Origin of the sequence: Klebsiella sp. V115_8, from assembly GCF_029967715.1 — a bacterium.
GTDB classification, from domain to species: domain Bacteria; phylum Pseudomonadota; class Gammaproteobacteria; order Enterobacterales; family Enterobacteriaceae; genus Klebsiella; species Klebsiella quasipneumoniae.
This window is the reverse complement of sequence record NZ_JASCAR010000028.1, coordinates 54,386-110,623: the sequence shown is the minus strand read 5'-3', so window position 1 is coordinate 110,623 and position 56,238 is coordinate 54,386. Positions and strand designations below refer to the sequence as shown.

Below are 56,238 nucleotides of genomic sequence, written 5' to 3'. Positions count from 1 at the left end.
CCCGCATCCATGCGGGCTGCCCCGGCCTTCCGGGAACGTCTCAGCGATTTTGAGGCCGCCAGCACCGGCAGTTTCAGTAGCCCCAGCGCCAGCGGTGATTTGGGGCTCCAGGCCGGGTAAGGTGTAGCTGTCACCCGGCAAAATACGGCACAAGAGCGGCACAAATACGGCCCAACAGCGTAGCCGGGATAAAGGTGTCACGCATCGCTATCCGGGATTCTCCCTGCTGGCGCGATGCGCAGCCGCTTCCGTGTTAATCTCCAGGTGTCGCAGGAATGACTGAAGAATCTCCCCCTTAGCATCAGCAGCAGGCTGCCGCTTAGGCCCCGGAGAACACTCTCTTAAGGTTGCAAGCGCGGTAGAACTCGATCAACGAGGTTAAAAGGGGCTTCAGCGCGGAACGTGAGTTAAGGCTAATCAGGGCAGGGGGACCGGCAGAATTTATAACCCGATAACCGACTGCGCCGGGCCTTCAGCGCCATTTGGCTGGACTGCCACAGGGACATCATCTGGCGCTGTCATGCCGCTGACGCGGCATACTGAAGCTCGTCGATGTTGTAAGTGTACGAATGCTATTACAGAATTTCACGTCTACTGTGTGCCAGGAGCGAAAGATCACCGTTGAACTCATAGCATATCGAGATATTGCTAACTTTACCGCATATTAATCAATGGGAGTAGATCACATGCATGAGATACCTTACAACAGAGTAGTGGGTCCGGAAATTGCAAAAAAGAATGTTGAATCTATTAACAGTTAGCGCTAATTTAAGTGATTAATGTGTTCTTTCAAAACTATTCCTTAGAGCGATTTTGAATAGGTGATGTGTGCTTACTTTAACAAAACAGAAAGAAATCTTCTCAAATGCGATAACAGAGAAATTTTATGTCAAGGATGAACTTCTCTCCGATTGTATAGGTCTGGGAAGAAAATGCTCAAACAATTACTCTAAAGTTGAGGGATTTAACGCAAGGAAAGGGTTCGGTTACGCCCTTCTGACCTACTTTACTTCACGAACCTTGAATATTCACAGGATACCTTTTTGCCTCGACCGGATTTATCAAAAGTATGTAAGCCATGTTGGGGAGTATGACAAAAAGATACTTGAAAATCTTACGCAGGGAAGAGTTGATGCAATTTGTAATGAGTTGAAAGAGTTATATCTTCACACTCAACAAAAATTCAGATATGCAGGGATTGAAACGGTCAATTTACGACGTCAAATCAATTATCACTCTGGTGAAATGATTGATTTGTTAAAAAGCGCAAAACTACTAAATCTTAGCAGTATAGATATTGAAATGGATACACTTAATTCATTTGGTGAAAGTGATGAGTATCCGAAGGATTTTTATATAGACATGGAAATTCCTGTTGATAATGTTTTGTATTGTAGTGTTTTAATCGATTCAGAACATTGTTCAGGACCGCTTGTTGAAGAAGGTGAATGGGTGATAATCAATAAATCACCAACAGGCGTAATTACTATCCCATTAAAAGCCATTCATGTAAAAAGAGAAGATAGTTCGCTCTACATCCCTAAAGTGAATAACACAAAAGACGCAGAGGAATTTATGTCTAAGTATTCACCTGTTTATATTAACCCATTTTATAATCACAAAAGAGAGTTTGTATGATAATTGTTTATTATGTGAAAATGATACCCACCGATACAGCATTTATAAAGCAGATTTCATTCAAAAAAGATCTTCGTATGGCGCTTATTGATGCGGGGCATCTAAACTAGCTGCATTAGTCGGCTCGTTGTCTCATCAACATAGACCAGCGCGGTACAGGCTGGAGCACGGTTCTCAAACCAGTGGTGGTCACGGCCATCTATCTGTATCAGTTCGCCACAACAGGCCCTGCGATAGCGTGGCTGCTGAATTTTTGGCGCACGTTGCTTACGGGGGATCCAGAGACCAGCTTTAACCTTAAGTGACGGGACACAATTTCTTTAGACAGGTGGACATCGTGCAGTTCTGCAAGATTTTCACACGCCAGCGTCGGCCCAAAGTCTGTATAGTGCTCACGTATAATCTGAGTGCATACTGGGCAAGAAACGCGGTGCAAGCCAGTCAGTTAGCTAGCGAGTTTTTGTAGGCCGGGTAAGGCGCAGCCGCCACCCGGCAAAAATACGGCACAAGCGCGGCCCAACAGCGTAGCCGGGATAAGGCGTCACGCATCGCTATCCGGGATTCTCCCTGCTGGCGCTATGCTCAGCCGCTTTCGTGTTAGGCTCCCAGGCGTAGCTGGAATCACTGAAGTACATTCCCCTTAGCATCAGCAGCAGGCTGCCGCTTAGGCCCCGGAGATCCCTCCCTTAACGTTGCAAGCGCGGTAGATCCCGAGCACCGGAGTTAAAAAGTATTAGCTGAACGTCTTCAGCGCGGGACGCGAATCAATGCTAATCACCCGAGGGGGTTAGCTCGCTCATGTTCCCCGACGAGCAGGATCGCGCTGCCGACAACTGGCAAAAGAGTCGTTGATATAGTCGCTCAGCGCCCACTTGTCCTGATAGCCAAACGTCCTCGGGAATGGATGTGGTACGAAGCGCCAGGTAAGGAGTTCAACGTGATTGCCGCTGAAGACGCGGTGTTCACGGATCATCTCATCTGGTAACCTGTCACTCGCGCCGTTGGTAACGTGAATATTCATGGTTAACTTTGGAACTCAGACGATTAATGAAAACTAGCAGACTATTCACTTTAATTTTGCCATTGTTACTGACACTCTGCGTTGGCACAGAGGCCAGCGCCAGCACACCTTCAGGCAGCATTTCCTCTGCAAACACATCAATTACCACTCGTGATAAGAACGGAAACCTACTGCCGAGTTTCCTGCGGATTCAGTACGATGTTGATTCAGATGGCAGAGTTCAGAATGTAAAGATACTTGAATCGACAACGACTCCGGAGTTGGAACATCAAATCATTGATAAAATGATTAAAAAATGGCGCTTTGAAAAGGGCAAACCGGGAATAGCTCAAAGATTAGTCGTCAAGATCCCACCCAAATCAGACGGCGGTCCCGCGAATAAGCAATAAGCACTTTTGAGGATTAATAGCCTGACGCATCATCTACGCCGGTAAAGTCCCCTGGGTGCAAGGAGCGGATAATGGTCCGGATTAATTTCTGTTAATAAAGAAGCATGTCGCTCCATATACTCTCCATGATTTGCAAAAAATAAATCAACAAACCTCTGTCAGAATTTTCTTTCTGAACAGGAGGTACTATGAATAAAATAAACTATCAAATCAAATACATTGAATATATGTTGAGAAAATGCAGAACCATTTTGACTAATGACATTTCATTTCATGCAGACAGGTTAAGAGAAATATCTGGCACATATCCGGATTTACTCAATCCTGTGACGCTTAATGAGAAAATCTGCCATCGCATTTTATTTATCCACAACCCATTTTATACGATGCTTGCTGATAAACTTCTGGTCAGGGAGTATGTTGAGAAAAGAACTAATTTAATCAAGCTTATTCCTTTAGTAGGTGTTTATAACAGAGTTGATGATATTGATTTCGATAAACTACCCCCTAAATTTGTTTTGAAATGCAATCATGATAGTGGAAGCGCGGTCATATGCACGGACAAAACGAATATTGATCCCGCTAAGGTTAAAAGCAGATTAAAACTATCTCTTAAAAAGAACATGTATTATACGACCCGAGAATGGCAGTATAAAAATATACCACCTGTGGTCCTATGCGAAATGTATCTGGATCTATTTTCCAGTAAACACCGGAGTATAACTCCGGAAATGCTAAGAATACATTGCTTTCACGGTGTGGCATGTTTTATCGAGGCAGACTTTACTGACAGCGATGGAAACGAATTCATTAACGTTTATGACAGATCGTGGAATTTACAACCCTTTCAGATGGAATACCCAAATACGCCATTGCCGGTTGATGAACCAGAATCATTTCATAAGTCCGTTATTGCCGCCCAGGACTTAGCAAAAGAAATAGACTACTGCCGCGTCGATCTTATGCTAAAAGGAGAAGATATCTATTTCAGCGAAATAACACTAAGCCCCAAAAGAGGCAAACTTAAAATCACCCCATCAATTTGGGACGCCAAAATCGGCAGTATGTGGGATCTGTCTGTTGCTAAAACAAGTTCAATCGAGCCTGTATATTCATGCCCTTAAACAGGCCATGAGAGTTTGAAAAGTGAGCCATTTTCTGGTGTCATACTATAGCTAACGTCTCCGCCGTGGGCGCACATAATGGCTTTAACTACCGACAACCCCAAACCACAGCCCTCTGGATTAATATTTTTGGCGTATTGTCCTCGCTGAAAAGGCTGGAATAAGGACTTCTGGAGTTCTTCAGGAATTCCAGGTCCTTTGTCCTGAACGATAATAAAATTATCGTTTCCTGTAATACCATTCTTTATTAACAGCGTTTGTGATGTGGAATATTTTAAGGCATTGTCAAAAAGAACGGTGAGGCACTGAATAATGCGTAAGGGATCGCAAACGCAATACTGATGGTTAATCTCAGTGACAATTTTGAAATGCTTTTTATCAAAATCCGGCCAAAAGGTATCAAGCGCATTTGAAATCGTGGACTTGAGATCGACTTCACTCAGCATCAAGGAGTACCCAGCGCCTCCTGACGAACTCACGACGCGGAGATCCTCAATTAAGTTGGTCAGACCTTCAGTTTGTTTAAGAAGGTTCCTGAATAACGACGGTTCTGGTTCGAAAACGCCGTCAACCAGTCCTTGAAGCCTCCCACGTAAGATAGTCACTGGCGTCCGGAGTTCATGAGCAATTGCAGCATTCCATAAATTTCGCTGCGCATCCAGCGTCTGTAACTTTTCAGCCATCTCATTAAAGTCATTGACGAGCCTATTCATCTCTCCCAACTTAGAACTGCTGTTAAATGCTCTGGCACTAAGGTTTCCCTGAGAGATTTGTTTCAGGCTGTATGCGACGTCATTCAGTGGGTTGAATATTCTGGCAGACAGCTTTACGGTAAAGAAAAGTGCAACGACCAGACTGGTAATGGACGCCATCAGAATCCACATCCAGTCAAGGAATGTCATGGCATCTTCACTACCTTCGTTCATTCCACCCGGCAGGTAATAAATCAGGAAACTATAAAATAAGTAGGAACCGAGTATTGCAATGGCAATAATAACAAACGTTAACAACAACATATATGTCAAAATCTGACGACTCAGAATCGTTTCTTTGTTCATTTTTTGTCACCCAACCGGTAGCCTAATCCTCGGATGCTTTCCGGAATGCCCTTCAATCCGGCATGTTCAAGCTTTTTCCGAAGTTTACTCATATGACTGTCTACAGTACGATCCAGCGAGTCTCCCTCAGGTAAACACGCATCGAGTAACTCTTCACGTGAACAGACTTTTCTCGGGTTTCTCGCCAGATAGGTTAAAAGCTTAAACTCAGTGGTGGTTAATACTGGCGTGGAAACTTCACCTTGTGCAGTGATTTCAACGTAAAACTCATCAGGATAAATCGTTAAAAAAGGCGTTCTTAAAGGCCGTGAATGTGTAGACTCTGCAACCGGTCTGGTTCTGCGAAGCACAGCTTCAACCCGGGCAATAACCTCAGATGGATTAAAGGGTTTTATCACATAGTCGTCCGCCCCGAGTCGTAGCCCCATCAGTTTATCAACGTCTTGATCCAGTGCTGTCACCATGATGACCGGTACATTCGTTTCCTTTCTTAACGTGGTGAGAACATTCCAGCCATCGTACACGGGCAGGTGGATGTCCAACAGCAGGAGATCAGGCTTGTTCAGACGGGTAAGATTGATTGCCTGCTCACCGTCTTCAGCTCTTAAGGTTTTCATACCTGCCTTACGTAAATAGCCTGTCAGTATGGCAGCGATGTCATCATCGTCTTCTGCGACGATAATCAGATTGTTGTTGTTCATATTTTCTTCCACAGTGCTGAGGACAACATGCATTTTACCCTGAAAGCACTTTTATCGTCATGCTTAAAGTTCTTTAACTCAATTACAAACATGAATTTTCAATTTGATGTTTTTGGACAGATATTTTTTGGAAAAGTTCATCAAGAAATTTTCTTAAAATTTTACCAGCCACGCTCTCCATATTCACTACACATTTTATAAATAATTAATCAACATCGCTAAGTGATAATCTCCAACCAGGTTAAGTGTTGCATGCAATATGTACTTTGTCTTAGGAGGTTTAGGGTGTTGACTAAATGTTTTTTCCGGCGCGAGAATTTGATGGCCTCACTTTTATTTTGCATCGTTTCATATGGGTTGTTATCTACCTGGCTTTACCTTGTGCATTCAATTAATGAAAAAGTAGAATCCACATTACCCTCATCTTTACTGATTCGTGTTTTGATAATCATTACAGCATTATCATTTATCATTCAGAAAAAAGCTGGAGTTATTAAAAGCTTCATTGCAATAACATTCGGTCTGATTTTACTGTTTATACACACCATCATTGTATTGCATCTGCTTTTGAATACTTTTCCAGATATTTATGATTTTGTTTTTTATTATGAATTTTTTTTAATGGTTTTCTTTTGCGGACTACCTTTATGCTTATGTATAAGAATGGTTTGATATTATGCAATGTCAACATGATACATAACCTCAGGAGTGAGTACACATATCCTCCATAAAACATCCATTCACGATTGACATCATCACGTTACACTTAGCCCATTGATTTATGACTGCTCTGTTATGCTGTCTCGTTTCACTTAGCTAAAAAATAAACCAACGGCAGAACCCTTTACACCCAGATGTTTAATACAAATTTATCATGATTCATAAAGGCAACAACAAACCTATGGCCCCCGGGGTTGCTATCTCACTTAAGACACTTGCCTGGCGGTACAGAAAGAAATTGTGCATTACTTTCATGCTGGTTATTGCTGAAAACGTTGCATTCCTGCTCTACCCCGTTCTGGCGGGCATGGCGATAAATGCCATCCTGGGCGGACAGACGTCACATGCGGCCCTTTATGGCCTGATGGTTCTGTTCATGTGGTGCATGGGAGCCACCAGACGTAGTGTCGATACGCGAACGTTTGCACGTATCTACGCAAGTCTTGCTGTGACTGTAGTATTAGCCCAGCGAAAATATTCACTTAATCACTCGACTATTGCTGCGAGAGTCACTCTGTCCCGTGAATTTGTAGATTTCTTCGAGTTGCACCTGCCGGTATTGATCACCTCGATCATTTCCCTTTTCGGCGCAGCAATTATGCTGTTATGGATTGAGTTCTGGACAGGTATAGCCTGTTTGATCATCGTGGGAATACTGATGTGTTTTGTCTCAAGCTATGCCAGCAAAAATGAGACATTCTACAGACGGCTGAATAATCGCCTTGAGAAAGAGGTCGATTATGTTAATAAGGCGTCTTTTAGTGCTCTTAAGCGACATTATGACACACTTGCCCGTCTGCGCGTGGTGTTATCCGACAGAGAGGCAAGGGGATATTTATCAATAGGCCTTCTGGTTTCGGCTCTCTTTTCCATGACCATTATCAGGATGAGCATGGAATCCGGAATTAATGCCGGACATATTTATTCCGTCATGACCTATATGTGGATGTTTGCAACAAGCCTGGATGACGCACCACAACTTCTTGAGAAATTTTCCCAGCTCAGGGATATCGGTAAACGGGTTTCGACAGACGATGAGACCTCTTTATCAGGATAACCATGCTGAACTTTTACCCTTTGTATGTTGACTGGAAGTACACCTGATGCCGCACTTTTTCATTGAGCGCCCCATCTTCGCATGGGTTATTGCCCTGTTTATTGTTCTGACGGGACTGTTGTCCATACCTCGTTTACCGGTTGCGCAATACCCTGAAGTTGCGCCACCCGGTATTATCATTTCAGTGAGTTACCCCGGAGCCAGCCCGGAAGTGATGAACACATCCGTCGTGTCTCAGATCGAGCGTGAAATTGCGAGTGTTGACAATTTACTCTATTTTGAATCTTCCAGTGACACGACAGGGATGGCGTCAATTACGGTAACTTTCAAACCCGGCACCGACACCAAACTCGCCCAGATGGATCTGCAGAACCAAATTAAAATTGTGGAATCCCGCCTGCCGCAGTCGGTCAGACAGAATGGGATAAATGTTGAGGCAGCTAATTCCGGTTTTTTAATGATGGTGGGGTTAAAATCGCCAAACGGAGACTATCAGGAAGCTGACTTAAGCGATTATTTTGCAAGGAATGTTACTGATGAACTCCGTCGCGTACCTGGTGTAGGTAAAGTCCAGCTTTTTGGCGGAGAAAAGGCACTCCGCATATGGCTGGACCCGATGAAATTACACAGCTATGGGCTCTCTGTTACGGATGTATTAAGCGCCATCAGTCAACAAAACGTGATTGTTTCACCGGGCAGAACCGGAGATGAACCCGCGACGAGCAGCCAAGAGGTGACCTATCCAATAACGGTAAAAGGGCAGCTCTCTTCGGTTGAAGAATTTCGCAATATCACGATTAAATCACAGGTCTCAGCCGCCCGGGTGACACTGGCAGACGTTGCCCGCGTGGAATCCGGGTTGCAAAGTTACGCATTTGGCATCCGTGAAAATGGCGTGCCTGCAACGGCAGCCGCCATTCAATTGTCTCCTGGCGCAAATGCGATTAGTACTGCGTCGGGTATCCGCGCGCGGTTAACAGAACTGTCCGGTGTGCTTCCCGCGGGAATGACATTCACCGTGCCTTTCGATACGGCTCCATTTGTAAAGCTATCGATATTGAAGGTAGTTGAGACATTTGTTGAAGCCATGGTTCTGGTCTTTTTCGTGATGCTGCTTTTCCTTCACAAGATACGCTGTACGCTTATTCCTGCGATTGTGGCACCCGTGGCGCTGCTCGGCACATTTACCGTAATGCTATTAAGCGGTTATTCCATCAATATTTTAACCATGTTTGGAATGATACTGGCCATCGGGATTATTGTTGACGATGCTATTGTTGTGGTAGAGAACGTCGAACGACTGATGGAAGACAAAAAAATGTCTCCACAGGATGCAACGCGAGAAGCGATGCGTGAAATTACGCCGGCAATCATTGGTATTACGCTGGTGCTCACTGCAGTGTTTATACCAATGGCCTTTGCCAGCGGTTCTGTGGGTATTATTTATCGACAGTTCAGCATTTCGATGGCGATATCCATTTTACTGTCGGCATTCCTGGCGCTGACGTTAACGCCTGCGCTTTGTGCAACCCTGCTCAAACCACATGGTATTCATCAGGGTAAAAGCAGCGCATTTTCAGCGTGGTTTAACGCTCACTTTCATCGCCTCACTGCGTTTTACGCCACTGGTCTTGGATTTGTACTGAAGCGTACTGGCCGTATGTTGATGATCTACGCTGCATTATGTTTGGCATTGTTTGCCGGGCTGTCCTCCTTACCCTCATCATTTTTACCTGATGAAGATCAGGGTTATTTTATGTCCTCAATCCAGCTTCCTTCTGATGCCACGATGCAGCGGACGCTTAAGGTCGTCGATACATTTGAAGAGGAGATCGCTCATCGGCAGGCGGTAGAAAGTAACATTATGATCCTGGGATTTGGTTTCTCAGGGTCAGGCCAAAATTCGGCCATGGCATTCACCACCCTCAAGGACTGGAAACAACGCAAAGGAACCACGGCACAGGAAGAAGCTGACCATATTCAGTCCCAAATGGCAAACGTGCCGGACGCCGTAACAATGACTCTGCTGCCCCCGGCAATTTCTGATATGGGAACCTCATCCGGGTTCACTTATTATTTACAGGACAGAGGGGGGAAAGGCTATCAGGCACTCAAAAAGGCGGCCGATGAGCTTATTGTACAGGCAAATCATAATCCTCACCTTGCCGATGTCTATATTGATGGACTTGGTGAGGGAACAAGCCTTTCCCTGCATATCGACAGGGAAAAAGCGGAGGCCATGGGGGTATCGTTTGATGAAATAAATCAAACCATTTCCGTTGCAGCAGGTTCCAATTATGTGAATGACTATACCAATAATGGTCGGGTTCAGCAGGTTATCGTCCAGGCGGACGCGCCATACCGGATGCAGCCTGAACAACTTTTGGTTTTGTCTGTCAAAAACCGTCTGGGGCAGATGCTTCCATTATCCACTTTTGTGTCGCTTTCGTGGAATGTTGCACCGCAGCAACTGATACGCTATCAGGGATATCCTGCCATACGCCTAACCGGGAGTGCCGCACAGGGAAAATCGTCAGGTACCGCAATGGCGGCAATGGACAATCTGGCTAAGCACTTACCACCGGGGTTCGCCGGTGAGTGGGCGGGAAGTTCGTTACAGGAAAAAGAGTCTGCATCACAGCTTCCGGGTCTTATTGTGCTCTCGGTACTGGTGGTATTCATGGTGCTGGCTGCTCTATACGAAAGCTGGTCCATTCCCTTCGCGGTCATGCTCGTTGTTCCTCTGGGGCTGCTCGGCGCTGTGCTGGCCGTATCCGTTACGAATATGACGAATGACGTCTTTTTCAAAGTGGGTCTGATAACTCTGATTGGACTTTCCGCCAAGAATGCGATTCTGATTATCGAGTTCGCGAGACAATTGCTGAAAGAAGGAAAGAGCCTTATTGACGCGACATTGACGGCTGCAAAGCAACGCTTACGGCCAATTCTGATGACATCTCTGGCTTTTACATTAGGTGTTGTTCCGCTGATGCTTGCCAGTGGAGCCAGCGACAGCACACAACATGCGATTGGTACCGGTGTATTCGGCGGGATGATTAGCGGAACGCTACTGGCTATTTTCTTTGTTCCGGTATTTTTCGTGACGATCACACGATTTACTGGCATGCGAAAAGACAGGCCGGGGAATAGCCGGAACGGCTAATCTCTGCCCTGTGTTCCGGCCAGTTTAAAACAGACTTTTGCTGACCTGGCTGGCATTACATTTTCAAGGACATTATGAACATTATTACCACGCAAAGGTTAATCATTCGCCATTTTAAGAAAGAGGATGCGCCAGCACTTTTCGATTACCTCTCTTCACCACGTACTCCTTGCTTTAAGGATGAAAAGTTACATTCACTCGCTGATGCAGAGGTCGACGTGGCTAAACGAGCCTCTGACCCAGCACAGTATGCCGTTTGTCTAAAAGAAACCGATACCGTAATCGGACATCTTTTTGCGGACAATAGCAACGAGCCAGACAGCAATACCTGGTCAGTAGGCTGGCATTTTAATCAACGTTATGAACATCAGGGATATGCAAGCGAGTCAGTTGCTGCACTGTTTGATTATTTATTTAAAGTAAAAGGTGCCAGACGTTTGTACGCCTGGGTAGAAGTTTACAACCTGGCCTCTCAAAAACTCTGTGAACGTTTGCATATGCGACAGGAAGGTTGTTTTAAAGAGTTTGTCTCCTTTGAAAACGACGATGGTAAGGCAAGGTATGACGACACATACATCTATGCGTTACTGCATAAAGAATGGACGAAGTAGAGGGTGAAGAAAAATACATGCTCCTCGCTCAAAGCAGGCCTTCATCCCAGTCAGATTGCCCACGTCGTGCCAGAGACCTTCAAATATCGTTGCTGCGTTTTGCACGATGCTCACACCCAAACCAAAAAAAGCCCCTGCATATCAGCAGGGGCAAGCCATGTCAGAGCTTATTATTTATTAGTTAAACACCATCCCGCCGTCGATCAGCAATGACTGACCGGTCATATAATCAGAATCCGGGCTGGCAAGATAGGAGACGCAGGCGGCGACATCTTCCGGTTCGGACAGACGACCAAGGGTGATGCGTTTGGCGAACTCGGCGGTACCGTAGCCCAGCGGTTTACCGGCAGCTTCGGACACCTGGCGGTCAATTTCGGCCCACATCGGCGTTTTGACGATCCCCGGGCAGTAGCCGTTGACCGTGATGCCCAGCGGCGCGAGGTCGCGAGCGGCGGTCTGGGTTAAGCCGCGTACGGCGAATTTACTGGAGCTATACACCGCCAGCTCCGGGTTGCCGACGTGGCCGGCCTGGGAACAGGCGTTAATGATTTTCCCGCCGTGACCCTCTTTCTTAAAGGCCTCGACCGCCGCCTGAATGCCCCAGATCACCCCCTTAACATTGATGTTGTAGACTTTATCGACAATCTCCGGGGTAATGGACTCGATCGGCGTGGACGGCGCCACGCCGGCGTTGTTGACGATGACGTCGAAGCCGCCCAGCGTTTTGCGCGCCTGTTCGACAGCGGCAAACACCTGATCGCGGTCGGAGACATCCACTTTCACCGCCATGGCGCGGCCGCCGGCCTGGTTGATTTCGGAGGCGACCGCTTTGGCGGTGGCGTCGTTATAATCGGCAATGGCCACGGCAAATCCATCCTTCACCAGACGAAGGGCGATAGCTTTACCAATCCCCTGGCCGGCGCCGGTAACAAGTGCGACTTTTTTCATTTTCCTTTCCTTATTGTGATGACTTACAGAATCTGACTCAGATGCAGCTGACCCATCAGCAGCGGGTTATCGCGATAATCCACCGGGATGGCCACTACCGCCGGGCCGTCGACGTCCATCGCCGCGCGCAGGGTCGGCTCCAGCGCCTCAGCGCTTTCCACGGCAAACCCTTTGGCGCCGAAGGACTCGGCATAGGCTTTAAAATCCATCGGCCCGAACTCGACGCCGGACAGGCGCTGATATTTTTTCTCTTCCTGGATGGCCACCATGTTGTAACCGTTATCGACCCAGATCAGGTGCAGCACGTTGGCTTTCAGGCGGACGGCGGTCTCCAGTTCCATGCTCGACTGCAGGAAACCGCCGTCGCCGGAGACGGAGACCACTTTGCGCTCAGGATTGACCAGCCAGGCGCCGATGGCCCAGGGCAGGGCGACGCCCATGGTCTGCTGGCCGTTGGAGATCATCACCTGACGGGCGCGGAAGCTGTACAGGTAGCGGGCGATCCAGATATGGAAGCTGCCCATGTCCACGGTCAGCGTGACGTCGCTGTTGACGATATCCTGCATCGCGCGAACGATACGCAGCGGATGCAGGGCAAACTGATTCAGCTGCGCGCCGCGGCGGTCCAGCAGTTCGCGCTGGTGCTGGCGGTCGCGGAGGATCTCCGCCGCCTGCGGGGAGAGCACCAGCCGGCGATCGATATTTTGCGCCAGCTTGCTGAGGGTGCCGGCGATATCGCCCACCAGCTCGACGTCCGGGGTATAGTTGCGTTCTTCGTAGGCGGGCAGGACGTCGATATGCACCAGCGTCGCGTTGCCGCTGTTCCACATCGCCGGTTCATATTCCACCGGGCTGTAGCCGATGCAGATCACCAGGTCGGCGAGCTGCAACAGACGGTCCCCGGCCTGGTTGTTAAACAGCCCGACCCGGCCGGCGAAGCGAGAGAAGTTATCCTGATTTACCGCCCCGGCGGCCTGATAGGTGCTGGTGACCGGAATATGGCTGGCCTCCAGCAAACGGCGTAGCGCCGCGCTGTTTTCCGGCTGGCTGGCCATCAGGCCGAGCAGGAAGATCGGGTTCTTCGCCTGAGCGATAAGCTTCGCCACCTGGTCGATGGCGGCATCCGGCGCGGCGCCCATCTGCGGGGCCCCGCTGGCCGGCAGCACTTTGCCGCTGACCGGGCCATCGACCACATCCTGCGGCAGGCTGACGAAAGCGCTGCCCGGCCGGCCCTGCTCGGCGGCGCGGAAGGCGTTGGAGACCACTTCCGCCAGCGCGTCCGGCGCGGTCACCTCGACGGCGTATTTCGTCACCGGGCTGAACATCGCCACCGTATCCATACTCTGGTGGACCTGTTTGGCCTTATCGGCGCGTTTCACCGCGCCGCCCAGGGCCACCACCGGGTCGCCTTCGCTGTTGGCGGTGGCCATACCGGTGATCAGGTTGGAACAGCCCGGACCGGAGGTGACCAGCGCCACGCCCGCTTTACCGGTAATGCGCCCGACGGCGGCGGCCATAAAGGCGGCGTTAGCTTCGTGGCGTACCGGAATAATGCGAATGGAGGAATCCAGCAGTGAGTCGAATACCTTGTCGATTTTGGCGCCAGGGATGCCGAACACCTGACGTACCCCCTGGGCTTCCAGCTGGCTGACGACGAGATCGGCGCCGTGCGCCCACTGGCGTACCGGATACTGTTTGTCCATGTGACCCCCTTAACTTTCTACGGAACGGATGGCGGCATCGAGATTATCGGGATGCAGATTGGCCTGCAGGAACGCGCTGTCGGCGGGCAGGTCGATCATCAGCTTGTGAATTTCGCCGAAGGTCAATACCCCGTGGTCGAGCTGGTAATCCAGCAGGTGACCGCCGCCTTTGCGGTCATCGGTAATAAAGTGCTCGTGATACCCGGCGACGTTGATCCCCTGCATATGCTGCGGGGTACGGAAGCCGACCAGCACCCCTTCGCGCTGGTTAAAGCGGAACACCGGCTGATCGTCGAGGACGTCGGTCATCGCCCGGTACGGCGGCGTCTGGCGCGGCACGGTGCGGGTATGGGCATGGCGGAAATGGCCGTCGATGCGCAGGGCGCAGAACAGGTTGTCAGAGGGGATTTGCTGGTCGATCACCTCGTGCAGCTGCTGGCGGCTCACCGGATGGTCGAAGGTTTTCCGGTATTGCGGCTGGAACCAGGTCATCACCGCGAACGGCGTTTTCTGCTCCGGCTGGGCTTTGCGCGCGCTGCCGTCGGCCCGCAGCTGATAGACCTGACTGCTGAAGGCGATCAGCTCCCCGTCCAGCTCATTAAAGGTGCCGAGACCGAAATCGCCGTGCTTCAGCAGGTCCGCGATGGTGGTGCTGCCTTCGTAAACCCCGCTCAGCAGGGCGCTCATGAGCGATGTCTGATAGAGCACGCTCTCGGGATGCTGCGCGGAAAACGCCCGCAGGGTTTCGCACAGACTCTCTTCGCAGGTGCATTCAGCAGAATGATTCATATACCACTTCCTCGTTCAACAAATATAAGAAAGGTTAAATAAATGTTGACCCGATTCAGCTCACAGTTCCAATATAGAAACCATGCTGGTTTGAGACGTTTTCGATATGGAACTTCGTTATCTTCGCTATTTTGTCGCCGTCGCCAGGACGCGGCACTTCACCCAGGCCGCTAAGGAACTGGGTATTTCACAGCCTCCGTTAAGTCAGCAAATTCAGCGGCTTGAGCGCGAGGTGGGGACCCCGCTGTTTCGGCGTTTGACCCGCGGGGTGGAGCTCACCGAAGCCGGTGAGTCGTTCTATGAGGATGCCCGCCAGATCCTCGCCATGAGCGATGCGGCGCTGGAGAAGGCCAAGGGCATTGCCCGCGGGATGAACGGCAGCCTGTCGCTAGGCATTACCAGTTCTGATGCTTTCCACCCGCAAATCTTCACGCTGCTGCACCGTTTTCAGCTCGATCACCCCGGGGTGACCCTGCATCAGATGGAAGACAATATGGCCAATCTGATGACCGCCCTGAGCGAGGCCGAGCTGGACATCGCCTTCGTCCGTCTGCCGTGCGAGAGCAGTAAAGCCTTTAATCTGCGGATTATCGATGAGGAGCCGATGGTTATCGCGCTGCCGCGCGATAACCCGCTGGCGACGCAGCCGACCCTGGCCCTGGAGCAGCTGCGCGACGTGGCGCCGATCCTCTTCCCGCGGGAGGTGGCCCCGGGGCTGTATGAGCTGGTGTACAACAGCTGCCTGCGCGCCGGCATCGATATGGAGCGCGCCTGGCAGTCGTCGCAGATTTCGTCATCGCTGAGCATGGTCAATGCCGGGTTCGGCTTCGCGCTGGTCCCGCAGTCGATGACCTGCATTCAACAGCCGAATGTCAGCTATCACCCGCTCAGCGGGGCGCCGCTGAAGACCGATATCGCCATCGCCTGGCGGCGCTTCGAGCGCTCGCGCACGGTGAAACGCTTTCTGGCGATGTTCTGATCGTCGCGACGCCTGCGGTTTACTGCGCCACCCAGCCGCCGTCCATGTTCCACGCCGCGCCGCGCACCTGGGCGGCGGCGTCGCTGCACAGAAACAGCGCCATTTCGCCTAGCTGCTGCGGGGTGACAAACTCCCCGGAGGGCTGTTTTTCCGCCAGCAGCTGCGCGCTGGCCTGCTGCGGGTCGACCCCTTCGGCGATGCGCTTATCGATCTGCTGCTGCACCAGCGGGGTCAGCACCCAGCCGGGGCAGATGGCGTTGCAGGTGATGCCGCTGCGCGCGGTTTCCAGGGCCACGGTTTTGGTCAGGCCGACCACCGCGTGCTTGGCGGCGACATAGGCCGATTTCTCTTTCGACGCCACCAGGCCATGCACTGAGGCAATGTTGATGATGCGCCCCCAGTCGCGCTGGCGCATGCCTGGCAGCGCCAGGCGGGTGGTGTGGAAGACGCTGGAGAGATTGATCGCGATGATGTCGTTCCATTTGTCCACCGGGAACTGCTCCACCGGGGCGACGTGCTGGATACCGGCGTTATTGATCACGATATCGACGCCGCCGAAGGTGCTTTCGGCATAGCGCATCATCGCCTCGATCTGCCCGACGTCGCGCAGGTCGGCGTCGTGATAGCCGGGGATCTTGCCCAGCGCGGCGACTTCAGCCCGGGCGTGGCTGCTGTCGCCGAAGCCATTGAGCACCAGCTGGGCGCCTGCCTGCGCCAGCACTTTGGCGATCCCTAAGCCGATGCCGCTGGTGGAGCCGGTAACCAGCGCCGTTTTACCGTCTAAATTCATTTTATTACTCCTTCAATCGGGTCTCAGACAATGCCGGTCACATAGAACGTGGCAATGACAAACAGCACTGCGAGGCTTTTGATCACCGTGATGGCGAAAATGCCGCCGTAGGCCTGGCGATGGCTCAGGCCGGTGATCGCCAGCAGGGTGATCACCGCCCCGTTATGCGGCAGGGTGTCCATGCCGCCGCTGGCCATGGCGGCGACGCGGTGCAGGACCTCCAGCGGAATATTGGCGGCGTGGGCGGCGGCGACAAAGGTTTCGGACATCGCCGCCAGGGCGATGCTCATTCCCCCGGAGGCCGAGCCGGTGATCCCGGCCAGCACCGTGACGCTGATCGCCTCGTTTAACAGCGGATTGGGAATGGCCGCGAGGGCTTTCGACAGCACCAGGAAACCCGGCAGGGCGGCGATAACCGCGCCGAAGCCATACTCAGAGGCGGTGTTCATTGCCGCGAGAATCGCCCCGCCCACCGCCGTCCGGCTCCCCTCCGCCAGCCGGCCGCGAATATTGCGATAGCCGCAGACCAGCACCAGCACAATGCCGGAAAGCAGCGCCGCCTGCACCGCCCAGATGGCGGTGATTTTCCCCACCTCGGTGACGACAGGCTTCGCCAGACCCGGCAGGGTGAGCTCATGGCTGGCGCCGTACCATTGCGGGATCCAGTGGGTAAACAGCAGATTCAGCACCCCCACCAGCAGCAGCGGGGCGATTGCGATCAGCGGATGCGGCAGGTCGATGTCATCCGGGGTCTCCGGCTCATTTTGCAGATCGGTCCCATAGCCTTCGCCGCTGGCCTGCGCTTTGCGGCGCTGGCGCTCCAGCCACAGCAAACCGAAGAGGATAATGAACAGCGAGCCGATAAGCCCCAGCCACGGGGCCGCCCAGGCGTTGGTGCCGAAGAAGCTGGTGGGAATAATATTCTGGATCTGCGGCGTGCCGGGCAGGGCGTCCATGGTAAACGAGAACGCGCCGAGGGCGACGGTGGCGGGGATCAGCCGTTTGGGGATCCCGCTCTGGCGAAACAGCTCGGCGGCGAAAGGGTAAACGGCAAAGGCCACCACAAACAGCGACACCCCGCCGTAGGTCAGCAGGGCGCACACCAGCACGATCACCGGGATCGCGTGGCGGCGGCCGAGGATGCGGATGGCGGCGGCGACAATCGACCGTGAGAATCCCGACAGCTCAATCAGCTTGCCGAACACGGCGCCCAGCAGAAACACCGGGAAATAGAGCTTCACAAAGCCGACCATTTTTTCCATAAACAGGCCGGTAAAGGCCGGGCCGACCGCGCCCGGGTCGGTGAGCAGCACCGCGCCGAGGGCGGCGATCGGCGCAAAGAGGATCACGCTGTATCCACGGTAGGCTGCCAGCATCAGTAACGCCAGCGCGGCCAGGGCTATTATCACACTCATCACGACGTCTCACTCTCATTGTTATTGTAGGGGTACAGAACGCGATACTAGGGTTTCAGGGCGAAGCGGAGCTGGTGTTCCCGGCGCGACTGGATGCGCTGGCGCCGCGCCTCGTCCCAGCGGTAAAAGCCTTGCCCGCTGCGGGCGCCGGTGTTGCCTTGCGCCACTTTCTCCGCCACCAGCGACATCATCTCCGTACCGCTGGCCAGCTCTGGCAGCAGGTGCTGGCAGATATCCTGGACCGTCGCCAGGCCGGTCATGTCCGCCGCCTCCAGCGGGCCGACCATCGCATAGCGACGGCCCAGCGAGGCGCGCATCACCTGGTCCACCACCTCCGGGGAAGCGATGCCGCTGTGGACGATGTGCAGCGCTTCGCGCAGCAGGGCGAACTGCAGTCGGTTGCCGACAAAGCCCGGCGCGGCGCGGTTGAGCACCACCGCTTCCAGCGCGCAGCCGGCGCAAAAGTCGCTTACCTGGCGCGCCAGATGGGGCAGCGTGGCGCTCCCGGGCACCACTTCCACCAGCGGGATCAGGTGCGGCGGATGCCAGAAATGGGCGATCAGCAGGCGTTCCGGAAGGCGCATGCCCTGCGCCAGCCGATCCGGCGGCAGGCCGCTGGTGTTGCTGGCGATAATCGCCTCGTCGGCGATCAGCGTTTCCAGTTCGGCATACAGGGCGTGCTTCAGCGCCAGCCGTTCGGGGATCGCTTCAATCAGCAGCGTGGCATCGGCCAGCGCCTGCAGCGCCGGGGTGGGGATTAAACGGCTCAGCACGGCGTCGCGGTCGGCGGGATCCTGCTGACCGCTCGCCTCCAGCTCGCGCAGGATCGCCCCGGCCACAGTGGGCACCTCGGCAAGACGTTGCGGATCGGTGTCATACAGGCGGACGGCGTGACCGTGACGGGCGAAATGACAGGCGATGCCGACGCCCATCAGTCCCGCGCCGAGTACCGCCAGACGTGGTGTAAACATAGTGGCTCCTGTTAACGTTGAAGGGTCATGGCGATGCCCTGGCCGCCGCCGACGCACAGGGTGGCCAGCCCTTTACCGGCGCCCCGGCGCTGCATCTCATGCACCAGGCTGACGAGGATCCGGCAGCCGGAGGCGCCGATGGGATGGCCGAGGGCGATGGCGCCGCCGTTGACGTTGACCTTCTCGCTGTCCCATTCGAGCAGCTGACCGACGGCCAGCGCCTGGACGGCAAAGGCCTCGTTGGCTTCGATAAGATCCACCTCGTCCAGCGTCCAGCCGGCATGCTGCAGCGCTTTGCGGCAGGCGCTCACCGGGCCGATGCCCATCACCGACGGGTCGACCCCGGTGACCGCCGCGCTGACGATGCGCGCCAGCACCGGCAGCCCAAGCTCGCGCGCTTTATCGACGCTCATCAGCAGGACCGCCGCGGCGCCGTCGTTCAGGGATGAGGCATTCCCGGCGGTGACGCTGCCGTCAGCCGGGCGAAACGCCGGGCGCAGCTGGGCCAGCTGCTGCTCGCTGGTCTCCGGGCGCGGTTGTTCATCGTCGGTCACGACACGCGGCGGTTTTTTGCCCTGCGGGACGCTGACCGGGACGATCTCCTCGCGAAAGCGTCCGGCGGCGATAGCGGCCGCCGCTTTGCGCTGGGAGCTGGCGGCGAAGGCGTCCTGGCGCTCGCGGCTGATATCGAAGGCATCGGCGAGGTTCTCGGCGGTCATGCCCATGTGGTAGTCGTTAAAGGCGTCCCACAGGCCGTCCTGGATCATGCTGTCCTGCAGGCTGGCGTGGCCGAAACGCAGGCCGTCGCGGGCGCCGTGCATCAGATAGGGAGCATTGCTCATGCTCTCCTGGCCGCCGGCGATAACGATCCCGGCGTCGCCGCAGCGGATCGCCTGCACCGCCTGCTGAACCGCTTTCAACCCGGAGCCGCACACCAGATTGACGGTGACCGCCGGGGTGTCCACCGGCAGGCCGGCCCGCAGCGCGGTCTGGCGCGCCGGGTTCTGCCCGCAGCCGGCGGTGAGCACCTGGCCGAAAATCAGTTCATCGACCGCCGCGGCGGGCAGCTGGCAGCGTTCAAGCAGGCTGCGCACCACCGTCGCGCCGAGGTCGACGGCGGAAAGCGGGGCGAAGGCGCCGCGAAAGCTGCCGACCGGGGTGCGTACTGCAGCAACAATGGCAATATCGGTCATGTTCTCTCCTTAGCTGAAGCGCATTTCGCGCACGTCGTCGGCGACGATCAGCCGTCCCGCCGTTTTACGCATCACCTCGTCGGGGCTGACCCCCGGAGCCACTTCGCGCAGGACAAACGCCCCGTCGACAATGTCCAGCAGGGCCAGGTCGGTGAGCACCCGGCGAATGCAGCCCACGCCGGTGAGCGGCAGGGTGCACTGCGGCAGCAGTTTGGATTCGCCGTTCTTTGAGGCGTGGGTCATGACCACGATGATGTTCTGCGCGCCGGCCACCAGGTCCATGGCGCCGCCCATCCCCTTAACCATTTTCCCGGGGATCATCCACGAGGCGATATTCCCCGCGACGTCGACCTCAAAGGCGCCAAGAACCGTAAGATCGACGTGGCCGCCGCGGATCATGGCGAACGACTGGGCGGAATCGAAGATCGCCGCCCCGGTTTGTGCGGTGACGGTCTGTTTGCCGGCGTTAATCATGTCGGCGTCGATGGTTTCCTCATCGGGAAATTCGCCCATCCCCAGCAGGCCGTTCTCCGACTGGAGCATCACTTCAATACCGGCGGGGATATAGTTGGCCACCAACGTCGGGATACCGATCCCGAGGTTAACGTAGTCGCCGTCGCGCAGCTCCTGGGCGACGCGCATCGCCATTTGTTCACGGGTTAGCATCTCAGTGCCCTCCGGCGCGCAGGGTGCGCTGTTCAATACGTTTTTCGAATTGCCCGACGATCAGCCGGTCGACATAGATCCCCGGGGTGTGAATGGCGGAGGGCGGCAGTTCGCCCGGCGGCACGATCTCTTCCACCTCCACCACCGTAATGCGCCCGGCGGTGGCCATCAGCGGGTTGAAATTCTGCGCGGTGTGGCGGTAAACCACGTTGCCGTACCAGTCAGCTTTCCAGCCCTTCACGAGGGCGAAATCGCCGCGAATGGCCTGTTCGAGAATGTAATTTTTACCGTCGAACTGGCGCACCTCTTTGCCTTCGGCGACCGGGGTGCCGTAGCCGGTGGCGGTGTAAAAGCCGGGGATCCCGGCGCCGCCGGCGCGGATTTTTTCCGCCAGCGTTCCCTGCGGGGTGAGCTCTACCGCCAGCTCGCCGCTCAGCACCAGCTGTTCAAAAAGCGCGTTTTCCCCGACGTAAGAGGCCACCACTTTGCTGACCTGGCGCGATTCCAGCAGCATGCCGAGACCGAAGCCGTCGACGCCGCAGTTGTTGGAAACCACCGTCAACCCCTGCACCTGGCGGCGCTTCACCTCGGCGATCAAATTTTCGGGTATACCGCACAGGCCGAAGCCGCCGGCGAGCAGCGTCATGCCGTCCGTTAACCCTTCCAGCGCCGCTTCGTAGCTGGCGACGCGTTTATCCAGTCCTGCCATCTTGTCTCTCCTGCCTTGCGATAGCCTTATCATTGGCGCTGGCGACTGATTTGATAATTTTGAATTTGTGACCCACTCATTTGGAAACTTTATTAATTTCCTGTTAACTAATTTCTTTCAATTAGTTAACAGGATGAAAAATGAGAATGAGTGTCAAACAGTTACGCGCGTTTTTAGCGGTAGCTCACACTCTCAATTTCGCCCACGCCAGCGAAAGGCTGAATCTGTCGCAGCCAGCTCTCAGCCTGACCATCAAAGGGTTAGAGGAGGCGCTGGGGGGCGCGCTGCTGCAGCGCAGCACCCGCAAAGTGACCCTCACCCAGGAGGGGGAACTCTTTCTGCCGATGGCCCGTCAGCTGCTGGCCGACTGGGATAACGTCGAGGAGGCGATGCGTCAGAGCTTTACCCTGCAGCGGGGCAAAATCTCGGTCGCCGCGATGCCGTCGTTCGCCGCCAACGTTCTGCCGGAGGCGCTGAAAGCCTTCCGCGACCGCTATGCCGGGGTGAACGTCACGGTGCATGACGTGATAAATGAGCAGGTGATCGAGATGGTGCGCGAGGGGCGGGTGGAAATGGGTATCGCTTTCGAGCCATCGCCCAGCCACAACCTGCTGTTTACCCCGCTGGCGGTGGACCGCTTCGTGGCGATCGTTCCCCGGCAATCGCCGCTGGCGAAGAAAAAAAAGCTCACCTGGCAGGAGCTGTTAACCCTCGACTTTATTACCCTCCAGCGCCCTTCGGCGGTGCGCCTGATGCTGGAGGAGGCGCTGGCGCGCAGCGGGCGTCAGCTGGACGTGGCCCTGGAGAGCCATCAGCTGGTGACGGTGGGGAGAATGGTGGCCAGCGGGCTGGGGGGCAGCGCGGTGCCAGCGCTATGCAAAACGCAGATGGCCTCGCTGGGGGCGGTGTGCATTCCGCTTAGCGATCCGCCGATTGAAAAGTGCGTTGGGGCGATTTATGCCGGACATCTGCCGCTGTCGAAGGCGGCGCAGGCGCTGCTGGATACGCTGAAAGGGTTTTTACCCAGCTGAGGGAGCGGGAGGCAAAAAAACCGGCCCGCGGGCCGGTTTGATAATCAGATTTTGCAGGCGTCGCCGCAATCGTCATCGGCAACGATCGCCTGGGCTTTTTTGTCCGCTTCTTCCAGACGCTCCGCGTTGCGCTCTTCCGCTTCATCCAGGCCGCTGAAGACCAGGTTATCGAGATCAATTTCCATAAGTTACCTATCGTTGCTGGTTTTGGATCAGCGTCAAGTATAGGGTAAAACCGCCCGCGGATGTACCCGCGCTTCGCGCCGAACGCACAGAGCGTTAAGTCGCTGGGCGACGGGCATCACCTACCATAATTAATCGTTGACAGGATGGCGTTAATTTTAATTATCGTCGGCAGAACAATTTCCTGCCGCAATATTAAATGAAAGGACAACGAAGGTGTAATTAAGCGTTGACGAATATCTTTTATGTTAATATGGCCGCGATTATGGATGAATCTATGGATCTTAATCAATGGGACATACTGTTGCAGGCGCCATCAAAGAATGGCGTAAACATAATAAAGTGATCGGTCAGGTCAAAATAAACTATAAAAAAATTTTACGAAAATGCAGAGAGCTCTCGCTCGCAGGAGGTAAGTACAGAGAATATCAAGGACTTTGCGCCAAATATCAGTGCGCGCGGTTGACCGCCGTAACCCAGGGGCTGGTGCCTTTCGAGGATAAACCCTTTAAGGCCTATCTTAATAAACGGATGTCAAAACGGCGCAAGCTGGATATTGCCCACGGTTCGCTGAATTTTATCGAGAAAACATTTCAGCCGGATGTGCTGCCGCAGCTCTATAACGTGGCGGATTTTGGCCGGGCGATGTTTGCTATTCCTTTGAAAAATGGCGATAAGCTTGACGTTAAGCTGCTGGCGTCGCCGTTTCAGGAGGAGGGTGAACTGATGCTGCAGCTGTTTCTCGGCGACCGTCGCGTCTATAGCGTCTGTTTTTCCTGTACCGACGATGGCCGCGCCTATATCGGCGGTATTCAGGGCGGGAAAGATATCACCAATGAAGAGGTGAAGGCGCTGACCAAAGAGCTGCATGGCGCGCGGCCGAAAAATATCATCATGAGCGTGCTGTATGGTTTCTTAGGCTATTTCAACATCACCACGGTCTACGCGATCGATTCCGATTACCACGTGAAAAGCGATCTGGTGAAAGCCAGTTACTCATCGCTGTGGCTGGAAATGGGCGGTGAGAAACAGGCTCGCGGCTGGTATAAACTGCCGGCGCAAGAGATCAAAAAAAGTATTGAAGAGGTGAAAAGTAAACACCGCAGCCAGTTTATTAAGCGCGAAGGCATTAAAGAGCTGATTCAGCTCGATATGGCCAACGCCCTGCGGCAAATCACCTTGCGTTCGCGGGTGAATTAACGCCTCTTATACGTCAGGCGGACAGCAGGGGGCTGTTGTCCGCCTGACGATATCCTCTCTTTACTGGCCGCTTTCGCCGACCGGCGGCGACGCGGAGGCGGCGAGCAGCGGGGCGCTGCGCCACCACACCATCAGCGCGACCAGCGCGATAACGCTCAGCACCCCGAAGGCGGTGGCAAAGGAGTAGCGTCCGGCGATAGCGCCGGTTAACGCCGGACTCATTGCCGCCCCGGCCCCCTGCATCAGCATCACCACGCTCTGTCCGGCGTTGACGTGCCCGCTGCCGCGCAGCAGCGAGACGATAAAGCTGGGCACCGCCACCCCCAAAATCCCTGCCGCCAGACCATCAAGAATTTGCACCGGGACCATCATCGCCGGGGCGTCGCTGGAGGCCGCCAGCGCCGCGCGGATGGGCATGATCAGCAGCGCCAGCAGAATGCATCGCCAGTAACCATATTTGTCGATGCTGCCGGCGACCCGAATGGCCACCGGGATCATCACCACCTGCGAAATAATTACCGTGGCGGCGGCAAACAGCCCCGGATTGAGGTGTCCCGGCGCGGCGGCGATCCGCATGCTCAGCATCGGCAACAGCGCGGCGTTGGCGAGATGGAACAGCATCAGGGTCACGCCGGCGATCAGCAGCGGCGTATGGCGGAACAGGATGGCAAACCCAGGCAGAGAGGGCGGGACGGCCGACTCGAGGCCGCGGGCGGCGTCATCGTCGATATCGCTGCCGCGGATCGCCAGCAGGGCGATGAGGGTGAACAGGGTGGTACCGGCCATCAGAATGAAAATACCGCCGATGCCCCAGTACCAGGCGATGGCCCCGGCAATCAGCGCGGTGAAGAAATTCCCCGCGTGGTTGAAGGCTTCGTTTTTGCCCATCTGGGCGCTAAAGCCGCGCTGTCGGGTCAGCCCAAGGGTGATCCCGGCGATTAACGGTCCGACAAAGGCCGCGCAGATCCCGCTGGCGACTTGCGAAAGGGCCACCACGCTGGTCTTCTGACTGAACCAGAGCAGCAGGGTGGTCAGGGTTATCACCAGGCAGACCACGGCCAGCAGCACGCGCTTATGCCGCGAGGTGTCGGTGATGAAGCCGGCGGGCAGGGTCGCCAGCAGGCCAGCAACGCCGCCGATGGTCATCAACAGGCCGATATCCTCCGCCTGCCAGTGACGCTGGGTGAGAAAGATCCCCAGAAACGGCCCGAGGCCGTCGCGAACGTCGGCGATAAAGAAGCTGGTCAAACATAAAGCCCGCAGTGAACGAAGCGACATTTTATACCTTTAGCATGAGCGATCCGCGGATCAGCGGCGGACCAGGGCGGTCATGGCGTGCGCCACGGATAATGGTCGGGATCGGACCCGGCAGAGAGCGTCATCCTTTATCGCACCGTTCGATGAAAGCAAAATGTCCCGCTGTCTTCGGGTAACGTGGCAATGCAACATACCTGCTCGTCGCGGCTTCCGCCAGAGGTCTACGAAAGTTCTGTAACGGGGCAACCGCGCCGCAGCCTGCGCCGCGGGGCTATCAGCGTTCGTCTGCTTTAACGATCTGCAGCGCGGCGGGATTCGCCACGCTGCCGCTGGCGGTGACGAACCCCGGATGGACGGCCTCGCCGCTGACGCTATCCACCAGCGCAATATGCGGCGCGCTGTGCAGCACCTGCTGGTGGCCCCATTCCATCAGGGCGAACAGCACCAGCGCCAGGCTACGGCTTTTATCGGTGAGAACATATTCATAGCGCTCGCGAGCCCCCGCTTCCCGGTAGGGGACTTTGCGGAGCAATCCCATTTCGGTCATTGTTTTCAACCGGGTGGTGAGCGTCTGGCGGGTGATATGGGTATGCGTCTGCATCGTTTCAAAGCGCGTCACACCGTAAAACGCCTCGCGGAGGATCAGCAGCACCCAGCGGTCACCGAGTATTTTGGCTCCTTCCGCCAGGCCGCACAGCTCCGGATCGAGGTAGGGCAGTGATTTATTTTTTGACATCGCGAGATTGACCTTCTACTCTGAGTTTGAATTTTAGACTTAGATGCTAAGGAGCATAGCGTGCCATTTGTTAACGTGCAAACCATTAAAGGGATCATGACCGCGGAACAGAAAAGTGAGCTGCTGCGGCGGATGACCGATCTGCTGGTGGAGATTGAGGGGCAGGGCGATCCGCAGTTCCGGCAGTCGGTATGGATCCGCATTGATGAACATGACCCGGAACAGTGGAGCCTGGGGGGCGTCCAGCCGACGGCCGCGATGATTGCGGCTAAATTCGCCGCGGCGCGGCGCGACTGATCCCCTGAATAAACCGGGCTGCGAAGCCCGGCCCGGCGATCTGGCGCAGAAGAGGAGTCAGATCGCCGGGTAATATTGCTATTCGCTATGGTGCAAAAGCGTATTTTGCGGCTAAGGTAACGGTCAGGGAACCCAACAAACAGGGCGCGATGCCAGACGGCCAGCCTGGCGCCACTCTCACACCGGTGAAAACAACGGATGTCTACAGAACAGATGCTGCCGCTGGCGGCGCAGAATAAAAATATCATCCGCTTGGCCGCCGCTCAGGCGCTGGCCGGCGCCAACTCGGTGGTGTTCTACGCCACCGGCGCTATCGTCGGCAATACCCTCGCCCCCAGCCCGTCGCTGGCCACGCTGCCGATCACCCTGTTTGTGCTGGGGATGGCGGCCTCTATTTTGCCTTTCGGCGCGCTGGCGCGAAAGCGGGGCCGCAAAGCCGCGTTTATGGCCGGTACCGGCGCCGGGGTGGTCACCGGTCTGGCGGCCGCTCTGGCGGTGGTGCTGGGCTCTTTTCCGCTGTTTTGCTTCGCCGCGATGCTCGGCGGCGCCTATGCCGCGGTGGCGCTCAGTTTTCGCTTTGCCGCCACCGACGGCGTCGCTCCGGAACGTCGCGCCCGCGCGCTGTCGCTGGTGATGGGCGGCGGCGTGGCCGCCGGGATCATTGGCCCGATGCTGGTCACCGGCACCATGCACCTCTGGCCGACCCATACCTTCGCCTTCACCTTTCTCGCTCAGGCGCTGGTGGCGGCGCTCGCCGCCATTCTGCTGGCAGGCGTGACGTCGGCAGAGCCCGCGGCGGCCAGCGTGCGCGGAGGGCGGCCGCTGCGCGAGATTATCCGCCAGCCGGGCTTCGCCACCACGGTGTTCAGCGGGGCGGTGGCCTATATGGTGATGAATTTTCTGATGACCGCCGCGCCGCTCTCCATGCATATGCACGGTCTTTCCCAGCAGGCCGCCAACCTCGGGATCCAGTGGCATGTGATGGCGATGTACGGCCCGGGATTTGTCACCGGCCGGTTGATCCAGCGCTTCGGCGCCGTGCGCATGGCGGCGGCGGGATTGCTGATCACCGGCGCGTCGGTGGCGGTCGGTCTCAGCGGCGTCGGGGTATATCATTACTGGCTGTCGCTGATTTTGCTCGGCATCGGCTGGAACTTTGGCTTCACCGGCGCCTCGGCGAAAATCATCGATTTCCACCGCCCGGAAGAGAAGACCCAGGTGCAGTCGCTCAACGATTTTCTGGTCTTCGGCGTGATGATCGTGGGTTCGTTTTCGTCCGGCGTTCTGCTCAACGCCTTCGGCTGGAACGCGGTGCTGTGGGGCTCTCTGGTGCCGGTGGGGCTGGCGCTGTTCACCCTGCCGCTGCGCCCCTTATCGCCACCCCGCGCTTAGCGCCAGGTCTGCCGCTGCGCGGGCCGTTTTTTTGCGCTTTTCGCAAATGCGTTGCCAAACTTTATCAAAGCCAGCGCGTGGGAAAACGTCACATACGCGACATGCTGTAGTAATGTCTACAGCATGACAATGCATCTCCTGACCCTCAACCTGACGATGTCTCAAGCCGCTGAACCCTGAAGAGCACGTCAGCACGCGGGTGACCTTCGACGTTCTGGCCCGACGCAGTGCTCTGGAGGCCGCGATCCCCGATACCCTGGGGCGGCTTATCCACTTCCTGGACGTCGGTGGGGTACCGACCCCGGAGGCGGCGGGAGTGGAGAGTGTGCTTGCAGGGCTGCGGGAAACCATTACGGACGATCACCAACTGCTGGCGGCAGCCTGCTCGCTGTTCGACGGCCTACTGAGATCCTGTGAAATGAGGTCTGGCAATCATGAGCAAAACGGTGGTTCTTCCGCAGAGTGACAGTCCTTCCGTCGTCGCCTCCGTCTCCTTCTGGCAGGCCTTTCGCTTCTGGCTGAAGCTCGGCTTTATCAGCTTCGGCGGGCCTGCCGGGCAGATCGCCATGATGCACCAGGAGCTGGTGGATAACCGCCGCTGGATCTCGGAAGGACGATTCCTGCACGCGCTCAACTTTTGTATGGTCCTGCCCGGCCCGGAGGCGCAGCAGCTGGCGACCTATATCGGCTGGCTGATGCATAAAACCTGGGGAGGCGTCATCGCCGGGGTGCTGTTTATTTTGCCCTCGCTGGCGTTACTCATCGCGCTGGGGTGGATCTACCTCGTCTGGGGAGATGTCGCGGTGGTGGCGGGGATTTTTTATGGCATCAAACCCGCCGTGGCGGCGATCGTGCTGCAGGCGGCGCACCGCATCGGCTCGCGGGCGCTGAAAAATCGCGCCTACTGGGCCATCGCCGCCGCTGCCTTTGTCGCTATTTTTGCGCTGAACGTTCCTTTTCCGCTGATCGTCCTGACCGCGGCGATCGTCGGGTTTATCGGCGGACGGATGGCGCCGGCGACATTCGGCAAAGCCGACGCCCACCGTGCGCAGAGTCATCCCGGCGGGGCCGCCATCATTGATGACGCGACGCCGATCCCGGCCCATGCCATTTTCAGCTGGCGGCGTACCGCCCAGGTACTGATCGCCGGGATGCTGCTGTGGCTGGTGCCGATGGCCGCTCTGACGCTAATGCTGGGCTGGGCGCATCCGCTGACCCAGATGAGCTGGTTCTTTACCAAAGCCGCACTGATGACCTTTGGCGGGGCGTATGCCGTCCTGCCTTACGTTTACCAGGGGGCGGTAACCCACTATGGCTGGCTGACCGCAGGGCAGATGATGGACGGCCTCGCCCTTGGGGAATCCACCCCCGGGCCGTTGATCATGGTGGTGACCTTTGTCGGGTTTGTCGGCGGCTACACCAAAGCGGTATTGGGCGTCGATGATGTGCTGCTGGGGGGCATCGTGGCGGCGTGCCTGGTGACATGGTTTACCTTTTTGCCCTCGTTTATCTTTATTCTCGCCGGCGGTCCGTTTATTGAAACCACGCATAATAAAGTGGGATTTACCGCGCCGTTGACTGCTATCACCGCCGCGGTGGTGGGCGTTATCCTGAATCTGGCGCTGTTTTTTATCTGGCATAGCGTCTGGGGACCGTCCGGTTTCGACCCATGGTCTGCGGCCATTGCTCTCGCCGCCGCCGGGCTGCTGTTTCGCTATAAGTGGAAGCTGACCTGGGTACTGGCCGCTGCCGCCGCGGTGGGCCTTATCGTCCATATGGCGGGACTGTCCGGCGCAGGATAAGGTCGGCGTCGGGCTGAGATAGACCTGGATAGATGGGGGAGTGGGGAAGGAGGCCAGTGCCTGTGCAGGCCCTGGCCGGATGGGGAGCACTTATTTATCTACGGGAGGCTCCACCGCGAGATGCAATTGACAATATTGTTCAACTCCTTCTTTAAGCATCTTAATAATCATTAGCAGCATGGGTAAGTACGGAACGAACTTAACAAGCAGTGAGCCCGTAGTTCCGTCAAGCAGCGTCAGCGCGGCATCCACTTTCTTTTTCCATGTTTTGTTATATTCCACGCAAAAATTCTTTACATCGGCTGGCTGCGTTGAACGGGCAATCTGTTCGAGTTCTTCGATGGCGTTGAGTGCCGCTTTTATTTTCTCAATATCAGTTTGTTGTGTCATGTTAGCCTCGTAGTAACAGGAGAAAGAGGATTAACTCATTTTTACTTCCAGGTTTGTGGCTTAAAGAAAAGCCACGGTAAGGTGTAATCGTACAGCGCTTTCACCGGCACTACGGATAAGTGGAAATGCTTATCGTGCGGGCTGGCGCCATGGTAATCGCGCCATACCCATGGCTGGACAGAAGCGCTAATAATATGTTTGTTCCAGATAATGTATTTAATTCGTTTGTCTTTGCTGTCGACCAGTGCATTGACAATCGCCTGAGCATCACACCCCTGAGCGGGATCGTGCGTAATATCGATAGCCGTAACCACACCAATATTTCCATCCAACACCTGCGGGTTATGATCCGAGTTGGTGTGGGCATGATGTTCATCACCAATGGTGCCATCGCTGGCCTTATTGCGGTGCGGAGCATATTGATTAATCTGATCTCTGAGTATCAGCAGACTCTTTGCGACACGCCATACCATGTTATTTATCCTCCGGATTGAAACAGGGGTTTGAGCTGACCGGTTCTGCGCCAGGAACCATGTCCTGATAAACCGGAGATGGGGGGAGAGGATCGACTACTGCATCCGCTTTCACGCTGTTGACTTGTTGCTTCTTCAGGTTCTTCACTTGCAAAAGATAATTAAGGATAGCGTTCCAGAACGCAGACCCTCCGCTCGCCATCAAGCCAATACATAATGTCATCAGATCCGGGTGTTTAAAGGCCGAAAAACTGCCGGCGACGAAGGGTTGCGTCAAAAACGCCGTCACAATTCCGGCCCCCACCGCTAATAGCTGCAGGGCAGATTTGCGTTTTCCTTCTATGACTGGATCCTGCTTTTCCAGATTAAGCCAGGGAAAATACCCTTTAATAATCTCTACCACTCTTTCCGAGGCGATACTAATGGCGATCAGCATCGTAATGATGTTTTCAAGTTGCGAAGAAATGGCATCGCTCATATCACCCTCACTATTTCTGTGTTGAATAAAAATAAATGACAACGTTTTTAACAAGTGTTTACTGCACAGGAATAATTCCTGGCGGGTAAGTTTCACGGTCATTTTTTATTGTTCAGGTAGGGAAGGGGCAAGTGATAATTTAATGATCGCGAATAATAAACTATTTGCCAGTACCTACCAGAAATGACAATTTAACTCGAGAGCAATATTGAACCGTGAATTTAACCCGCGATAATAAATTTATCGTCGCTTTTTTGATGAGTATAACGGAGGAAACAGAGACGCCACTCATTCATATGAATGAGTGGCGTAAAAAAACTCGCCGTGCGGGCAGGGGGAAGAGAAACGGGCCCGCTCCGCGTTAGCCCGCACGCGGAGCGGAGCGGGGCTATCAGGTCGCGGGAGTTTCGCGGGTGGCCCGCGCCAGCGGGTTGCTGTCCAGTTCCAGCTGGTCGCGCAGCGCCCAGCCTCGCAGCTTGCCGGGGTTAAGCAATCCCGCCGGGTCGAGAGATTGTTTCACCGCCACCACGTCAGGGCGAATCACCCCTTGTTTGCCGTCCTCAACCTGCAGCACGTGGGGGTTGTTAATTTTGACGTCGTTATCGCGAAATATCTGCATGATCGCGTTGAGACGTTCGGGCGTGGTATAGCGCACCAGCTGCAGACCGCTGGCGGTGAGGTTGCCTTCGATATCGCGCAGAAATTCAATATGGGACATCACCTCCCCGGCGAAATGCTGTTCCATCTGTAAAATTTGCTGCGTATAGCGCTGCGGATCAAACGCGGTCTGCAGATAGGTCAGCGTATTGTCCACCTTGAGCGCATGCAGGGTGGTGTGGTTCCAGCAGTATTCCATTAACGAGCCATTGCGCGCCCGGGCCTCATCGCTGGCCTGGCGGATGGCGTTGTCCCCGCGATGGCGCTGTAACAGGCTGGCGCACACGCCTTCGCTCTCTTCGGCGATCAGGCTGATAACCGCATGCTGCCCGGCGCGGTAACGATCGTTGAGGTGGCTAAAATAGTCAGCGATCGGCGTGGCCAGCAGCGCGACCTGGCGCTTCACCAGCCCCGGCGAGCGGACGCAGGCGTTGGCATAGTTCAGGGCATCGGCGAAATCGTCAAACACGTCCAGGCGTTCTATCCACTGGTGCACGGGAGCCAGCGCCAGCTCAACCTCAAGAATGATGCCGTTGGTGCCGTAGGCATGATGCAGCAGCAGCGCTTCGGGTGCCGGGACGGTCAGTACGCGAGGGACCGGCTCGACGGTCATCACTTTGACGCTGAGCACATTGCCGGGCGCCGCCAGCGGCCCATAGTTGATGGAGCCGATGCCGCCGAACCCGCCGCCGTAAAGGCCGCCCAGGCTCGCCAGGCGGTAGGTCGACGGCATACAGCGCAGCTCCCAGCCCGTCGGGCGGGCGGCGGTTTCGATGTCCGCCAGGCGAATGCCGGCCTGGGCCCTCACCGTGCCGTTGCCGAGGGCGACGATCTGGTTGAGCCCGGTCATATCCACCAGCATCCCTCCTTCGAGAGGGACCAGCTGTCCATAGTTGCCGGTGGCGCTGCCGCGCAAGGTCAGCGGCAGCTGATGCTGCGCACAGGCGGCGACCAGCTGGCGCAGCTCCTCTTCATCGCGCGGGCGAACCACCGCGTCCGCCTGTTTTCCCGCCAGCTGCTCGGCGAGTACCGGACTGAACCAGTGAAAATCGCGGGAAAGCCGTTTGAGTTTCGCCGGCTGCAGGGTCCACTCCAGCGCCGGGAGTGCCTGCTGGATCGCCGCGACCGCTTGTTGACGCTGTTCATCAGTCATCATTCTTTTTCCTGTTCGTCAGCAAAACATTAATGAGATTGCACGGCTTCGCTTTCATGCCAGGCGCTGAGCGCCCGGCGCGAGACCCAGGACATCACGCCGAACAGCGCGATCCCGGCGAGAGAGATCAGCAGCAGCGCGGCAAACATCAGCGGGATATCCAGCTGGTAGCCGGCCTGCAGGATCTGATAGGCCAGCCCGGTATTGGTCCCGCCAGTGCCGGCGACAAACTCCGCCACCACCGCGCCAATCAGCGACAGCCCGCTTGAAATACGCAGCGCGCCGAAGAAATAGGGCAGCGCCGAGGGGATACGCAGCCGCACCAGCGTTTGCCAGCGGCTGGCGTGATTGAGGCGGAAATAGCTCAGCAGGCCGGGGGAGACGCTGCGCAGTCCCTGGGTGGTATTGGAGATGATGGGGAAGACCGCCATCAGAGTGGCGCACACCACCAGCGAGAGGGTGGCGTCCTTCACCCAGATGATGATCAGCGGGGCGATGGCGACGATCGGCGTCACCTGCAAAAACACGATGTAGGGAAACAGGGCGGTCTCCACAAAGCGGTTCTGCACCAGGATAAACGCCACGGCGGCGCCGATGACAATCGACAGCAGAAACGAGATCAGGGTGATCTTGAGGGTGAACAGCAGCGCCAGCAGCAGCGGCGTGAGATGCGTCCACAGGCTGTCCAGCATCACCAGCGGCGACGGCACCAGAAAGGCCGGGATGCGGAAATAGCTTACCGCGCCCTGCCAGAGGAGCACCACCGCCACCGCGACGAGGGTCGGATAGAGAATTTTGAGAAAACGCGGATGCTGGATCCACGGCGTTGAGGTTGTGGTCTTCATATTATGGCTCCATACCGGACTGGCTGGCCTGCAACAGACTGTCCTGCAGCTGACGGGCATACAGGGAAAATGCCGGACTGACGCGGAACGCCTCGCTGCGCGGGAACGGCTCCCGGATGGCGATATCTTCCACCACCCGTCCGGGACGGGCCGCCATCATGATCACCCGCTGCGAGAGAAACACCGCTTCGTGGATCGAGTGGGTGACGAAGACCACCGTCAGATTCTGCTCCTGCCACAGGCGCAGCAGATCGCTGTCGAGCTTGTTCCGCGTAATTTCATCCAGCGCGCCGAAGGGCTCATCCATCAGCAGCAGCTTTGGCCGGGTGACCAGGCCGCGGGCGATGGAGACGCGCATTTGCATGCCGCCGGAGAGTTCGCGCGGCAGGACGTCGGCGAACTTGCCGAGCCCCACCAGCTCAAGGACTTCACTCACCCGGGTGTTGCCCTCCGCCCGCGGCACGCCGGCCAGATCCAGCGGCAGCCTGACGTTATTGCGCACGCTGCTCCAGGGCATCAGGGTGGCCTCCTGGAAGACGAACGAGAGCGGATGCTGGGCTTTTTCCCGGCTGTCGCGCCGCCACAGCATCAGCTTGCCGTCGCTGGGCTCCACCAGGCCGGCGACCATCTTCAGCAGCGTACTCTTACCGCAGCCGGACGGGCCGAGCAGGGTAATGAACTCCCCCTGGTTGATGGTCAGATTGACGGGCAGCAGCGCCCGGGTGCCGTTGCTATAGATCTTCTCCGCCGACAGCACCTCGATGGCCGGCGTGGCGGAGGCGGGTATAAAGCGGGTGTCGCTCATCACGGTCAGTTTCGGGGCGGTATTCATGGCATCACTCCGGCGTCTTTGACCATCTCCAGGGTATATGTCTGCTCAAACGGCACCTTGCTGGCGTCGATCAGTTTGTTTTTCACCAGCATGTCCCAGGTTTTCTTCAGCCGCGGCTCGGTGATGATGCCGATGCCGCCGGTCATGGCGTCGCCGCCGGTCACCAGCTGGTACTGCTTCATCTGGGCAATGCCAAAGGCGATCTGCTCGGCGCTCATTTGCGGGTTCGCTTTGCCGATCAGGCTGTTGCCGGGGCCAGGATCCTGCAGGAAGCTTTTCCACCCTTCCATGGAGGCTTTGACGAAGGCCGCCACCGCCGCCGGACGTTTGCGGACGGTGTCCGCCATACAGATAATCGAGTTGCCGTAGGGCGGGTAGCCCCAGTCGCTGAGCGGATAGACATAGAACGGCTGCCCGCCTTTGGCGACGGAGAACGGCTCGGAGGTCACGTAGCCCTGCTGCACCAGATTTTTATCGGCGAGAAACGGCTGGACGTTAAAGGTATAGGGGCGCACTTTGCTGCCAGCCAGACCAAGCTCGCTCTTCGCCCACGGCCAGAAGGAGGTATAGGCCTCGGTGGCGAGCAGGAAGGTTTTGTCTTTAAGCTCCGCCGGGTTGCTCACTTTGTCATGAGTGATAAACACCGTCGGCGAGTGCTGGAACACGGTGGCGACGGTTACCGCATGCACCCCGGCCTGCCAGGTCTCCAGCGCCTGGCCGTTGTCGCCAAGGGTGCAGTCCGCCTGGCCGGCCGCCATCAGCTGCATGACGTTGATCTGCGGGCCGCCCATTTTAATCTCGACATCAAGACCGGCGTGCTTATACAGCCCGGTGGCCTGGGCCTGGTAAAAACCGCCATGCTCCGCCTGGGCATACCAGTTGGTGAGAAACGTGAACTTCTCCGCCGCGACGCAGGAGGCTGAGGCCGCGAGGGCGGCCACGATCAGCAGGGTAAAAACTGGCGTTGATCTGGTATTCATCAGGGCTCCTTGGATTCAGCAGCGAAAGAGGGTGGTAGGGACTGCACAAAGCCGTGCCAGTGCTGTTTGCCCCAGGTCGGTTCGCGACGTTCGACCCAGGCCATGCGGTGGATCTCGATGATTGCCTGCGCCCAGCTGGCGGCGAGGGAGTCGAGAAGCCCTTCGCCTTGCTCCCGCGTCGCCGGGGTTGGGTCGCCAATCACCCCGCTGGGGCCAAAGTCATAGGACGCCCACGCCGCCGCCGGACGGCCTTTCGACAGGGTCGGGCAGGGGAATTCCGGCGGGAAGTTGGCGACCGCCCGCTCCATATGAACGCACTCCGGCGCCAGCGCCAGCATCAGCGCCGTTTCGCTATGCCCGGCGTGCATTGCCATCCGCTGTTCATGCGGGCTGAGGAACTGTTTTTCGCAGTTGGGCACGTTGAACACGTCGTGCGGGATGGCGATGAAATCCCCGTGGCGCAGGCGCATTTCCCGGCAGGCGATCTGCAGGATCTGCGGCTGGCCGCCGTGGCCGTTGATCATCAGCAGCTTGCGAAAACCGGACCGATAGAGGGATTCGGCGATCTCCAGCAGGGTATGCAGCAGGGTATCGCCGCTGAGGGTCAGGGTGCCGGGAAAATGCAGATGCTCCTCTGACTTACCGTAGACGATCGGCGGGATGGCGTAGGCCGGGATCGCCGCCGGCAGCCGGGCGAGGGCATGGCCCGCCACGCCGGAGGAGATCACGCTGTCCACCGAGCAGGGCAGATGGGGGCCGTGCTGTTCGATCGCCCCGGTGGGGAGGACGATAACCGTATTGCTTTTATCCGGCAGGGCGGCCACGTCCGTCCAGCTCAGAAAAGGGAGAAAGCGCGCTGCAGGAATGTAACCGTTAATCATCGCGGTGCCTCGGAGTGAATTGGCTGGGGTAACCAGACGGTTGCTTCGACTTCAATCAATACCGTGGCATCGGGCAGCATTTCGCTGACCTGCACCACGGTGGATACGGGCGGCTGGTCGGGATAAAACAGCTTCCTGACCCGGCTGTAATAGGGAAAATGGTCAAGGTTGCGAAAGTACTGCACCAGCTTGATAACGTCGCTCATCTGCCCCCCCGCGGACGCCACGGTGCGGCGGATGCTTTCCAGTACGTACCAGCTCTGGGCGAGGATCGGCCCCTGCTTCGCATCGGTTGAAAATTCCCCGGTCGCCCCCAGCAGCTCCCGCACCGGCTCAGGCACATCCTGAAAGCCGTTGACGATGGTGCCGGTCAGGGGATTGACCGGAATAATGCCGGAGAGAAAAATAAAATCGCCGGCTCTGCGCCAGGCGGCATACCGCGCCAGCGGCGCCCCCGCGCCTGCTTCAAGACTCATGTGCCATCTCCTCCTGCCACACTCGCCGGTGGGTTAACCTGCCGTGGTTAACCACCAGACGGGCGGCGCTGTTTAAAGGCCAGGTAAAACGGTCGCTACCCGGGAAAATCACCACGCTGGCCGCCGCCCCGACGGCAAAAGGGGCCGCGTCTGCCGGCGAACCGGTTAGCGCCGCGCGATCGCAGATCAGCCGAGACTGCCGGTCGAACGGGTCGCTGAGCTGGGCGCTGAACAGGCCGCAGGCCAGGGTATCCAGCGGGTCGTAGCTTCCCGCCGGACAAAAAGCGTCCTGCACGTTGTCGCACCCAAGCAGGGTGGCCACGCCGGCGGCCTGCGCCTCGTGCAGCAGGGTGATCCCCCGCTGGCGCGGCGTGCGGCCGAACGTCGCATCCTGCAGCAGCAGGTTGGTCATCGGCAGGGCGATAAGGGTGACGCCGTGCGCCGCCAGCTGGCGCAGGATCAGCGCCGCCTGCGCGTCGCTGCAGGCGGCCAGCGCGCAGCCGTGGCTGCAGCAGATATGCCCGGGGAATGGGTGGCGGGAGAGATGATCCGCCAGCCAGGTCAGCCCCTGAGACACCTCGCTGAGCTCCTCATCGATATGCAAATCCAGATCCAGTTCCCAGCGGGCCGCGCTGCGCAGCAGGTTTGCCATGGCGGCGGCGTCCCAGTTGGAGGAGTGAATGAAGCCCCCCAGCAGGCAGCGCTCCCCGCTGTTGGCGACTGTCCTGGCAATGGCCTCGGCGTCCGCCGGATCGCGAAACAGGGGCAGCGGGACCAGCGCCACCCGTTCCAGGGTGATGCCGCCGGTATCGAGACGGGCGATCTCCTGCCAGGCGTCCGGCGCGTCGGCGGTAAACCAGTCGATATGGCTGCGTAAATGGGTCACGCCATTTGCTGCCGCCCGGGCCAGCGCGGCGGACGCCCGACGTTGAATATCCGCCCTGGTCCAGTGTCGGCGATCCTCGTGCATGGCGTGGATCGCCGCCAGCAGCCCGGCCTGCGCCGGACGGCAGCGTTCAAGGGTAAAGGTTTTGTCCAGATGGGCATGGGGTTCCACCAGGCCGGGGAGCGTCAGGGCCCCCGCCAGGTCCCACAGGCCGGGAGCCGGCTCAACGGACGGCGTGACGGCGGCGATCCGTCCATCGCGAAAGGCCAGGTCCGCCAGCCGCGGTTCTTCGTTGGCCTGCGTCGGCCAGCCGTCGGGCAGCGCCCAGGCCGGAAGTCGGGCGCGGCTGATGCCAGCGAGCGGCGCGCAAGAGGAGGGGAACGTCATCGTCAGTCTCCTCACAGATCCAAAACCAGACCCGGCGATTTCGCCCGCGAACAGCAGAGCGTGATCTGGTCGTTGCCGGCTTTCTCTTCCGCCGTCAGCACGCTGTCCCGGTGTTCGGGGAGCCCGTCGAGAACCCCGGTAATACACGATCCGCACATTCCCTGTTCGCAGGAGAGCATCACCTCCACCCCGGCGTGCTGTAATACCTGAGCAATGGTTTGATCCGCGGCGACCTGCAGACGCTGCCCGCTGGAGGCCAGCTCAATATAAAATGCGTTGTTCGCCGCGATATTATTTTCCGCCGCGGGAGTAAAGCGCTCGAATACGAATTGCGACGGCGACCAGCGATATTCCTCCATGACTGACCGCAGTCGCTGAATAAAGCCCTCCGGGCCGCAGGCCACCACTGCGGTATCAGGGTGGGGCGTGGTTAAGCATTCTGGGATCCGCTGGCGAAACGACGCGCCTTCCTCGCTGCAGTGGATCGCCACCGTGCCGCTCGCGGCCAGCTGGGCCAGGCGCGATGTGAAGGCCGTCTGGCGCGAACTGGCGACATAATAATGCAGCTCCAGCGCCCCTTTTCTGGCGGCAATCGCTTCGGCCATCGCCAGCAAAGGCGTGATGCCGATGCCGCCGGCAAACAGCAGGTAGCGCCCGGCCTCCGGCAGGGGAAAATGGTTGCGCGGCGACGATATGGAGAGCCGATCGCCGTGTTTGAGCTGCTGGTGCAAATAGCGTGAGCCGCCGGTGGACGCGTCCGTCAGCCGGACGCAAACTTCATAATGATTACCGCGGTCAGGCATGCCGCACAGGGAATATTGCCGCGGGCCAACGCCGGGAATAATAATATCGATATGCGCCCCGGCGGAATAGGCCGGTAATATTTCCCCGGCTGCCGCCTGCAATATTAAAGATAGATTTCCCTCGCCGTTGGGGCGTATTTCCCCCACCGAGACCGAAATAAGATCGTGGCTGTGCATTACCGTTTTCTCTCCCTCAATCCGCTGTCTGCAGGGCGGCCAGGGGCAGCGAAGGGATACCCGCTCCTTCGCGGTGACTGTCCGGCGTGCAAAAATGGATGAAACGATCGTTTCTCCGCTATGAATGCTACGGTATTGTGATAAAACTGTTGCGTCCAGAGCTTTGATTCGCACAACCCGTTGCAAAAAAGAGAGCACCCTAACGATGTTTGCCTTCTCCCGATTTCTGCTCTATTTCACCGAAGTGGCCCGTCAGGGGTCGTTTCGTAAAGCGTCAGAGGCGCTGCATGTGTCTGCGTCTTCTATTGACCGTCAGATTTTGCGCGTGGAACAGGAGCTGGGGATGCCGCTCTTCGAGCGCCATCCCACCGGGCTGCGGCTGACCGCCGCCGGGGAGCTGCTGCTGCACGCGGCCAATAACTGGAAAAAGGACTTTACCCGGGTCTGCGAGCAGCTGGATGACCTGCGCGGACTGCGGCGGGGGCATGTGCGCATCGCCACTATCGATGCCATTAACCGGCATTTCTTTTCGACGATGCTTAAAGAGGTGCACAAACATTATCCCAACATCTCTTTTACATTGACCACCATTAACAATATCCACATCCAGCAGGCGCTGATCTCCGGCGAGGCGGATTTCGGCATCATGCTCAATCCGCAGACCTCCCGCGAACTGCAGGTGCGGGCGTTTGCCGAAATGAATATGGGGATCGTAGTGCCGACCGGCCATCCGCTGGCCAGCCGCAGCGCTGTGCGCTTTAGCCAGTGCATCGACTACCCGTTTATCCTGCCATCCGCCCCGTTGATGATCAGCGAACCGGTGGAGGCGCTGGTGAACATCAGCGGCAACGAGGTGAAGGAGGTGGCGGTTTCGAATAACATCCACATGATCCGCACCCTGATCAAAGAGCAGATGGGCATCGGCATCCTGTGCCGGCTGGATATTCTCGATGAGATCGAGTCCGGCCAGCTGGCGTTTGTGCCGCTAACCGATCCGCAGCTTAAGCCTTTCACCCTGGCGCTGTGCGTCTCGCCCGCCCGCCAGCTTTCCCTTGCCGCCTCGATGATGCTGAACCAGCTGGAGATGCTCTTCAGCCAGCTGTGAGAGACCGGACAGGCACTAAAATCATTCATCAATGCACCAAAGTGGTGCGTTTATTGTGTGCGTGAATCAAAGGTTGCATGCCCATGGGCGGCGGCGCAGGCGATTTTTCGCGGCCGCTCGCGGGCCATCAAATCTGGCATTGTTTTTGTATAGCTGAGTGTGAGTAGAAGCGGTCAGTACGGGTTATCCATACGGGACATTGCTCAGTCACCATGTCGCGGTTCAATGTTGACCGGGATGGGAGGCTGAGCCACATTCGCTCGCTCCCCCTCCCGGCGTAAAGAGGAGAGGGATAATGAAAACAGGCGCACGCCTTCCCCGGGGCTTACGCTGGCTGGGCCTGATGGCCCTCGGCGGTGTCTCGCTGGCCGTTCAGGCCGAGGAAAAAATCGTTCTGCTGACCTCCTGGTACGCTCAGGCGGAGCAGGGGGGTTATTATCAGGCTCAGGCCACTGGGCTGTACAAAAAATATGGTCTCGACGTCGAGATCCGCTCCGGCGGACCGCAGGTCAACGGCATGCAGTTGCTGTTGTCCAAGCGGGCCGATGTGATCATCGGTTACGATCTGCAGCTGCTGGAAGGCATTCAGCGCGGCTTCCAGGCGAAAGCCATTGCCGCGCCCTTTCAGTACGATCCCCAGGGACTGCTGACCCACGCCGATGTCAGCTCCCTGCAGGGGCTGAAAGACAAAACCATTCTGGTCTCCAGCTCCGGTCAGGCGACATGGTGGCCGTGGCTGAAGGCGCAATACCAGCTGAGCGACGCTCAGGTTCGCCCCTATACCTTCAATATTCAACCCTTTGTCGTCGACGACGCTGTCGCCCAGCAGGCCTATGTCAGCTCCGAGGTGTTCCAGGTGCAGAAGGCCGGGGTGAAGGCGAACTTCTTCCTCTTTTCTGAGCATGGTTACCCTCCCTATGGCGGCATTCTCATCGCCCGCCCGGACACCATCGCTGAGCGTAAAGCGGCGATGGCGAAGTTTGTCCGCGCCTCAATGGAGGGTTGGGTGAGCTATCTCAAGGATCCGGCGCCGGGAAATGCGTTGATTAAGCAGGACAACCCGAAAATGACCGACGATCTGCTCGCCTGGGGCGTGACCCAGATCCGTGAGCATCATCTGATCGACGGCGGGGATGCCGCCAGCCAGGGCTGGGGGACGATGACCGACGCCCGCTGGCAAAAGACGCGCGATTTTATGGTCAGCGCCGGTCTGCTGGCGGCGGCCACCGACTGGAAACAGGCCTATACCACCGACTTTGTCCAGACCATGCAGGTAAAACCCTGAGGAGCGACGCCATGTCATTCATCATTAAAAATGCCCATGCCATCCTCAGCGGTCTGTCCGGAGAGGCGGCGCGGCTGGCCGGGCCGGATATTCGCATCCGCGACGGCAAGATTGCGGCCATCGGCAGCCTGACGCCGCTGCCGGAAGAGCGACTGATCGACGCCCGCGACTGCGTGATCTATCCGGCATGGGTGAATACGCACCATCATCTTTTTCAGTCGCTGCTGAAGGGCGAGCCGCAGGGGCTGAACCAGAGCCTGACGGCCTGGCTGAGCGCCACGCCGTACCGCTTTCGCGCGGCTTTCGATGAACATACCTTTCGTCTGGCGGTGCGCATTGGTCTGGTGGAGCTCCTGCGCTCGGGCTGCGCCAGCGTGGCGGATCACAACTACCTGTACTGGCCGGATATGCCTTTCGACACGTCGGAGATTCTCTTCAGCGAAGGGGAAGCGCTGGGGATGCGCATCGTTCTGTGCCGGGGTGGGGCGACCCAGGGTCGGGCGGTGGAGCAGGATCTGCCGGTGGCGCTGCGTCCGGAAACCTTCGACGGCTATATGGCGGATATTGAACGGCTGGTCAGCCGCTATCACGACCCGCGGCCCGACTCGCTGCGCCGGGTGGTGATGGCGCCCACTACCGTCCTGCACTCTGCGCCGGGCGCCCAGCTACGGGAGATGGCGAAGCTGGCCCGCCAGCTGGGGATCCGGCTGCACAGCCATTTATCGGAAACCGTCGATTATCTTGACGCCGCGCGGCAGAAATTCGCCATGACGCCGGTGCAGTTCTGCGCGGAGCACGACTGGCTGGGAAATGACGTGTGGTTTGCCCATCTGGTGAAGCTTCTGCCGGAGGAGATTGCCCTGCTGGGCCGCACCGGTACCGGCATTGCTCATTGTCCGCAAAGCAATGGCCGGCTGGGCAGCGGCATCGCCGATCTGCTGGCGCTGGAGCAGGCCGGGGTCCCGGTCTCGCTGGGGGTGGACGGCGCTGCCTCCAATGAAGCGGCGGATATGCAAAGCGAAGCCCATGCCGCATGGCTGCTGCAGCGCGCGCGCAAAGGGATGCTGGCGCAGCCGCGCTACGCCGGAGGCACCTTCGAGGGCGGAGCCGATGCGGCCACGGTGGAGGATGTGGTGCGCTGGGGCAGCGCCGGCGGGGCGCAGATCCTTGGCTTAGCGCAGAGCGGCACCCTGCAGGTCGGGATGCAGGCGGACCTCGCCATTTACCGGCTGGACGATCCGCGCTACTTCGGCCTGCATGATATGGCGATTGGCCCGGTGGCCTGCGGCGGCCGCGCCGCGCTGAAGGCGCTGCTGCTGAATGGCCGGCCCATCGTGGAAGATGACGCCATTCCCGGTCTCGACCTTGACGCGATGCGCCACGACGCGCTGGCGGCAGTCCGTACCCTCCAACAGCGCACCGCTGTTTAACTGATCACAGGATAATGACGATGAACGCAACCACCCAAAATCAACGCTATGCCTTACAGGAACTGGAAAAAGAGGCGCTGATGGGCGCCCAGGGCGAAGAGACCTTCGCCCGCGAAGTGCGCTGTATCGACCTGTCTCACTTTGCCGAAAGAAAAAATGACATTGCCGAACAACTGTGGGAGGCGGCGGTGGAGATCGGTTTCTTCCAGGTCAGCCACCACGGTATTCCGCTGGCGGCGATCCGCCAGGCGTTCAGCACGACCGAGGCGTTTTTCGACCTGCCCGACGAGGTGAAGCGCCAGTATCCGCTGGCCGGCAACGCCGGCTGGGAGAGCAAGGCGCAGGTCCGGCCATCGACCCGCACGCCGGATCAAAAAGAGTCATATCAGATAACCCGTCCGCTGATGGACGGGCGCTGGCCCAGCGATCGGGAGCTGCCAGGCTTCCGACAGACGATGCTCGGATTTGAATCGCAGTGCTGGCAGCTGGGGATGAAGATCCTCTCCTGCTTTGCTTTAAAGCTCGGTTTTCCGGAATCGTTTTTTACCACCGCGCACGATCCGCAGCGTGACACCTATCAGAGCACCTTGCGCATGCTGCACTACTATGCAACCGAGCAGTCGCAGCAGGGGATGTGGCGGGCCGGCGCGCATACCGATTTTGACTGCCTGACGCTGCTGTTCCAGCGCCCCGGTCAGGGCGGCCTGCAGGTCTGCCCTGGCAAGGACCGCGAAAGCCAGCAGTGGACCAGCATTGAGCCAAGGGAAGAGGTCATCACCTGCAATATCGGCGATATGCTGATGCGCTGGAGCGACGACCAGCTGCCGTCTAACTTCCACCGGGTGAGAAACCCGCAGCCCCACGAATATCAGGGGCCGCGCTACAGCCTGGGGTTTTTCTGCCAGGCCAATAAAGATATCGAGATCCTTGGGCCGCAGAGGAAGTACCCGCCCATCAGCGCCGAGAATTATCTGCAGCAGCGGATCCAGGCCAATTTCGCCAAAGGGTAAACGTACCGGCGCGGGTCACTGCTGTTCAGGAGCGGCATGACCACGCGCCACGACCACCTTTTCCCGGCCGAGTACGGTAGCGAGATGGTCGGGCAGGGGCTGGTCAGTAATTAAACGGCTAATGCCCGACCAGCCCGCGTAGTGGTAGGGGTAGGTGAGGCCGAACTTCGAATGATCGGCGACGACAATGCTCTTCGCGGCGCGCTGGATCATCGCCCGGTAAACCGTTCCGCTGTCGATTAACGCCTCGCTTGGTCCATCGGCGGCGATACCGCTGGCCCCCAGGAGCGTATAGTCCGCCGTGAACTGGCTGAGGAACTGTAGCGTCTGCGCACCGGTCATTGCCCCTTCGGTCGCGCAGTACTCCCCGGGAGCGACGATCACCCGGATGGTTGGATTCATCGACAGCACCGTTGCGACGCCGAAGGCGTGGGTGATGACTGTAATATCCCGCAGCTCGCTGGCCATCCGGCGGGCAACATGTACCGTGGTGGCGCCGGAGCCGATCATAAATATTTTGCCGTCGCGCATACAATGGACGGCGTCCCGGGCGATGCGCTCGCGCTCTTCGGTAAACAGCTGATGGCGCTCCGTGACCGTCGGTTCACTGTTCATGGCCCGCACCGCACCGCCGTAAGTTCGGTTCAGAACGCCCCGGCGGGTAAGTTCGTCAAGATCGCGACGGATGGTTTCGGTAGAGACACCGTGGGTGCGCGCCATATCCCCAATCCGCAGGGTCGGGGTCTCAGCCAGTTCGCGCAGGATCTGTTGCTGACGGTCTTCTTTTCTCTTCGACATGAACGCTGGTTACTCTCCCTGAAGTCGCTGATGCCGTTAATATACCTGCACGCCGAGGGCAAACAAACTGGATGTTTGCCCTCCCGGTTAGACTATGCGTTCAGGTGGCCCATTACTTTCGCCAGCCGTTCGAGGAAGAAATCTGCATCATCGCGACTGAAGCACAGCGGCGGGCGGATCTTCAGGCTGTTGCCAAAGCGACCGGCCGCGCCAATCAGCACGCCCTCAAGCTTCAAGTGATAGATAACGCGACTCGTCAGCTGCGGATCCGGCTCTCCGCTGTCTGGCCGGGCAAACTCGATGGCGTTGAACAGCCCGGCGCCGCGAATGTCGGCGATGGCCGGGAAATCCTGGGCCAGCTGGCGCAGTCCGGCACGCAGATAGTCCCCGTTGCGCTGGGCGTTGGTCATCAGGGCCTCCTGCTCAATCACCTCCAGTACCGCGAGGCCCACGGCGGCAGCCACTGGGTTACCGCCAAATGTGTTGAAGTACTCGGTCTTTTCGCTGAACGCCTGCAGAATAGCCGGGCGCGTGATGACCGCGGCCATGGGAAAACCGTTCCCCATTGGCTTGCCGAGCGTGACGATATCCGGTTGCACACTGTGACGCTGGAAGCCCCAGAAATGAGAGCCTGTCCGACCAAAGCCCGGCTGGACCTCATCGGCGATAAACAGTCCGCCCCGCGCCTGTACGCGGGCGACCGCCTGGGCCAGAAATCCTGGCGGATCGGCGAAAACGCCATCGCTGGAAAAAATGGTATCCACCAGTAGCGCCGCGCAGCCGAAGCCCCGCGCCTCCAGCGCGTCCATGGCGCGCTCAACGTCGGCGGCGAAGAGGTCAGACAGCGTCTGGCCCGCGGTCAGCCTGCGCAGGTCAGGGGCGGGAATGGTATGCACCCACGGGGGCAGGAGGGCCTCTTTGTGCCCGGAGGGAGAGACCTCCATCACCGCCGTTGTATTGCCGTGATAGGCACTTTCGGTGACGATGATCCCCTGTCGGCCACTGATAAAGCGGGCCATCCGCAGGGCGATGTCGTTGCTCTCGCTGCCGGTGCAGGTGAATATCACATTCGACAGCCCGGCGGGGAAAGTCGCCAGCAGGCTGTCCGCGTACTGCTCCAGTACCGGGAACAGATAGCGGGTGTTGGTGTTCAGTAACCCGGCCTGGCGCACCATCGCCTGGGTGATATGCGGATGACAATGCCCCACGCCCGGCACGTTGTTATACATATCCAGATAACGGTTGCCGGCGGAGTCCTCCATCCAGGCTCCGGAGGCCGACGCCATGACGATCGGTTGTGGATAAAACAGCACCGAACTGGTCCCCTGGGTGGCGTGGCGACGGGCAATCTGTCTGCTCAGGTTTTCGTCGGCCACGCCGGTCAGCGCGTCAAAACGGTTCAGTTGAAGAATGGGGGTTTTATTGTTCATCAGCAGGTTCCTTGCAGTTAACGGTAGCGCTAAGCGGTGACGCCTGGAGGAGAAACGCCTGCGCCAGGCGTACGGTGATGGCGCCCCACTGCGGGCTGTAGCGACGGGCGGTGGCTGTCTCGCTATGGCTGGCCAGCCAGGCCGTCAGCTGTAAACGGCGCAGCATCACCAGCACCGGAAGCATCACTTCGTCCTGCTGGCTGAAGGGGCGGACGCTACGGTAACCCGCAAGCCACGCAGCGCGGTAGTCCGCAAGGGCCGGGTCGTCTTCAATGAAACTGACGGCGGTGGCAAAATCCCAGCCAAACCAGCAGATGCCGCAGTCGTCAAAATCTATCACCGTCAGCGAATTCCCATTCACCAGCAGGTTGGCCAGCCGCATGTCGCAGTGCACCAGCCCATAGCGGTCGGCGTCCTGCCCGTACGCTTCCAGTCTGGCGACCACTGTGGCCTCCACCGCCTCCAGCAGCGTAATATCGTCGGCGCTCAGTTGCGTCATTTTCCGCCAGTCCCCCCACCAGGCATGACGTCCGATAATCGTCTCGGTGTTCCACACCTTGCGATGAAAACCCTCAGGTTTTACCCAGCCTTCGCTGTGCCTGTGCAGTTTTCCCGCAACCCTTCCCAGGGCATGGTACCAGCCGGTGAGATGGCTACCGGTATCCGGTTCGCTGCCCGCAACAAAGGTGAATCCCACGACGTGGGTGACCGTTTCGCCGTCGATGAGGCTGGCGATACAGCTCCCATCATCCAGTACAAGCGGTACGGCGATGTTGATACCTCCCCGGGCATGCAGGGCGTTTAGCCACATCAGCTCAGAATGGATCTCCACCGCTGAGCTGTAGTTTGGGCGATGCACTCGCAGCACGATCTTTCTCTGCGTCGCCTTATCGCTGACCAGAAACGTGGCATTTTCTGAAACCGTCAGCAGGCCAATCTCTGCGCCTTCGCTGAGCCCCCAGCGGGGCAGGAGCGGCCGCAGCTTCAGGGTAAGTGTTGTTAAATACTCGTCGTTAAACATGCTGTCCTCAATTTGAAATGACACGCTTAACACATTTTTATGTTGTGGTTGCGGGATTTGCAAGATGTGTGAGGTTTTTTTTGTTTCCTGTTGCGCTCCAATCATGGTTTTTGTTTGTTAATTACTTTAATAACATGTATTTAGTGTGATTTTGTTGGCTGGGTTCAATCGGTTGCACCATAACAGAACGTATAATGTGTGTTTTTCTCATTCAGGCGTAAAAAACGCGAGCTTATCCTTTTTAATCTGTTGATATATATGGATAAATTAATTAGTTGTTTGCACCAGTTCTGTGCCCAATCATAGTGCATTATTTTTATGCTGAAATCTCACATTAAAATGTTGAACATTCAACATTTACGTGATTATTCTTTTCCTGCCAGCGACGGAGATCGCTGCACGGCCAGGCCATATGGATGGGATCGCAAAACTTTCACAGACGGGGAAAAATGATGTCAGATTTTATGAACAAACATGTGCTGGTGACCGGCGGGAGTAGTGGGATCGGTCTTGGCATTGCACTCGGCTTTGCCCGCGCCGGAGCGAAGGTGACCATTACCGCCCGGACACCATCGCGTATCGATAGCGCGATCGGCCAGGCGGCGGAGCAGGGACTAACGCTACGCGGCCTGACCTGCAACGTCAGTCATGCCGAAGAGGTAAAAGCCTGTGTGGCAGAAGCCGCACAGCAGTGTGGGGGGCTGGATATTGTCTGCTGCAACGCGGGGATTTTTCCTTCGGCGCCGCTGGCAGAGATGAGCGAACAGCAGTGGGATGAGGTGCAGGCGATCAACAGTAAAGGGACTTTTTTAACTGTCCAGGCGGCGCTGCCATGGCTGAAACGGGCAGAGTATGGTCGCATCATCCTCACCTCTTCGATTACCGGCCCGGTAACGGGTTATCCGGGCTGGGCTCACTATGCCGCCAGCAAAGCGGCCCAGCTGGGTTTTATGCGTAGCGCGGCGTTAGAACTGGCCGGCGACAACATTACCGTCAATGCCGTCCTGCCGGGGAATATCATCACGGAAGGGTTGAGGGATATGGGCGAGGACTATATCGCCGGGATGGCGAGCGCCGTGCCGCTCAAACGCCTTGGAACGGTGGAAGATATTGCCGCGGCAGCGCTGTTCTTCGCCTCCCGTCAGGCTGGCTACATCACCGGCCAGTCGCTAATTGTTGACGGTGGGCAGATCCTGCCTGAATCCGCCTCGTGCCTGAACTGAACGGAGCGTTCATCATGAGCAATGAAATTCTTGCCAATCCCGCGCCAGCGGCGGAGAAACATGTTGTACAGCGGCTGCGGCCAAATGCGGTAGGCCTTGGCGGGGTGCTGTTTATGACTATCGCCACGGCGGCGCCGATCACTGCGATGCTGGGCAATGTGCCGATCGCGGTGGGCAGTGGTAATGGCCAGTATGCGCCCGCGGGGTTTATGGTCGCCACCCTTATCCTTGCCCTGTTTGCCATCGGCTATGCGCAGATGGCCAGGTACATTACCGCTACCGGCGCATTTTATGGCTTCATTTCACACGGCCTGGGGCGGATCGTTGGCATGGCGTCAGGAGTGACGGTGACCATGACCTACATTGTCTTTGAGGCCGCGCTGGTCGGGATCTTCGCCTTTTTCTGCGAGGATTTAATCAATACGGTCTTCAGCGTACATATCCCCTGGCTCATCTTCGCCTTCGCCATGCTAATGACCACCGGAGTGCTGAGCTATTTCGATATTTCGCTCACTTCCAGGGTGCTGGGCCTGTGCCTGGTACTGGAAATTTTGATCCTCACCGCCGTCGCGGTGGCGGTGCTGATCCATGGCGGAGGGCCACAGGGTTTTGTCCCCGAGTCGATCAACCCGCTGAACGCCTTTACCCCGGCGAAAGGGGTGGTCGGCGCCAGTGCCGGAATTGGTTTATTCTTCGCCTTCTGGTCATGGGTGGGCTTTGAGTCATCGGCAATGTACGGTGAAGAGTCGAAGAACCCGAAAAAGATCATTCCCCTGGCCACTCTGCTGGGCGTGATTGGTATCGGCGTGTTCTACGTGTTCATTTCGTGGATGGCGATTGCCGGAACGGGACCGGAGCGGGCTATTGCCCTTGCGCAGGATCCTAACCGCGCAGGAGAGATTTTCTACGGTCCGGCACGCCAGTATCTGGGGGAGTGGGCGGTCGGGGTGTTTAAGCTGCTGGTGATCACTGGCTCTTTTGCCTGCGGGATGGCGTTTCATAACTGCGCGGCGCGCTATCTCTATGCGCTCGGGCGGGAAAATCTGTTTCCGTTTGCCGGGCGTACGTTGGGTCGTTCACACTCACGCCATGGCTCGCCCCATATTGCTTCTACGGTGCAGACCGTTATCGCCACGCTGATTGTGTTGCTGTTCTTTATCACCGGGAAAGATCCTTACGCGGATATTTACACCCTGCTGGCGCTGTTGGGTACGATGGGCATTATGATTGTCCAGGCGCTTTGCGCCTTTGCGGTGATAGTTTACTTCCACGGCAATAAAGAAAATATTGGCAAAGGACACTGGTTTAAAACGGGCGTTGCGCCGTTGCTTGGGGGGATGGGGATGATCTATATCGTCTATCTGTTATTCAAAAATATGGCGTTTGCCGCCGGCGCTGCCGCCAGCTCCTCCTTTTATCATGCCATTCCGTGGATCGTGTTGGCCTGCTTCTGCTTTGGCGCCGCCATCGCGGTCTGGTTTTACCTCTTTGATACGCAAAAGTACCGGGTCATAGGACGCATTGTACTGACGGATGATTGATGATGCGCACCTGCCGCCGGCTCTCGCTGGCCGCGCGGCAGGATATCCGGCGCTGGGCTTTTCAGCTACCGTGTTAAGTTCGCTGGTGTTGCTGAAATATCTGAAGAACATCCCCCTAAGCGTCAGCTGCAAGCTACCCTGGTAAAGGCCCCGGAAATCACGCCATTTACGTCGTAAACGCCGTAAAGCCCGCTCACCGGGGTTAAAAGTTCTTCATTGCTGATAGCGGGTTAAGGCTAACCAGGGCAGGGGGAAGACAGGCAGAATTTATGAACCCGTAACCGGCTACGCCGGGCTTTCGGCGCCATTTGTCTCCACAGATGCATGCAGCATCAGCTGGCGCCTCCATGCCGCTTACGCGGCATTCAAAAGACTTTATCGCTATTCCCGGCTGACGGGGTAAACAGTACCGCTCCACATCTGGACAGGGATATTCTCAGTCTCGCTTTGCCATCTTTCCTGAGTCAGGCCGAACAGAATCCGGGAACGGCGACCTTCTGGAACAGGTGTGGGCTGGCCACGACGGATGATGGGTATGCCGGAAGTTTCGCGAGGAACGCGGGATCGGTGAAGGCGGCGCGGACCGCTTCAGTTGATTCCCACATCACATAGTTCAGGTAAGTCGGACTATCGCCGATCGCCCGATGTAGTTGCATGGAAATGAAGCCCGGTTGCTTTGTTATGACCCCGGCAGCTGCCCTGAAAGCGTCCATAAAGCCGGCTTCATCGGTGGGATTGACTACCGTGAAGAGGTTGATGAGCACGAGAGGCGCCGCCGCGATAGCGAGCTGACTGTCAAAGGGGAATTTCTCATCCATAGGTTTGAAGGGTTTTATGCTGGTCATGGCGGCGCTCCTGTCTGTTGTAAAATTGAACTGAGGTGATCGATGCCACTTGCTCTCAAGCGAGCATCGACTGCTGAGCGAAGATACCCGCCATCACGCCTTGCCATGTGGCCGTGGTGACTGAGGGCATTCCGGGGTTGGCCAGATCGCCGGCGGCGTAAATACCAGGCGTGCTGGTTTCGCGGCGCTCGTCGGTCCTGAGGGCAATGCCAGTTGGTGTATTGACCGTGGCAAGTCCAAGGGTGTCATGAAGGTTTGCGGACGGCCTGGTCCGCGGATGCGCGAAGAGGATATCGACTGCAACATCGAGACCGGTCTCTATCCTGATGGTAGCATTGTGACTCCCATGACGTGCGATTTCGGTGATCCTGCCCTCAACGAGGTGTACCTGGCGGGCAGCCAGATCGGTCCGTATGTCTGGGGTAATGTCGTGACCATTGCCGAAGACAGTCAACCTGTCGGTCCAGTCATGGAAGAGCCTGACCTGGTTGTTCGACTGCGGGCCAGACCAGACGAGCCCCCAATGCTGGTCGGCGACTTCAAAGCCGTCGCAATAGGGACATGGGATGACAGACGTACCCCAGCCTTCGGCAAAACCAGGAATATCAGGCATCTGGTCAGCGACGCCATAGCTCAGGATCAGGCGGCGCGCCCTCAGGCTTTCATTATCGTCAGTGACGACGCAGAAATCGTCGATGGTGCCGGATACACTCTCGGCTCGCGCAGTGACCAGTCTGATCGTTGGATAGCGCGCCAGTTGCTGCCGTGCCTCGGCCAGGATATCCAGAGGCGGCTTGTGATCATGGCCAAGCACACCATGTGAATGACCGGCAAAGCGATTGCGCTGTCGGTCAGTGTCGAGGACGGTGACTTTACGGCGGGCACGGCCAAGCTGCAGGGCTGCGGCAAGACCGGCAAAGCTGCCTCCGATGATGATGACGTCATTCATGGTGATGAGTTCCGTGTTGAGGATGTAAGGAGATGAGCCAGTTCTGGCGCACCTTGCACATTTATGAAACCACATGGTATCGTAATTAAATAATTACGATACTGTCAAGGACTGTATTTATAGTGACCAATCAAAACAACCCGACCCGGCGGGGCCGCCCTGTCAACGAGGCCCTTGGCCAGACAATCATTGAGGCCGCCTCCGAACTATTCGTAGAATTGGGATTTCAGGCGACTACCCTGGACAAGGTCGCCCAGAGGGCGAAGATATCCAAACTCAGCATCTATCGGCATTTCGAGAATAAGGAGGCGCTGTTCAGTGCGGCTATTGTGGCCGGTTGCCATCAGTTGTTTGCACCTCAGGTTCTTCTTGAAGGCGTCGATGGTTCAGTTGAAGATCAATTGATGGCGGTGGGAACATTACTGCTGCGCACTCTTTTGAGACCCGATGTAAGTAGCATCGAAGCTATGGTCATGGCCGACAAGACGAATCAAAAGTCGTTAAGCAAGCTCCATTACGAAGCCGGCCCCGCTCATGTCATCGCCCAAATCGAAGTCCTTCTACGTCAGTTTCAGGAGAAGGGGCTTCTGGAGGTTCCCGATCCTCTTCGGTCCGCTCGCTTGTTTGCCGCGCTTTTCAAAGGCTCCGACCTTCTGATTATCGCGCGCTTCGATGAGGCCAGAGCAGGGGATGACAACGAAATCGAATCATATTGTCGGTCGGCCGTCGGCATGTTTATCGCCGCGCACGGTGGCACCCAGGATGCGATATCACGGCTATGACCTTGCCCTATATTACCGCTCACGTCCTGGTCGCAGCTTAAAGCTCAGGCGCGATGCATTTTCGCGCCTTCAAGCCACCTGAACGTCCGCTCTTCGCTCGCAGCAGACTTTAAACTTACCCAGTACGTCCGATTCGTTCTGTGAGTTCAATCGGTCGATGCAGCGCTTTCCTTAATCAAGGGGGGACGTTGTCATGAAACGAAGAACTCGGATTTACTCCACACCTGTTCGCCTTGGATATACGGAGTCGAGCTCCCGGTAACCGTTCAACCGGATGTGCTGGCGTGAAAGGTGAAGCAGAGGGCCATGTGCTGCGAATCAAGGTTCAGCGGTGCCGACTTTACTGACCTTAAGGGAAGGGGGCGGCACACTCTGCTTCAGTGGGGGTAGCTAATCACCACAAATTGTTAGACATAAGGGAAGGGGGTTGTCGATGCGGGCGACAAGGGTATCTCTGCCGCAGCCATAAAATCGATAAAACAGCGTATTCGCGGCGACAGGTAGCGGCTGGCAGGCCACAGGACGGAGAAATGCCCATCCTTGACGCAACAGCCGGGCAACACCTCCTGCAGGTGTCCCTCATTGATGGCCTCACGCACAACAAAATCAGGGACATAGGCGATACCCATCCCCGCCGCGCTTAAGCGAATGGCAGCCTCAATGTTATTGACCCTCATCAAGGAAGCGGCCCTGAAATCCCCCGTCAGCCGCATATCGCGCAGTTCCCAGGGCTGGATCAGCCCCGTCGAAGGGAAGCGAAAAAAAATGCACTTGTGCGCCGCCAATTCCGCTGGCGAGCCGGGAACGCCGTATTCCGCCAGATATGCCGGGCTGGCGCAGAGCACAAAACGAAAACCCCCCAGCTTTCTGGCGATCAAGCGGGAGTCCGCTAGTTCACCGCTGCGGATAGCGATATCAAATCCCTCATCGATCAGATTGACCAGCCGGTCACTAAAATCGAGATCCAGTTCAACCTGCGGATAAAGACGGCTAAAGGCGGTGAGGGCAGGGAGCAGCAGGCGGTAGCCGATGACAGGCAGTGAAATTCTCAGTTTGCCGGAGGGCTGTGAGAGACTGCTCGTCAGCTCAGACTCGGCCTCCTGGATCTGCTCCAGGATACTCTGGCAGCGGGTCAGAAACGCGGCCCCCTCCGCCGTCAGGCTGACGTTTCTGGTGCTGCGGTTAAACAGCCGGACCCCCAGCTTATGCTCAAGCCTGGCGACATTCTTACCCACCGCCGAGGCTGAAATGCCCAGCAGCCTGGCGGCCTGAACAAAGCTTAGCGTTTCGGCGGTGCGGACAAAGGACGTTAGCGAGGTGAGGCTGTCCATCGATTATAAACCTTATGTCTCTTAAGAAGATATTTTCAGTCTATTTATCGGCATTAACATCCGCAATAGGATGGCGGCAGTTTATTCATTCCTTCCTTGCCGACTGATGAGGGCCGCCTGATGTTACTCACCGCCAGAACACATTCCCGATCCGCCAGCGCCCTGGCCGCGCTTTCTGTCTTTATGGCGGCCATGCTGCTGCCGTTAAGTTTTACCGGCGGCGTCATGACCACCCCGGCGATACAGCAGTCGCTGGGCGGCTCTCCCGCTGCGCTGTCGTGGCTGACCAATGGCTTTATGCTGACCTTCGGCAGCTTTTTGCTGGCCGCTGGCGTGACGGCGGATGCCATTGACAGAAAACGCATCTTTCTCGCCGGCGCCGCGCTGTTTTGCCTGAGCAGTCTGCTGTTTTGCCTGACGGACGATCTCTTCCTGTCAGGCGCGCTGAGGGCTCTGCAAGGTCTGGCCGCGGCGATGATTTTAGCCAGCGGCAGTGCGGCGCTGGCCCAGTTGTATGACGGCGCTCAGCGGACGCGGGCATTCAGCATCCTGGGCACGGTGTTCGGCGCCGGCCTGGCGTTCGGTCCGCTGCTGATCGGCTTCATGACCGACGCGGTGGGCTGGCGCGGCGTATACGCCCTGTTTGCGCTGCTCTCGGCGATGGTTCTGCTTATCGGTCTGGCGTATCTGCCCGCGGCAGAAAAAAGCGAGCCGCGGACACCCGACAATCTCGGCTTAACCCTGTTTACGCTGGCCCTGATGCTGTTCACTGCCTCGCTGATGGTCATTCCGGCCCGCGGTTTTTTATCGCTGACCACGCTGGCCTTGTTCATCGTATCGGGGGGGCTGTTCGTTGCGTTTGCCGTGCGCTGCCGAAGAGTGAACAACCCGGTGCTGGAACTCTCCCTGCTGCGCCATCCGCGTTTTGTCGGCGTACTGTTGCTGCCTGTCGCCACCTGCTGTTGCTACGTTGTCCTGCTGATTATTGTTCCACTGCATTTTATGGGCGGAGAGGGGATGAGTGAGTCGCAGAGCGCGCTGTATCTGATGGCGCTGACCGCGCCGATGCTGATTTTCCCATCCGTTGCGGCCCTGCTCACCCGCTGGTTTTCACCGGGGCAGGTGGCCACGGGGGGGCTGATGATTGCCTCCGTCGGGTTGCTGTTGCTGGGCGATGCTTTTCACAGCCACCACCTCCCGCAGCTGGTGCTGGCGCTGATCCTGTGCGGGGCGGGGGCGGCGCTTCCCTGGGGATTGATGGATGGCCTGGCGATATCCGCAGTGCCGGTCGCCAAAGCCGGTATGGCGGCAGGCCTGTTCAACACCGTTCGCGTTGCCGGCGAGGGGATCGCCCTAGCGGTCGTCACCGCGGTATTAACGGCAAGCAATAACCTGACTCTGCAGAGTCGCGTTCACGGGTATGCGCCCGAGGTGATTCACCGCGCCGCAGGCTGGCTGGGGGCTGGTAATATGCCGCAGGCGGCTGCGCTTTTGCCTGACTTTTCCCTTCGGGCGCTGCGCGAGAGCTATGACACTGCTTATACGGTACTGTTTAGCGGGCTGGCGGTCGTCACCCTGCTGTGCGCCCTGATGGTCTGGCGAACGCTATGCCGCAAGGGGGGCGCTATCCAGACCCGCCACAGCGGATCCTGAACCCCCATGACGGTGCATTGGCGTCACGCTCCCGGCAATCGCCTTTCCCGGTCTGCTCAGCGAACCGGGACTGTCATTGTTTCGCTGGCGGAACTATGCTGATTAGGGCGGCCACATGCGCCGCTCCGGCAGCGGAAACAGTGACTCACAGGTGGCGGTATGGCGAGCGATCCGGAACTGATTTACATCGAGATCCTTGAAACGGTGCTGATGGCCACCCTGGATCCTGATTTGTGGAAATCGGCGCTGCAGAAACTGGCGTTCCTCACCGGCCATCAGTACGCGGCATTTCTGTTCTACGATAAAGGCAACGCGCACCTGTTGACCGATTCACTCCTGCTGGAGGAGAAGGTTTTCACCGCCTATCGCGACGTGTTTCTGGCCATCGATCCCGCCGAAAAAATACTGACTGCGTTACCGGTCGGGCAGATGTACCGGGACCGCGAGTATTTAGGCGATAAGTTTATTGCCGGCAGCGTCTATTACAATGAGTTTCATCACCCCAACGATCTGAATAATCTTACCAGCGTCAAGCTGTGCACCCTCAATGGCTATGCCACCTATCTGTCACTGATGACGGCCAATACGGCAGCTTATCCGCAGCCGGCGCAGTTTGAGCTGTTCAGGCGCTTGATCCCGGCGCTAAAAACTGCCTGCCAGCTACACGCCCGGTTTGAACAGCTGCGGGACACCATAAAATACCAGAGCGCGGTGATGGACAATGGGATCTACCCGGTATGGCTGGTGGATCATAGCGGTAACATTCTCTACGCCAGCGCGCATGCCGAACGCTACCTGCGCGCCAACGCCCGCCTCTCCTGGTACAGCGGGGGCGATACGCTGTGCCTTAATACCGACAGCAAAAAACTGAAAC

At 57.3% G+C, this 56,238-nt stretch carries 52 protein-coding genes and 5 pseudogenes (1 of these 57 running past the window's edge); 25 read left to right on the top strand and 32 right to left on the bottom strand.

The annotated features are described in order from the left end of the window. The first annotated feature begins 828 nt into the window (after positions 1–828). A complete protein-coding gene (locus QLG03_RS12225) occupies positions 829–1,638 on the top strand; it encodes a hypothetical protein (RefSeq protein ID WP_137910608.1) in 810 nt (269 codons plus the stop codon). A gap of 7 nt (positions 1,639–1,645) precedes the next feature. Continuing rightward, a pseudogene (locus tag QLG03_RS12220) lies at positions 1,646–1,748 on the top strand (GrpB family protein); the annotation flags it as partial. Here the strand turns inward: QLG03_RS12220 and QLG03_RS12215 are convergent. Further along, positions 1,743–2,044: pseudogene (locus QLG03_RS12215) on the bottom strand (ISNCY family transposase); the annotation flags it as partial. The pseudogenes QLG03_RS12220 and QLG03_RS12215 sit on opposite strands and share 6 nt — an antisense overlap. Before the next feature lie 641 nt (positions 2,045–2,685). Here QLG03_RS12215 and QLG03_RS12210 point away from each other — a divergent pair. Continuing rightward, positions 2,686–3,048 carry a TonB family protein gene (locus tag QLG03_RS12210; protein WP_236947492.1) on the top strand — a complete coding sequence of 121 codons (363 nt, stop codon included), beginning with the start codon at positions 2,686–2,688 and terminating at the stop codon, positions 3,046–3,048. 188 nt (positions 3,049–3,236) lie between these two features. Beyond that, complete coding sequence (locus QLG03_RS12205) at positions 3,237–4,172, top strand: ATP-grasp fold amidoligase family protein (protein WP_255987803.1); 936 nt, start codon at positions 3,237–3,239, stop codon at positions 4,170–4,172. Here QLG03_RS12205 and ccrB read toward each other — a convergent pair. Beyond that, the gene (ccrB, locus tag QLG03_RS12200) at positions 4,169–5,230 is read right to left on the bottom strand and encodes a HAMP domain-containing histidine kinase CrrB (RefSeq protein ID WP_023290017.1); all 1,062 of its coding nucleotides are present in this window, start codon (positions 5,228–5,230) and stop codon (positions 4,169–4,171) included. The genes QLG03_RS12205 and ccrB overlap by 4 nt on opposite strands. Continuing rightward, positions 5,227–5,931, bottom strand: a complete 705-nt coding sequence (locus QLG03_RS12195; RefSeq protein ID WP_004151175.1) for a response regulator — start codon at positions 5,929–5,931, stop codon at positions 5,227–5,229. Before QLG03_RS12195 ends, ccrB begins: the two co-directional genes overlap by 4 nt. A gap of 252 nt (positions 5,932–6,183) precedes the next feature. On the opposite strand from QLG03_RS12195, the gene QLG03_RS12190 reads away from it, so the two are divergent. The 4 genes from QLG03_RS12190 to QLG03_RS12175 all read left to right on the top strand — a co-directional run bounded on the left by QLG03_RS12190 (position 6,184) and on the right by QLG03_RS12175 (position 11,482). After that, positions 6,184–6,603, top strand: a complete 420-nt coding sequence (locus tag QLG03_RS12190) for a transporter (protein WP_162923982.1) — start codon at positions 6,184–6,186, stop codon at positions 6,601–6,603. A gap of 229 nt (positions 6,604–6,832) precedes the next feature. Next, on the top strand, positions 6,833–7,708 hold the full coding sequence (locus tag QLG03_RS12185; RefSeq protein ID WP_048297681.1) for an ABC transporter six-transmembrane domain-containing protein: 876 nt from the start codon (positions 6,833–6,835) through the stop codon (positions 7,706–7,708). A gap of 46 nt (positions 7,709–7,754) precedes the next feature. Continuing rightward, positions 7,755–10,871 carry a multidrug efflux RND transporter permease subunit KexD gene (kexD, locus tag QLG03_RS12180; RefSeq protein WP_282473642.1) on the top strand — a complete coding sequence of 1,039 codons (3,117 nt, stop codon included), beginning with the start codon at positions 7,755–7,757 and terminating at the stop codon, positions 10,869–10,871. A gap of 74 nt (positions 10,872–10,945) precedes the next feature. Then, entirely contained in the window at positions 10,946–11,482 is a 537-nt protein-coding gene (locus QLG03_RS12175) for a GNAT family protein (RefSeq protein ID WP_117136046.1), read from the top strand. Positions 11,483–11,659: 177 nt separating this feature from the next. Here the strand turns inward: QLG03_RS12175 and QLG03_RS12170 are convergent, their stop codons facing one another. Genes QLG03_RS12170 through budA form a run of 3 tightly spaced genes read right to left on the bottom strand, consistent with a single transcriptional unit; the run spans position 11,660 to position 14,922 of the window. After that, entirely contained in the window at positions 11,660–12,430 is a 771-nt protein-coding gene (locus tag QLG03_RS12170; protein WP_004151179.1) for a (S)-acetoin forming diacetyl reductase, read from the bottom strand. Positions 12,431–12,453: 23 nt separating this feature from the next. Further along, positions 12,454–14,133 carry an acetolactate synthase AlsS gene (gene alsS / locus QLG03_RS12165; protein WP_023290012.1) on the bottom strand — a complete coding sequence of 560 codons (1,680 nt, stop codon included), beginning with the start codon at positions 14,131–14,133 and terminating at the stop codon, positions 12,454–12,456. Between the two features lie 9 nt (positions 14,134–14,142). Beyond that, entirely contained in the window at positions 14,143–14,922 is a 780-nt protein-coding gene (gene budA, locus QLG03_RS12160; RefSeq protein WP_002908205.1) for an acetolactate decarboxylase, read from the bottom strand. A gap of 106 nt (positions 14,923–15,028) precedes the next feature. Here budA and QLG03_RS12155 point away from each other — a divergent pair, with 106 nt between their 5' ends. Then, positions 15,029–15,901 (top strand): LysR family transcriptional regulator, encoded by an 873-nt coding sequence (locus QLG03_RS12155; protein ID WP_004145376.1) that lies wholly within the window; start codon positions 15,029–15,031, stop codon positions 15,899–15,901. 19 nt (positions 15,902–15,920) lie between these two features. Here the strand turns inward: QLG03_RS12155 and QLG03_RS12150 are convergent, their stop codons facing one another. Genes QLG03_RS12150 through QLG03_RS12125 form a run of 6 tightly spaced genes read right to left on the bottom strand, consistent with a single transcriptional unit; the run spans position 15,921 to position 21,645 of the window. Then, the gene (locus QLG03_RS12150) at positions 15,921–16,691 is read right to left on the bottom strand and encodes a 3-hydroxybutyrate dehydrogenase (protein WP_023290011.1); all 771 of its coding nucleotides are present in this window, start codon (positions 16,689–16,691) and stop codon (positions 15,921–15,923) included. 23 nt (positions 16,692–16,714) lie between these two features. Further along, entirely contained in the window at positions 16,715–18,109 is a 1,395-nt protein-coding gene (locus QLG03_RS12145) for a GntP family permease (RefSeq protein WP_197743183.1), read from the bottom strand. Between the two features lie 44 nt (positions 18,110–18,153). Next, entirely contained in the window at positions 18,154–19,077 is a 924-nt protein-coding gene (locus QLG03_RS12140; RefSeq protein WP_255987797.1) for a 3-hydroxyacyl-CoA dehydrogenase family protein, read from the bottom strand. 11 nt (positions 19,078–19,088) lie between these two features. Beyond that, entirely contained in the window at positions 19,089–20,270 is a 1,182-nt protein-coding gene (locus tag QLG03_RS12135; RefSeq protein WP_255987795.1) for an acetyl-CoA C-acetyltransferase, read from the bottom strand. A 9-nt stretch (positions 20,271–20,279) separates the two neighbouring features. Continuing rightward, positions 20,280–20,936 carry a CoA transferase subunit B gene (locus QLG03_RS12130; RefSeq protein ID WP_021312467.1) on the bottom strand — a complete coding sequence of 219 codons (657 nt, stop codon included), beginning with the start codon at positions 20,934–20,936 and terminating at the stop codon, positions 20,280–20,282. A 1-nt stretch (position 20,937) separates the two neighbouring features. Beyond that, positions 20,938–21,645, bottom strand: a complete 708-nt coding sequence (locus QLG03_RS12125; RefSeq protein WP_023290007.1) for a CoA transferase subunit A — start codon at positions 21,643–21,645, stop codon at positions 20,938–20,940. Between the two features lie 140 nt (positions 21,646–21,785). Here QLG03_RS12125 and QLG03_RS12120 point away from each other — a divergent pair, with 140 nt between their 5' ends. Beyond that, the gene (locus QLG03_RS12120; protein ID WP_023290006.1) at positions 21,786–22,676 is read left to right on the top strand and encodes a LysR family transcriptional regulator; all 891 of its coding nucleotides are present in this window, start codon (positions 21,786–21,788) and stop codon (positions 22,674–22,676) included. A 44-nt stretch (positions 22,677–22,720) separates the two neighbouring features. On the opposite strand, the gene QLG03_RS12115 is transcribed toward QLG03_RS12120, so the two are convergent. Then, positions 22,721–22,861 carry a hypothetical protein gene (locus tag QLG03_RS12115; protein ID WP_002908189.1) on the bottom strand — a complete coding sequence of 47 codons (141 nt, stop codon included), beginning with the start codon at positions 22,859–22,861 and terminating at the stop codon, positions 22,721–22,723. 289 nt (positions 22,862–23,150) lie between these two features. Between QLG03_RS12115 and QLG03_RS12110 the strand changes: the two genes are divergently transcribed. Continuing rightward, complete coding sequence (locus QLG03_RS12110; protein ID WP_044523663.1) at positions 23,151–24,059, top strand: DUF535 family protein; 909 nt, start codon at positions 23,151–23,153, stop codon at positions 24,057–24,059. A gap of 60 nt (positions 24,060–24,119) precedes the next feature. Here QLG03_RS12110 and QLG03_RS12105 read toward each other — a convergent pair whose 3' ends face one another. Together QLG03_RS12105 and QLG03_RS12100 are read right to left on the bottom strand one after the other, a co-directional pair. Then, positions 24,120–25,337, bottom strand: coding sequence for an MFS transporter (locus tag QLG03_RS12105; RefSeq protein WP_048297674.1), 1,218 nt, complete (start codon positions 25,335–25,337; stop codon positions 24,120–24,122). A gap of 253 nt (positions 25,338–25,590) precedes the next feature. After that, on the bottom strand, positions 25,591–26,052 hold the full coding sequence (locus QLG03_RS12100; protein ID WP_023290003.1) for a helix-turn-helix domain-containing protein: 462 nt from the start codon (positions 26,050–26,052) through the stop codon (positions 25,591–25,593). Between the two features lie 60 nt (positions 26,053–26,112). Between QLG03_RS12100 and QLG03_RS12095 the strand changes: the two genes are divergently transcribed. From QLG03_RS12095 to chrA, 4 genes and pseudogenes are all read left to right on the top strand, one after another. Further along, positions 26,113–26,349: a tautomerase family protein gene (locus QLG03_RS12095; protein ID WP_004202976.1), complete on the top strand. Its 237-nt coding sequence runs from the start codon at positions 26,113–26,115 to the stop codon at positions 26,347–26,349. A gap of 198 nt (positions 26,350–26,547) precedes the next feature. Continuing rightward, positions 26,548–27,741: an MFS transporter gene (locus QLG03_RS12090; protein WP_065805052.1), complete on the top strand. Its 1,194-nt coding sequence runs from the start codon at positions 26,548–26,550 to the stop codon at positions 27,739–27,741. Positions 27,742–27,925: 184 nt separating this feature from the next. Then, a pseudogene (locus tag QLG03_RS12085) lies at positions 27,926–28,207 on the top strand (chromate resistance protein ChrB domain-containing protein); the annotation flags it as partial. Further along, the gene (chrA, locus tag QLG03_RS12080; protein WP_255987790.1) at positions 28,176–29,543 is read left to right on the top strand and encodes a chromate efflux transporter; all 1,368 of its coding nucleotides are present in this window, start codon (positions 28,176–28,178) and stop codon (positions 29,541–29,543) included. The pseudogene QLG03_RS12085 and the gene chrA, both read left to right, overlap by 32 nt. A 90-nt stretch (positions 29,544–29,633) precedes the next feature. Here chrA and QLG03_RS12075 read toward each other — a convergent pair whose 3' ends face one another. The 11 genes from QLG03_RS12075 to QLG03_RS12025 all read right to left on the bottom strand — a co-directional run bounded on the left by QLG03_RS12075 (position 29,634) and on the right by QLG03_RS12025 (position 38,961). Then, positions 29,634–29,933, bottom strand: coding sequence for a hypothetical protein (locus QLG03_RS12075; RefSeq protein WP_048335920.1), 300 nt, complete (start codon positions 29,931–29,933; stop codon positions 29,634–29,636). Between the two features lie 41 nt (positions 29,934–29,974). Then, positions 29,975–30,406, bottom strand: a complete 432-nt coding sequence (locus QLG03_RS12070) for a hypothetical protein (RefSeq protein WP_032453166.1) — start codon at positions 30,404–30,406, stop codon at positions 29,975–29,977. A 1-nt stretch (position 30,407) separates the two neighbouring features. Then, entirely contained in the window at positions 30,408–30,884 is a 477-nt protein-coding gene (locus QLG03_RS12065) for a hypothetical protein (protein WP_255987787.1), read from the bottom strand. Positions 30,885–31,275: 391 nt separating this feature from the next. Further along, a complete protein-coding gene (locus tag QLG03_RS12060; RefSeq protein ID WP_255987785.1) occupies positions 31,276–32,697 on the bottom strand; it encodes an FAD-binding oxidoreductase in 1,422 nt (473 codons plus the stop codon). Between the two features lie 26 nt (positions 32,698–32,723). After that, a complete protein-coding gene (locus tag QLG03_RS12055) occupies positions 32,724–33,539 on the bottom strand; it encodes an ABC transporter permease (protein ID WP_023289996.1) in 816 nt (271 codons plus the stop codon). Position 33,540: 1 nt separating this feature from the next. Continuing rightward, positions 33,541–34,371, bottom strand: a complete 831-nt coding sequence (locus QLG03_RS12050; protein ID WP_023289995.1) for an ABC transporter ATP-binding protein — start codon at positions 34,369–34,371, stop codon at positions 33,541–33,543. Then, a complete protein-coding gene (locus QLG03_RS12045; protein ID WP_147733249.1) occupies positions 34,368–35,351 on the bottom strand; it encodes an ABC transporter substrate-binding protein in 984 nt (327 codons plus the stop codon). The genes QLG03_RS12050 and QLG03_RS12045 overlap by 4 nt, the downstream gene beginning before the upstream one ends. Next, the gene (locus QLG03_RS12040) at positions 35,351–36,232 is read right to left on the bottom strand and encodes a creatininase family protein (protein ID WP_117128958.1); all 882 of its coding nucleotides are present in this window, start codon (positions 36,230–36,232) and stop codon (positions 35,351–35,353) included. Before QLG03_RS12040 ends, QLG03_RS12045 begins: the two co-directional genes overlap by 1 nt. Then, positions 36,229–36,708, bottom strand: a complete 480-nt coding sequence (locus tag QLG03_RS12035; RefSeq protein WP_016161230.1) for a RidA family protein — start codon at positions 36,706–36,708, stop codon at positions 36,229–36,231. The genes QLG03_RS12040 and QLG03_RS12035 overlap by 4 nt, the downstream gene beginning before the upstream one ends. Then, complete coding sequence (locus QLG03_RS12030; RefSeq protein WP_255987779.1) at positions 36,698–37,981, bottom strand: amidohydrolase family protein; 1,284 nt, start codon at positions 37,979–37,981, stop codon at positions 36,698–36,700. Before QLG03_RS12030 ends, QLG03_RS12035 begins: the two co-directional genes overlap by 11 nt. An 11-nt stretch (positions 37,982–37,992) precedes the next feature. Beyond that, the gene (locus tag QLG03_RS12025; RefSeq protein WP_065812963.1) at positions 37,993–38,961 is read right to left on the bottom strand and encodes a PDR/VanB family oxidoreductase; all 969 of its coding nucleotides are present in this window, start codon (positions 38,959–38,961) and stop codon (positions 37,993–37,995) included. A 205-nt stretch (positions 38,962–39,166) separates the two neighbouring features. Here QLG03_RS12025 and QLG03_RS12020 point away from each other — a divergent pair, with 205 nt between their 5' ends. The 4 genes from QLG03_RS12020 to QLG03_RS12005 all read left to right on the top strand — a co-directional run bounded on the left by QLG03_RS12020 (position 39,167) and on the right by QLG03_RS12005 (position 43,791). Then, positions 39,167–40,066, top strand: a complete 900-nt coding sequence (locus QLG03_RS12020) for a LysR family transcriptional regulator (protein ID WP_065881469.1) — start codon at positions 39,167–39,169, stop codon at positions 40,064–40,066. Positions 40,067–40,361: 295 nt separating this feature from the next. Continuing rightward, positions 40,362–41,351 carry an ABC transporter substrate-binding protein gene (locus tag QLG03_RS12015; protein ID WP_048335915.1) on the top strand — a complete coding sequence of 330 codons (990 nt, stop codon included), beginning with the start codon at positions 40,362–40,364 and terminating at the stop codon, positions 41,349–41,351. 11 nt (positions 41,352–41,362) lie between these two features. Further along, positions 41,363–42,781, top strand: coding sequence for an amidohydrolase family protein (locus tag QLG03_RS12010; RefSeq protein ID WP_117128956.1), 1,419 nt, complete (start codon positions 41,363–41,365; stop codon positions 42,779–42,781). 20 nt (positions 42,782–42,801) lie between these two features. Continuing rightward, positions 42,802–43,791: a 2OG-Fe(II) oxygenase family protein gene (locus QLG03_RS12005; protein WP_255987778.1), complete on the top strand. Its 990-nt coding sequence runs from the start codon at positions 42,802–42,804 to the stop codon at positions 43,789–43,791. Positions 43,792–43,806: 15 nt separating this feature from the next. Here the strand turns inward: QLG03_RS12005 and QLG03_RS12000 are convergent, their stop codons facing one another. The 3 genes from QLG03_RS12000 to QLG03_RS11990 all read right to left on the bottom strand — a co-directional run bounded on the left by QLG03_RS12000 (position 43,807) and on the right by QLG03_RS11990 (position 47,064). Beyond that, positions 43,807–44,589: a DeoR/GlpR family DNA-binding transcription regulator gene (locus tag QLG03_RS12000; RefSeq protein WP_023289987.1), complete on the bottom strand. Its 783-nt coding sequence runs from the start codon at positions 44,587–44,589 to the stop codon at positions 43,807–43,809. A gap of 92 nt (positions 44,590–44,681) precedes the next feature. Further along, positions 44,682–46,019 carry an aspartate aminotransferase family protein gene (locus tag QLG03_RS11995; protein ID WP_032453151.1) on the bottom strand — a complete coding sequence of 446 codons (1,338 nt, stop codon included), beginning with the start codon at positions 46,017–46,019 and terminating at the stop codon, positions 44,682–44,684. Beyond that, positions 46,009–47,064, bottom strand: a complete 1,056-nt coding sequence (locus QLG03_RS11990) for a phosphotransferase (protein WP_227524255.1) — start codon at positions 47,062–47,064, stop codon at positions 46,009–46,011. Before QLG03_RS11990 ends, QLG03_RS11995 begins: the two co-directional genes overlap by 11 nt. A gap of 428 nt (positions 47,065–47,492) precedes the next feature. On the opposite strand from QLG03_RS11990, the gene QLG03_RS11985 reads away from it, so the two are divergent. Together QLG03_RS11985 and QLG03_RS11980 are read left to right on the top strand one after the other, a co-directional pair. Further along, positions 47,493–48,263 carry an SDR family oxidoreductase gene (locus QLG03_RS11985; protein WP_117128953.1) on the top strand — a complete coding sequence of 257 codons (771 nt, stop codon included), beginning with the start codon at positions 47,493–47,495 and terminating at the stop codon, positions 48,261–48,263. Positions 48,264–48,277: 14 nt separating this feature from the next. Further along, positions 48,278–49,804: an APC family permease gene (locus tag QLG03_RS11980; RefSeq protein WP_023289983.1), complete on the top strand. Its 1,527-nt coding sequence runs from the start codon at positions 48,278–48,280 to the stop codon at positions 49,802–49,804. Positions 49,805–50,268: 464 nt separating this feature from the next. Here the strand turns inward: QLG03_RS11980 and QLG03_RS11975 are convergent, their stop codons facing one another. Together QLG03_RS11975 and QLG03_RS11970 are read right to left on the bottom strand one after the other, a co-directional pair. Beyond that, complete coding sequence (locus tag QLG03_RS11975) at positions 50,269–50,649, bottom strand: antibiotic biosynthesis monooxygenase family protein (protein WP_086075933.1); 381 nt, start codon at positions 50,647–50,649, stop codon at positions 50,269–50,271. A gap of 55 nt (positions 50,650–50,704) precedes the next feature. After that, on the bottom strand, positions 50,705–51,598 hold the full coding sequence (locus tag QLG03_RS11970) for an NAD(P)/FAD-dependent oxidoreductase (protein WP_168380137.1): 894 nt from the start codon (positions 51,596–51,598) through the stop codon (positions 50,705–50,707). A 122-nt stretch (positions 51,599–51,720) separates the two neighbouring features. Here QLG03_RS11970 and QLG03_RS11965 point away from each other — a divergent pair, with 122 nt between their 5' ends. After that, positions 51,721–52,380 (top strand): TetR/AcrR family transcriptional regulator, encoded by a 660-nt coding sequence (locus QLG03_RS11965; RefSeq protein ID WP_086075935.1) that lies wholly within the window; start codon positions 51,721–51,723, stop codon positions 52,378–52,380. Between the two features lie 394 nt (positions 52,381–52,774). Here QLG03_RS11965 and QLG03_RS11960 read toward each other — a convergent pair. Then, positions 52,775–53,711: pseudogene (locus QLG03_RS11960) on the bottom strand (LysR family transcriptional regulator). Between the two features lie 120 nt (positions 53,712–53,831). On the opposite strand from QLG03_RS11960, the gene QLG03_RS11955 reads away from it, so the two are divergent. The 3 genes and pseudogenes from QLG03_RS11955 to QLG03_RS25310 all read left to right on the top strand — a co-directional run. After that, complete coding sequence (locus tag QLG03_RS11955; RefSeq protein WP_255987775.1) at positions 53,832–55,364, top strand: MFS transporter; 1,533 nt, start codon at positions 53,832–53,834, stop codon at positions 55,362–55,364. A gap of 159 nt (positions 55,365–55,523) precedes the next feature. Beyond that, positions 55,524–55,637 (top strand): annotated as a pseudogene (locus QLG03_RS11950) (LuxR family transcriptional regulator); the annotation flags it as partial. 156 nt (positions 55,638–55,793) lie between these two features. After that, positions 55,794–56,238: the 5' portion of a LuxR C-terminal-related transcriptional regulator gene (locus tag QLG03_RS25310; protein WP_306054320.1), read on the top strand. 359 nt of this gene lie beyond the right edge of the window; the window shows 445 of its 804 coding nt (coding positions 1–445); its start codon is at positions 55,794–55,796; its stop codon lies off the right edge, out of view.

Bases quoted from the DNA above. Each gene is read 5' to 3' on its own strand.
- QLG03_RS12210 (WP_236947492.1), top strand. From the start codon at position 2,686: ATGAAAACTAGCAGACTATTCACTTTAATTTTGCCATTGTTACTGACA.
- QLG03_RS12205 (WP_255987803.1), top strand. From the start codon at position 3,237: ATGAATAAAATAAACTATCAAATCAAATACATTGAATATATGTTGAGA.
- ccrB (WP_023290017.1), bottom strand. From the start codon at position 5,230: ATGAACAAAGAAACGATTCTGAGTCGTCAGATTTTGACATATATGTTG.
- QLG03_RS12195 (WP_004151175.1), bottom strand. From the start codon at position 5,931: ATGAACAACAACAATCTGATTATCGTCGCAGAAGACGATGATGACATC.
- QLG03_RS12190 (WP_162923982.1), top strand. From the start codon at position 6,184: ATGCAATATGTACTTTGTCTTAGGAGGTTTAGGGTGTTGACTAAATGT.
- QLG03_RS12185 (WP_048297681.1), top strand. From the start codon at position 6,833: ATGGCCCCCGGGGTTGCTATCTCACTTAAGACACTTGCCTGGCGGTAC.
- kexD (WP_282473642.1), top strand. From the start codon at position 7,755: ATGCCGCACTTTTTCATTGAGCGCCCCATCTTCGCATGGGTTATTGCC.
- QLG03_RS12175 (WP_117136046.1), top strand. From the start codon at position 10,946: ATGAACATTATTACCACGCAAAGGTTAATCATTCGCCATTTTAAGAAA.
- QLG03_RS12170 (WP_004151179.1), bottom strand. From the start codon at position 12,430: ATGAAAAAAGTCGCACTTGTTACCGGCGCCGGCCAGGGGATTGGTAAA.
- alsS (WP_023290012.1), bottom strand. From the start codon at position 14,133: ATGGACAAACAGTATCCGGTACGCCAGTGGGCGCACGGCGCCGATCTC.
- budA (WP_002908205.1), bottom strand. From the start codon at position 14,922: ATGAATCATTCTGCTGAATGCACCTGCGAAGAGAGTCTGTGCGAAACC.
- QLG03_RS12155 (WP_004145376.1), top strand. From the start codon at position 15,029: ATGGAACTTCGTTATCTTCGCTATTTTGTCGCCGTCGCCAGGACGCGG.
- QLG03_RS12150 (WP_023290011.1), bottom strand. From the start codon at position 16,691: ATGAATTTAGACGGTAAAACGGCGCTGGTTACCGGCTCCACCAGCGGC.
- QLG03_RS12140 (WP_255987797.1), bottom strand. From the start codon at position 19,077: ATGTTTACACCACGTCTGGCGGTACTCGGCGCGGGACTGATGGGCGTC.
- QLG03_RS12135 (WP_255987795.1), bottom strand. From the start codon at position 20,270: ATGACCGATATTGCCATTGTTGCTGCAGTACGCACCCCGGTCGGCAGC.
- QLG03_RS12130 (WP_021312467.1), bottom strand. From the start codon at position 20,936: ATGCTAACCCGTGAACAAATGGCGATGCGCGTCGCCCAGGAGCTGCGC.
- QLG03_RS12125 (WP_023290007.1), bottom strand. From the start codon at position 21,645: ATGGCAGGACTGGATAAACGCGTCGCCAGCTACGAAGCGGCGCTGGAA.
- QLG03_RS12120 (WP_023290006.1), top strand. From the start codon at position 21,786: ATGAGAATGAGTGTCAAACAGTTACGCGCGTTTTTAGCGGTAGCTCAC.
- QLG03_RS12115 (WP_002908189.1), bottom strand. From the start codon at position 22,861: ATGGAAATTGATCTCGATAACCTGGTCTTCAGCGGCCTGGATGAAGCG.
- QLG03_RS12110 (WP_044523663.1), top strand. From the start codon at position 23,151: ATGGGACATACTGTTGCAGGCGCCATCAAAGAATGGCGTAAACATAAT.
- QLG03_RS12105 (WP_048297674.1), bottom strand. From the start codon at position 25,337: ATGTCGCTTCGTTCACTGCGGGCTTTATGTTTGACCAGCTTCTTTATC.
- QLG03_RS12100 (WP_023290003.1), bottom strand. From the start codon at position 26,052: ATGTCAAAAAATAAATCACTGCCCTACCTCGATCCGGAGCTGTGCGGC.
- QLG03_RS12090 (WP_065805052.1), top strand. From the start codon at position 26,548: ATGTCTACAGAACAGATGCTGCCGCTGGCGGCGCAGAATAAAAATATC.
- chrA (WP_255987790.1), top strand. From the start codon at position 28,176: ATGAGCAAAACGGTGGTTCTTCCGCAGAGTGACAGTCCTTCCGTCGTC.
- QLG03_RS12075 (WP_048335920.1), bottom strand. From the start codon at position 29,933: ATGACACAACAAACTGATATTGAGAAAATAAAAGCGGCACTCAACGCC.
- QLG03_RS12070 (WP_032453166.1), bottom strand. From the start codon at position 30,406: ATGGTATGGCGTGTCGCAAAGAGTCTGCTGATACTCAGAGATCAGATT.
- QLG03_RS12065 (WP_255987787.1), bottom strand. From the start codon at position 30,884: ATGAGCGATGCCATTTCTTCGCAACTTGAAAACATCATTACGATGCTG.
- QLG03_RS12060 (WP_255987785.1), bottom strand. From the start codon at position 32,697: ATGATGACTGATGAACAGCGTCAACAAGCGGTCGCGGCGATCCAGCAG.
- QLG03_RS12055 (WP_023289996.1), bottom strand. From the start codon at position 33,539: ATGAAGACCACAACCTCAACGCCGTGGATCCAGCATCCGCGTTTTCTC.
- QLG03_RS12050 (WP_023289995.1), bottom strand. From the start codon at position 34,371: ATGAATACCGCCCCGAAACTGACCGTGATGAGCGACACCCGCTTTATA.
- QLG03_RS12045 (WP_147733249.1), bottom strand. From the start codon at position 35,351: ATGAATACCAGATCAACGCCAGTTTTTACCCTGCTGATCGTGGCCGCC.
- QLG03_RS12040 (WP_117128958.1), bottom strand. From the start codon at position 36,232: ATGATTAACGGTTACATTCCTGCAGCGCGCTTTCTCCCTTTTCTGAGC.
- QLG03_RS12035 (WP_016161230.1), bottom strand. From the start codon at position 36,708: ATGAGTCTTGAAGCAGGCGCGGGGGCGCCGCTGGCGCGGTATGCCGCC.
- QLG03_RS12030 (WP_255987779.1), bottom strand. From the start codon at position 37,981: ATGACGTTCCCCTCCTCTTGCGCGCCGCTCGCTGGCATCAGCCGCGCC.
- QLG03_RS12025 (WP_065812963.1), bottom strand. From the start codon at position 38,961: ATGCACAGCCACGATCTTATTTCGGTCTCGGTGGGGGAAATACGCCCC.
- QLG03_RS12020 (WP_065881469.1), top strand. From the start codon at position 39,167: ATGTTTGCCTTCTCCCGATTTCTGCTCTATTTCACCGAAGTGGCCCGT.
- QLG03_RS12015 (WP_048335915.1), top strand. From the start codon at position 40,362: ATGAAAACAGGCGCACGCCTTCCCCGGGGCTTACGCTGGCTGGGCCTG.
- QLG03_RS12010 (WP_117128956.1), top strand. From the start codon at position 41,363: ATGTCATTCATCATTAAAAATGCCCATGCCATCCTCAGCGGTCTGTCC.
- QLG03_RS12005 (WP_255987778.1), top strand. From the start codon at position 42,802: ATGAACGCAACCACCCAAAATCAACGCTATGCCTTACAGGAACTGGAA.
- QLG03_RS12000 (WP_023289987.1), bottom strand. From the start codon at position 44,589: ATGTCGAAGAGAAAAGAAGACCGTCAGCAACAGATCCTGCGCGAACTG.
- QLG03_RS11995 (WP_032453151.1), bottom strand. From the start codon at position 46,019: ATGAACAATAAAACCCCCATTCTTCAACTGAACCGTTTTGACGCGCTG.
- QLG03_RS11985 (WP_117128953.1), top strand. From the start codon at position 47,493: ATGTCAGATTTTATGAACAAACATGTGCTGGTGACCGGCGGGAGTAGT.
- QLG03_RS11980 (WP_023289983.1), top strand. From the start codon at position 48,278: ATGAGCAATGAAATTCTTGCCAATCCCGCGCCAGCGGCGGAGAAACAT.
- QLG03_RS11975 (WP_086075933.1), bottom strand. From the start codon at position 50,649: ATGACCAGCATAAAACCCTTCAAACCTATGGATGAGAAATTCCCCTTT.
- QLG03_RS11970 (WP_168380137.1), bottom strand. From the start codon at position 51,598: ATGAATGACGTCATCATCATCGGAGGCAGCTTTGCCGGTCTTGCCGCA.
- QLG03_RS11955 (WP_255987775.1), top strand. From the start codon at position 53,832: ATGTTACTCACCGCCAGAACACATTCCCGATCCGCCAGCGCCCTGGCC.